Origin of the sequence: Aeromonas sp. R10-2 (assembly GCF_040908445.1) — a bacterium.
GTDB classification, from domain to species: domain Bacteria; phylum Pseudomonadota; class Gammaproteobacteria; order Enterobacterales; family Aeromonadaceae; genus Aeromonas; species Aeromonas veronii.
On sequence record NZ_JBFODS010000086.1, the window covers coordinates 55,860 to 111,930 of the forward strand.

Below are 56,071 nucleotides of genomic sequence, written 5' to 3' on the forward strand. Positions count from 1 at the left end.
CTACTGCATGTTTTTCCCCTGATAACTGTGGCAAAGCGCACGATTTTCGCAAGTTTGTTAACTGTTGGTTAATGACGTAACCCGTTTTCAGTATTTCCCGTTTTTCACCATTTTTTTATAAAAAAATGCGTTGGTGATGTAGTAATCCTACATGGAGTGGGGTAATCTTTGCTCAGTGGTCTTACCAGTAAGGAGTTACATCATGTTTCATCCCTTTTCCCTGACTCAGATTATTCTTCGTCGCATTTATGTATTGCTGGTGGGCATTCTGGCTTTCCCCGTGATGCTGTTTCGCAGCGATCGTGCCCGCTTCTACAGCTATCTGCACCGGATCTGGAATAAAACCAGCACCAAACCGGTTTGGCTCAAAATGAGCGAGCGTGGTGAGCGGATCTTCTACTAAACCCCATTCGCACCATGTGCAAAAAGAGACAGCCAAAGCTGTCTCTTTTTTTATCTGCTTGCCGCAACTCCTGGCTCCCAACAGCACTCCGCTTGTTTATTTCTTGTTTCTTTAACGTTGCATCCTGCCCTGCCTGTTGGCGGGGCTTTTTTATGTCTGACGCATCTCTTTTGATGGAAGCAGTGAAGAAGATTAACGGAATGAAAGCACCATATGGCACTTTCCTCGTTCATTAATGGGTGGTCGTCGAGAAATTATCAATGATGAAATAGCTGTTTAAAATCAATTAATTGAGTGTGTTTCTTTGGATTTTTTAACTCTTTTTGTGTTTTTTTGAAAGGGAATATCCCGTTTGCCGGTTCTATTGCAGGTACCCGGTTGCGACAAATCGGGGATATCAGCAACATCCAACGACATCAAAAGGAACATGAACATGAATGTTAAAAAAAGCACTGCTATCGCCTCCGCCATGACCGGTCTGCTGGCGCTGGGCGCCCAATTTATCGCGGCGCCAGCAATGGCTGCCGATGAAAAGGAGAAGTGCTACGGCGTGGTCAAGGCCAGCAAAAATGACTGTGCGACCAAGAGCAGCTCCTGCGCCGGTACTGCCAAGGAAGATGCTCAGGGTGATGCCTTTGTGGTGATGCCCAAAGGGCTGTGCGAGAAGCTGGTCGGCGGTTCGTTGCAACCCAAGTAAGAGACATCGGGCAGGGGATGGCCAACGGGCCGCCCCCTGCATCTTCTCTGATTGGCGAAAGCGAGTCTTGCGATGAACCCTTTGATTGGTATCGGATTACGCACTCCCCATTACGATGAGATCCGGCAAACCCTGCCGGCAGTCGGTTGGCTGGAGGTGCATAGTGAAAATTACTTCGAGCGGCACAGTCACGGTTTTCAGGTGCTCGCCGAACTGGCGCAGCACTACCCCGTCAGTCTTCACGGCGTTGGCATGTCCCTCGGTTCTGCCGACCCGCTCGATCCGCACCATCTGCAGCAGTTGTCGACACTGGCCGCGGCGATCAAACCGGTACGGATCTCCGAACATCTCAGCTGGGGCAGCATTGGTGGGCGTTACTTCAACGATCTGCTGCCGGTGCCCTATACCCGAGCCTCCCTGCGCAACATGAGCGACAAGATCCAGCAGGTACAACAGACCCTGGGTTGCCGCATGCTGATTGAAAATCCCTCCTCCTATCTGCAACTGGCCGGGGAGATGAGCGAGTGGGAATTTCTGGCCGAGCTGCAGCAGCGCAGCGAGTGCGGCATCCTGCTCGACCTCAACAATCTCTATGTCAGTGCCTTCAATCACGGTTTCTCTTGCGATGAGTATCTGGCGGCGATCGATCTCGCCACCGTCGGGGAGATCCATCTGGCCGGTTATACCGAGAAGCAGCTGCCGGAAGGCTCCCTCTATATCGATACCCACAGCGCCCCTGTGGTGGAGCCGGTCTGGGAACTCTATCGCCAGATCTGCCGCAAGCAGGTCATTCCGACCCTGATTGAGTGGGACCTCGAGATCCCGCCGCTGCCGGTCTTGCTGGCAGAGGCGGCGCAGGCCGGCGCCATTCTGGATGAGGCGTGCGCCATGAGTGCACCACGGGAGGTGGCCCATGGCTGAACTGGCACAGCTGCAACAGCACTTTGCCGAGGGTCTGCTGGGGGCGCCTGACGCCATTTCCCCTCACATCAGTTCCCGGCTCTTTTCTGCCGAGTCTGTGCTGCAGGTCTATCGCAACCACTTCATCCTGAGCCTTGGCGAGGTGCTGGCGAGCAGTTATCCCGCCGTCAAGGCCATGGTCGGGGATGACTTTTTTGCAGCGGCGGCCCGTGGCTTCGTATTAGCCGAGCCGCTCAGGGAAGGGAGCGTCATGCACTATGGCGCCGGATTTGGCCAATGGTTGGCCCGCTTGCCAACTACAACCGGACTGCCCTGGCTGGAGGCGCTGGCTCAGTTCGAATGGCAGCTTGAGCGTGCCAGTCTGCTGCCGCTGGAATCACGCTGCTGGCCAGCCGAGCGTCTGGCCGCATTATCGCCGCAACAATGGGAGCGGCTGCGACTCTTGCCAGCCACTGATCTGCTGCTGGTTGCCAGCGATTATCCGGTGCTGGCCCTGTGGCAGATGGCGCTGCACTGTGGTGAAGCGGTGGAGGTGCTTGATGCCCCCGTCTGGTTGGCATTGAAGAAACAGCCGGATTGCCGGGTTGCACCCTTGCCCCTGACGGCGGGTGAGTGGGCGCTGCTACAGGGTTGTCTCGCTGGTACGGCGCTGGTCGATCTGCTTGCGGCCGACCCTGCGGCCAGTGAACATCTCACTCGCCTGATAACCCTTGGTCTGCTGGTGGATATGGAGGTAATGCCATGATGGCAAACAAATGGCTGGCGCTGGCCAGCTCAAGTGGTGATTTGCCGCGCTGGAGCAGTACCGGTGTGCTGTTGCTGGCGCGGCTGTGGGTCGCGTCGGTTTTTATCACTTCAGGCTGGCTCAAGCTGACGGCGTGGGATTCCACCCTCTATCTGTTTGAATCCGAGTATCAGGTGCCCCTGCTGCCCTGGTTGTGGGCTGCTTATCTGGGGACGGCGACCGAGTTGTTGCTGCCGCTTTTCCTGCTGGCGGGGCTTTTTACTCGCCCGGCCGCCTTGCTGCTGTTTGGCTTCAATATCATGGCGGTGATCTCCTACCCGACCCTCTGGGCGGGTGGCTTTTACGATCACCAGCTGTGGGGCTGGATGCTGCTGACCCTGATCATCTGGGGCGGCGGTGTGCTGAGCCTGGATCACTGGCTGACACGTCGCAGCCATTGATTTATCAGTGGTTTCCCCAATGACAAAGAGCGCCACAAGGCGCTCTTTGTCATAATGACGGCCGGCGAAATTTCCCATGAGAGAAAAGGAGCAGCCAATGATTATTCGTCAGGCAAGGGCCGCAGATATTCCCGCACTGGTGGCGCTGCGCATGGAGCTGTTTTGTGAGGTCGGTGAGCTGGTGACGCCGCAGGCAGACCCGGCCTTGTGGCAGGCCACCCTTGACTATTTCACCCGGGCGATAAGTGAAGAGAGTGCTTTATCCTGGCTGGCTGAGGCCGATACGCAGGAGGGCTGCAAACAGATCGTGGCAGCAGGGACGCTGGCATTGTTTGAACGGCCACCCTATCCCGGCAATCTGGCGGGGATGGAGGGGTACCTGCTCAATATGTATACGCGGCCACAATGGCGCCAGCAGGGGATCGCCACGGCGCTGCTCGATGCCATTACAGCCTTCGCCAGATCGCGTCAGCTGGGCAAGGTGTGGCTCCATGCCAGCGAGCAGGGGCGCCCTCTCTATGAGCGGATCGGCTTTGTCGCCAATCCGGCCTATCTGGAGTGGAACCTGGCACCTTAATCGATGGGCCCCCGTTATCTCTATGGTTTCTCGTCTAAAGTTCATGCAGATGTGACGTAGTTGTAACCAGGTAATAGAGGGGCAGGGCAGATGTTCAACTTCAAACTCAAAGCGGAATTACAAGCGTGTCAAATGCAGTTGGCCCAGGCCCAAGCATTTATTGATGCAGTAAAAGTCGGTGTCGCTACCATCAGTTTCACTCCAAGTGGCGAGATCCTCGAGGCGAACCCGCTGTTTCTGAATGTGGTGGGCTATAGCGAGCAGGAGGTGATTGGTAAACACCACCGGATTTTTTGTGATGCCCACTACGTCCAGTCATCCTCCTACGCCCAGTTTTGGGAACAGCTTCGTCAGGGGCATAGCCACAGTGGCACTTACCAACGCTTTGATAAACAGGGTCGGGAGTTGTGGCTGGAGGCTACCTACTTCCCGGTCAAGCTTGACGGCAAGGTGGTCAGGGTGGTCAAGATTGCCTCCGATATTACCGAGAGTTATCAGCAGTTGAGTCGTCAGAAAGCGATCATCTCGGCACTCGATCGGGCGCTCGCCATTATCGAGTTCACCCCCAAGGGGGAGATTGTGACGGCCAATCAGAATTTCCTCTCCTGCGTCGGTTACTCCCTTTCGCAGCTCAAGGGGCAGCATCACAGGCTGTTTTGCGATGAGAGCTTCTATCGCGAGCAACCCCACTTCTGGGACGATCTGGCCCACGGCCAGCTCAAATCCGGGCTGTTCAGTCGCCGTGACAGCCATGGCAACGAGATCTGGCTGGAGGCTACCTACAACCCCATCAAGGATGAGAGCGGCAAGGTGGTCAAGGTGATCAAGTTTGCCAGTGAGGTGACAGAGCGGATCAAGCGCGCCCAGGCAGTGAGCGAGGCGGCCAACATAGCCCAGACCATTTCGCAGGAGACCACCCGCTTTGCCGAAACCGGGTCTGAACTGCTGGCGGCATCGGTTGCCATCTCCAGCGCCATTTCCGAACAGGTGAGTCGCACTTCCGGCCTGATTGGCCAGCTCAATGAGCAGTCGAAAAGCATTGAAGCCATTGTCTCGACCATCAGCAGTATTGCCGAGCAGACCAATCTGCTGGCCCTTAACGCAGCCATCGAGGCTGCCCGGGCCGGCGATCAGGGGCGCGGCTTTGCGGTGGTGGCCGACGAGGTACGTCAGCTGGCTGCGCGCACCTCCCTCTCGACCGGCGAGATCGCCAGCGTGGTTCAGAAAAACCGCGAACTGACGGCCCAGATCACCGGCAACATCAATGAGGTGGCCACCAGTGCCCAGCGTGGCAAGGAGCAGATCGGCGAGGTGAGTGGCGTGATGGCACAGATCGAGCAGGGTGCCATCAATGTGACCGAGACAGTCTCCAATCTGGCAATCGGCTCCTGACGGTTATTGGTTGTTGAACGAGGCACCGATCGGATGATAATCCCATCGGTGCTTATTTATTGCGCACTTGATATGCCAATCTGAACCCCTCCTGTATCGTCCCGCCATTGTGAATTGTCCTCTTCTGGCCCCTTGATTAGGCTTGCCGCCTCATTTATTTCAGAGCAGGAACAGAACACGATGGGATTACAACAGAAGGGGCGGGCAATGGCCCTGCTGGTTATGGTCGCGAGCATGGGTCTGGGCGGCTGTATGGGGCAGATGGGGCTTTCCGGCATGGTCACCAAGGGCAACCTGAGCGTGGTGGATAACCGCTACGCTCGTGCCGGGGTCTTTATGCTGCTCTCCCCTGTCTACGGTCTGGCCGCGACCGCTGACCTGTTCGTCTTCAATACCATCGAGTTCTGGTCTGGCAAGAACCCCATCACCGGCAAATCTCCGGCTGTGGTGGACATGAAGGCCAATCCGGTGATCAAGGTGAACCAGCATCTGGATCCGGCCCTCAAGAAGGTGCCGCTGGCCATGCTGCCACAAGGGGTGCGCGAGGTAGAGATCAGCTACCCGGACGAGCATACCGCCCAGATGGAGGTGCACTATCTGGATGGTCGCCGCAGCATGATGCGTGGCGAGAAGCGTGGCGAGTTGATGGATATCTACTTCGATGGCCGCTTTGTCTCTACCCTGAGCCGCGCAGAGCTGGAAGAGCGGGCGAATCAGGGCAAGGCTGCTGCCTAAATTCAACTGAATCCAGATCGATCCAGCTTCAGATGGGGTATACCTAATCTGCTGGCAAAATCGCCATGATGTCTAAGGGAGTAGACTATGACGGTGAATGGATTGCGATTGGCGGAGTTGATTGGTTCCCTCAGTCATGCGCTCGATATGACCGAGGGGCAACCAAGAGGACACTGCATTCGCTGCTGCTGGATAGGTTCCCGTCTGGGAGAGCGGCTGGGACTGGACGCCCGGCTGCGCCATGATCTCTACTACACGCTCCTGCTTAAGGATCTTGGGTGCAGCAGCAATGCCGCCCGTATCTGCGAGCTCTATCTCACCGACGATCTTCACTTCAAACGCGATTTCAAACTGGTGGATGGCTCCCTCTCCGAGGTAGTCAACTTTGTGCTGGGCCACACCGGCTTGCAGGCGGATCTGCTGGGACGTTTTCGCAGCCTGTTTCATATCTTTCGCAACGGTGACCAGATTGCCAACGAACTGATCCAGACCCGCTGTCATCGGGGGGCGGATATTGCTCGCCAGCTGCGTTTCAGTGACGAGGTAGCCGATGGCATCCTCTCCCTTGATGAACACTGGAATGGCAAAGGTCGGCCCCTGCAACTGGCTGGCGAGGCGATCCCGCTCTTCTCGCGCATTGCCCTGCTCTGTCAGGTGGTGGATGTGTTTCACGCAGCCGCAGGCCCGGATGCGGCGCTCAAGGAGCTGCGCGAGCGCAGCGGCAGCTGGTTTGATCCGGCACTGGTTCGGGAATTTGAAGCGCTGGCCGACGAAGAGTTCTGGCAAGGACTGGCCGATCCCCGACTGACCGAGTGGGTGCTGGTCCACCCGACCGGGCAAGGGGAGGTAGCGCTGGATGAAGATTATCTGGACGAAATCGCGGCGGCCTTCGGGCAGGTGGTGGACTCCAAAAGTCCCTACACCGCGGGTCACAGCGGCAGGGTTGCGCTCTATACCGACATTCTTGCCACCCAGATGGGGTTGTCCGAGTCGCGTCGACGCTGGCTCAAGCGGGGCGCCTTGCTCCATGATGTGGGCAAGCTCGGGGTGAGCAACGCCATTCTCGATAAGCCGGGCAAACTCGATGCGCAGGAGTGGGCGGCGGTGCAGATGCATGCCGCCTATACCGAGGAGATCCTGAGCCGTATCGGCGCCTTCGAGGAGCTGGCACAAGTGGCGGGCGCCCACCATGAGCGGCTCGATGGCAAGGGCTACCCCAAGGGGCTGAAGGGGAACGAGATTACCCTTGAGACGCGCATCATCACCACAGCCGACATCTTCGATGCCATCACCGCCAAGCGCCCCTATCGCGGCGCCATCCCTGTGCCGCAGGCGTTGGAGATGATGGCGGAGAATCTGGGCACCGCAATAGACCCCGACTGTTTTGCCGCCCTGCAGGAGGGTATTCAGGATTTCTCCCTCTACCTCACCACCGAGCAGCCGCTGGCCAATGCCAGTTAAGAGTTGCTGAACAACGGCCCAAGCGGCCAGTCAGACAGCAAAACGCCCCCGCCACTGCGGGGCGTTTTACATTGGATCTAGTCGGGCTGCTTGCGATGGGGCGGGGTGAGGATCAGTCCCAGCAGGCGGCGCAGGTGGGTGAGCTGTTCGGTCAGCTGGACGTTGAGCCAGAGGTAGCCATTGATGGCGGCCTCGGTATTGGGGGGGAGCGATACCTGGGTCGCCACCTCGTGCAGGCGGGCGATGGCGGCATCGGCCCCGCGCCCGTCACCGGTTTGCATCATCAGGGCAAGCTGGTTGATCGCCTCCTCGGTGGCCAGATGGCAGGCTTGCAGCGCAGCCGTGCTCTGCATCAGGAAGTGGCTCTCCCGATCGTTCCAGTAGGTGTTGGCCAGCATCTCAAGAGTGCAGAGGGTGTTGCGCATGGTGACCTGCACCGCATCAAACAGGGCGACGCTGTGGCGTGTCTCCTTGGCCGCAGGGGCCAGCAGGGCCCGCAGTTTGCCGGTCTGTGCCAGCAGCTGGGAGAGATTGTGCTTGAGGCGCGGGCGCTCCAGCACATTGGGGGAGAGGTGAGTGTGATAGAGCCGCCCCGACTGCTGCAGGATCTGGTGCAGTTGCAGCCGCCAGTGGCTGTAGGCCCGCTGGGGATAGATGCTGCAAAAGAGCAGCGCCAGCAGGGAGCCCAGTATCACGTCGGCACTGCGCCACAGCGCCGTCTCTATGTCCCCCGGCATGGCCCCCATGGTGACTCCCAGGGTGATGCCGATCAGCAGCCCCACATAGGGGCGCTTGCCGAGGGCCAGATAGCCGCAGAGGAACATGATGCACCCGCACCAGATCAGGGTAAGCGGTAGCGAGTAGATCTCGAGATAGAGCGCTACCACCCCGCAACTGGCGCCGAAGATGGTGCCCACCACCCGCTGCAGGGCGCGTGAGAGCACATTGCCCCAGAATGAGATGGGGCCCATCACCACCACCAAGGTTATCAGCGGCCAGGTGCTCTCCGGCAGTTGCAGCTGGCGGGTGAGCAGAAAGGTGAGCATAAAGGCGAGCGCAATGCGCAGGCCATGGACGATGCGATAGTGGCCGTAGACCAGCAGATCGAGTCGGGAGAGGGGGGCATCAAGACGCACGGTCTGCCTCCTGTCAGGTGGGGGACGGGGCGCCGTGCATCCGGCCAACGCCCCGTCGGGATTTAGGCCAGTCGTCCCTGCAGGGGGTGGATCCAGACCCGCTCGCCAATGGCGATCCCGGGTTGATCCGGTACGATTTCGATCAGGCAGTTGGCATCGGCCATGGAGCTGAGAATGCCGGAGCCCTGTGGCCCTGTGGTGCGCACCCGCAGCTGGCCGTTACGGTCCTGATGGAAGATGCCACGCAGAAACTCGGTGCGCCCCGGGCGGCTCTTCATCTTCTCGTCCGCCAGTGCCGAGAGGCGCAGCGGCTGCCACCGCTTGCCTTGCAAGCGGGCGATGGCCGGCTCGACAAACTGCAGCACGCAGATCATCGCCGCTACCGGATTACCCGGCAGGCCGAAGAAGGGGGTCTGCCCCAGCTTGCCAAAGGCGAGCGGGCGGCCCGGCCGCATCTGGATGCGCCAGAAATCGATCTGGCCCAGCTCCGCCAGCACCAGCTTGATAAAGTCGGCGTTGCCTACCGAGACCCCGCCCGAGCTCAGCACCAGATCGGCACTGGCGGCGGCCTGCTCCAGCTGCTGGCGCAGAATGGTCTTGTCATCGGGAATGATGCCAAGGTCCATCACCTCGCAACCGGCGGCGCGGATAAGGGCCATCAGGGTGAAGCGGTTGCTGTCGAAGATATGGCCGGGGGCGAGCTGCTCGCCCGGCGCCTGCACCTCGTCACCGGTACTGAACAGCGCCACTTTCAGCGGGGTGCGCACAGTGAGACTGGCTTGACCGAGTGATGCCGCCAGCCCCAGCTGGGGGGCGCCAAGCCAGGTACCGGCCGGGATGGCGACCGCACCTTTGGCGAGATCTTCGCCGGCGAGGCGCACATTCTGCCCCGCCCGGACTGGGGCGGTGACGGTGACCCACTCACCTTCAATCAGCGTCTCTTCCCGCATCACCACGGTATCCACACCGGGGGGCAGCGGGGCGCCGGTCATGATCTGCACCGCCTGACCGGCCAGCACAGGCTCGTGGCGCTGCTGGCCTGCCAGCACTTCCCCCACCAGCTGCCAGCGACCGGCGGCCAGATCGTCGCTGCGAAGGCCAATGCCATCCATCGCCGAGTTGGCGTGGGGGGGCACATTGATGGGGCTTATCAGATCGGCGGCCAGCACGGCGCCGTGGCACTGGGCCAGCGGTTTGTCGCTGCAGGCCGTGCTCGGGGTGAGGGCCGCCAGAATGGCGTTGCGGGCCGCTTCGACCGACAAAAAGCCGTTGCCTGCCTCAGGCTCCTTGCTCTGGCAGCCGTCAAGCCAGCGGCAGACGAAGTCGGCAATGGCCGCCAGATCGTTGATATCGAGGCGGGGCAGGCTTGTCTGCTGTTGTTCGCCACTCTGTTGGGGCTGATCGCTGGCCAGCGCGATGATGTCGCCGTCTTCGGGGAAGAGCAGCGGCTTGCCAATCTCGGCGCGGTGCAGCTCGATTTTCGGGAAGTGTTCGTGCTTGAACCCCTCGACCAAGAGCAGATCGAGCTCTGTCTGATCGAAGCTGGCCAGCAGCTGGCGAAAATCGGCTTCGGCCAGTTCCGTTTCAATGATACGAGCATGACGACGACGGGAGGCGACCATCATCTGCTGGGCACCCGCCTTGCGCAGGCGATAGCTGTCCTTGCCCGGTTGGTCGATATCAAAGTCGTGGTGGGCGTGCTTGAGCACCCCGATGCGCAGGCCGCGATCCACCAGCAGGGGGATCAACTGCTCCAGCAAGGTGGTCTTGCCGGTGCCGCTCCAGGCGGCGAAGCCAAGCAGGGGAAGAGTGGGGGCCGGGGTCATGAGGTGACTCCTTGTTGGGGGTCAATAGCCGGGGCAAGCAGACGGGCCTCGTAGGCGGCCAGCTCGGCAGGGCTATTGAGATTGATAAAGGCATCCGGCTGATCGGCAAAGCTCACCACCGCCATATTGTGGCGGGCAAACCAGATATCGATTTTGCGCTCTCCCTCTGCCAGTGCGGCGGTGAGGGAGGGGAGCAGGGATTTGTGCAGCAGGGCCACCACGGGTTGCAGCCAGTCGCCATCGTGGGCCACTACCAGCTCGGTATCCGGGGTCAGGGCGGCGCGAAAGCGGCTCATCAGATCCAGCGGCAGGGCGGGGCCATCGCAGGGGACAAACAGCACCCAGTCGTGACGGGCGGCGGCAAGACCTGCCTGCATGCCCGCCAGCGGGCCGAGATAGTCGTTGTTGTCATCGCTGATGACCGGGGCCAGCGCCTGATAGCGGGCCTGACTGCGGTTGGCGTTGATCAGCACCTCATCCACCTGGGGGCGCAGGCGCGCCAAAACATGGTCGATTAGGGGGCGTCCCGCCAGTGCTACCCATCCCTTGTCTTCGCCCCCCATCCGGGTGGCGCGGCCTCCTGCCAGGATCACTGCTGATACGGCAACGGGATCAGAGTGGCTGTCGCTTTTTGAAGTCATGTCGCTCGATGATTTTTAAAGGGGTCGTCTCTTGCAGCTGGCCACGGGCGAGGGTCCATTGCCGCTCGCACAGGTCGGTCAGGGCGTTGCTCTGGTGGCTGATGACGACCAGGCCGCTGCCATGTTCCCGCAGATCTTGCGCCAATGCGGCCATCAGGGCAACCGAATGTGTGTCCAGATTGGCGGTGGGCTCATCCATCAGCAGAAAGGCCGGTTGCAGCGCCCAGGCGCGTGCCATCGCCAGCCGTTGCCGTTCGCCACCCGAGAGAATGCTGATGTGCTCCCGCGCCAGCCCCTCCAGCTCGACCCGGCGCAGCGCCTCGAACACCCGGATCTCGCTGCCGAGCTGTTTATCGAGCGCCCAGGCCACGTTGTCGTGCACTGTGCGATCGAACAGATAGGGGGTTTGGTGCAGATAGGTGACCCGGCCCGGTCCCAGCTCCCGCTTGAGCAGCCGGTTGAGCCGCTGTTGCCAGCGCCCCGGCAGATTGGTGTGGCCGCGGGTGGGGGCCAGCAGCCCCGCCAGGATTTTGAGCAAAGTAGTCTTGCCCACCCCGTTGGCTCCATGCAGCCAGATGGCATCCCCCGGTGCGATGGTGAGCCGGTCAATCTCGAACAGCTGGCGTTCGCCAAAGCGCATCGTTAGCTGGTGGGCGGTCAGGGCCATGGGGTACTCCTGTTGATACACAGTGGGGGCATGGTCAGTTCTTCAGATAGCTGTGGCCGCGACAGGCGGTCAGCAGCAGGTTGAGCAAGAGGGCGAGGGTGAGCAGCACTATGCCGAGCGCCACCCCTTGGGTGAAGGCCCCTTTCTGGGTCTCCAGCGCGATGGCGGTGGGGATATTGCGGGTGAAATGCAGGATATTGCCCCCCACCATCATGGAGCAGCCCACCTCGGTGACGATGCGGCTAAAGGCACCGATGATGGCGGCCAGCAAGCCAAAGCGGCACTCGTGCATCAGGCCGAGCAGTGCCTTGGGCCAGGAGACCCCCAGGGTCAGGGCGGTTTCCCAGGCACGTCGGTCGCTCTGGACAAACGCCGCGTGAGCCATGGTGGCGATCACCGGGAAGGCGATCAGCATCTGCCCCACAACCATCGCCTGCTGGGTAAAGAGCAGCTTCCAGTCGCCAAAGGGGCCGGCCCGCGACAGCAGCATATAGAGCAAGAGGCCAATCACCACGGTCGGCACCGATTGCAGGGTATTGATGCAGGAGAGCCAGAGCCAGCGGCCGGGCAGCGGCAGATAGGCCAGGGCAAAGCCCAGCAGCAAGGCGGGCAGCAGCACCAGCAGCAGGGCGATGCAGGAGACGGAGAAGGAGACCCCCACCACCTGCCACAGTTCGGTGTCACCACTGAACAGCAGGGCGAGGGCAGCCAATGTCGTGTCGATCAATGTCGGCATCAGACCTCTCTCTCATCGTGCAGGGCGAGGGCCGTCAATAAGGTCGTGTCGAGCAGGGTCGGCATCAGGCGCCTCCCTCAGTGAACCGGGGGAGGGCCATCAAGGTCATCGCAGGGGTCAGGGTTGCCATTATTTCCCGTTGGCATCCGCTACAAACAGCGCCTGACCCGCCACCTTGAAGTCGCCGATCAGCTTCTGGCCATGCTCGGAGACCAGCCAGTTCTTCAGGGTGCGGGCCCCTTCGGTGTTGAGATCCGGGTAGCGCTTGGGGTTGACCAGGATCACCTGATAGGGGTTGAACAGGCGCTTGTCACCCTCCAGCAGTACGGCGAGATCCAGCTTGCTCTGGTAGGCGAGCCAGGTGCCGCGGTCGGTCAGGGTGTAGGCACCGAGCTCGGAGGCCATGGTCAGGGTCGGCCCCATCCCCTGGCCGATGGATTTGTAACCGGCAAACTCGGGTTTGACGTCAGCGGCCTGCCACAGGGTCTTCTCCTTGATGTGGGTACCGGACTCGTCACCGCGGGAGATAAAGATCTGGCCTTGCTCCTTGATGGCCTGCAGCCCCTTGGCCGCGTCGTGCAGTTTGCCGAGACCCGCCGGATCTTTCGCCGGGCCGACGATAACGAAGTCGTTATACATCAGGTGTACCGGCTCGATGCCAAAGCCCGCATCGACGAACTTCTTCTCGGCAGAGGGAGCGTGGGTCATCACCAGATCCGCATCGCCATTCTCGCCCATCTTCAGGCTCTGGCCGGTACCGGCCGCCATCACCTGCACCGGATAACCGGTCTCCTTGGTGAACTGGGGCAGCAGCCAGCCCAGCAGACCGGACTGCTCGGTACTGGTGGTGGTGGCGAGGCGAATTGGCGCCTTGGTAGTGTCAGCGTGGGCAGCACCGGCGATCAGCAGGCTGGCGGCGAGGGAGAGGGCAAAACGTTTGAGGTTGGTTTTTATCGTCATCGTGATGCAACTTTTTTCAGGGTGGATGAGGAGAGGGCAAAAGTAAGCAAGCAGGGTGCCAAACTGTTCCTGTGCCGCTGCATTCACGGTTTGCCGTTTAAAAACAGAAGCTTATTAAAATCAATTAGGTGAGCTTGTTATCGCTTTTAATAATTGGTGTTGGTGCTTTTGATACGGTAAGGACAAAATGTCCCACTAAGGTTCCGGTTATCGGGACATTCACCGACCGTACGTGCATCCGAGGTACTTTTTTCCATGACACTCCCTCCCAGCCGCTGGTCTGCCCTCTCCCTGCTTATCGTTGACGATGAGCCCGGCATGCGCAGCTTTCTGGCCAAGGCGCTGGCCAAGCGTTTTGCCCAGATTGAGACTGCCGCCAGCGTGGAGGAGGCGGAAGCCCTGCGCTGCCGCCTTCACTTTGACCTTATCATCGCCGACATCCGGCTGCCGGGGCGCTCCGGCATCGAGTGGCACGAGGCCATAGACCCGGCCACTCGCCGCAGCGACATCATCTTCATGACCGGTTTTGGCGATATGGAGACCGCCCTCAAGGCGCTGCGCCTCGGCGCCAGCGACTTTATCCTCAAGCCCTTCAACCTCGATCAGATGGTGCAGGCGGTGGACAGAGTCATCGAGCGCCGCCAGATGGAGCGGGAGAACCTGCTGCTGCGCCGGGAGGTGAGCAAGCTGTTCCCGCCCACCCTGATTGGCGACAGTGCCAAGACCCGCGAGCTCAAGACGCTCATCGCCAGAGTGGCCCCCTCCAACGCTGCTGTGCTGGTGGAGGGGGAGTCCGGCACCGGCAAGGAGCTGGTGGCCCGCGCCCTGCATCAACTCTCCGGCAGGATGGGGGCCTTTGTGCCCCTCAACTGCGCCTCCATCGCGCCGGAGCTGCTGGAAAGCGAGCTGTTCGGCCACGTGCAGGGGGCCTTTACCGGCGCCCGCAAGGGGCGTGACGGCCTGTTCCGGGTCGCCCATCAGGGCACCCTGTTTCTCGACGAGATCGGCGAAATGCCCCTTGCCATGCAGGCTTCTCTGTTGCGGGCACTGGAGCAGAAGGCCATCCGCCCAGTGGGGGCCGAGCGCGAATTGGCGGTGGATGTGCGCATCGTCGCCGCCACCAACCGCAACCTCAAGGCCGAGGTGGAGGCGGGCCGCTTTCGCGAAGATCTCTTCTATCGCCTCAACGTGGTGGCGCTGCCGGTCGCCCCGCTGCGGGAGCGGATCGACGACATCCCCGCGCTGGTGCACCACTTCACCCGCCAGCTCACCGCTGAGATGGGAATGGGTTCCTTGAGCTGGACCCACGAGGATGTGGTGGCGATGCAGGCCTACCCTTGGCCCGGCAACGTGCGGGAGCTGCGCAACCTTATCGAGCGCTGCCTGCTGCTGGGCAAGCCCCCGGCGGATTACTGGCAGAGCAGCAAGCCTGCCGAGCAGGGGGCGAGCGAGGAGGGCTATCCGCTGGCATGGCCGCTGGCGGAGGTGGAAAAAGCCCACATCCTGCAGGTGGTGGCGAGCCATGATGGCAACAAGTCGGCCGCCTCTCGGGTGCTCGGGGTGGCGCGCAAGACGCTGGATCGCAAATTCAAGGAGTGGGCCATCGAATGAGGAAGGCTGACTGGATGGGGTGGCGATGAAACTGACCCTGCTCTCCCGCTGCATGCGCGCCCTGTTGCCCCGTTGCGTGCGCACCAAGGTGCGCTGGCGCCTGCTGCTGCTCACCTCGGTACCCATCATGCTCACCCTGGTGGGCATGATCGCGCTCACCCTCTACTGGACCCTCACCTACAGCTGGCAGAACCTGCTCACCACGGTACGCAGTGATCTCGGGGTGGCCCATCACGCCATCACGGTGCAGCAGCAGCGCCAGACCGAGCATCTCGAGCATCTGCGCGATGCCTGGGCCTTTCAGCTGCGGCTGCGGGAATCGCCGGATCAGTTGCATGACTGGGTGATGCCGCTGGCGGCCAACTATGGTCTCGATTTTCTGCGCTTGCGCCGTGGCCCCGAGCTGGATCAGCTGACGGCGCAGGAGCGTGCCGCCCTCACGGCCGGGCGCAGCGTCAGCCACTTCGTGGTCTGGTCGCAGCAGGAGATGCTCGCTCTCTCCCCGCAACTGGCCAAGCGGGCCGTGCTGTGGCAGCGGGATGGCACCAGGGTGGTGGAGGACAGGGGGCTGATCAGCTTGTCACTGACGCCGGTGATGGGCCGCGACGGCTCCCTTTGGGCCGTGCTGGAGGGGGGCGAGCTTGTCAACGGCAGCACCCGGCTGGTGGATGAGCTCAAGGGGCAGGTGTTTGCCAAAAATACCCTGCCGGATGGCAGCGTCGGCACCGTTACCCTGTTTCTCGACGATCTGCGGGTGAGCACCAACGTGCCGGTCAGCAGCAGCCGTCAGGTGGGTCGGGCGGTGGGCACCCGGGTCTCGCCGCCGGTGCGCGAGCAAGTACTGGGGCGGGGGGAGATGTGGGTTGACCGCGCCTTCGTCCACGACGCCTGGTATGTCTCTGGCTACGAGCCGCTGCTGGGAGCCAGGGGCGAGCGGCTCGGCATGCTCTATGTTGGCTTTCTCGAGTGGCCCATTATCCGTACCTACCTCACCAATCTGGTGGAGCTGGGCTCCGGCGTAGTGCTGCTGTTACTGCTCTCCGGCCTGCTGGTCTATCGCGGCGCGCGGGATCTCTTCTCCCCTATCGAGCGGATGCACAAGGTGGTGCGGCAGGTGCAGGCCGGGGAGTCGGCCCGTATCGGCCCGCTGGCGCTCGATCCCGACCACGAGCTGGCCCAGCTCGGTCGCCAGTTCGACGCCATGCTGGACAGGCAGGAGGCGCATCAGCAGCAGATGGCCCGCAGCGCCGACGAGCTGGAGCAGAAGGTGGCCGAGCGTACCCAAAGCCTTGAGCTCAAGACCGCCGAGCTGGAAGATCATATCCATATGCTGACCGAGGCGCGCCAGCAGTTGCTGATCAGCGAGAAGCTGGCGGCCCTTGGCGAGCTTTCGGCCGGGGTGGCCCACGAGATCAACAATCCGCTGGCGGTGATCCTCGGCAATGTGGAGCTGATGAAGCTGGAGCTGGGGGAGGCGGCCGAGCCGGTCAGCGAGGAGCTGGCGCTGGTGCTGGCCCAGATCGAGCGCATTCGTGCCATCACTCGCAGCCTGCTGCAATATTCGCGCCCCGGCGACTACGAGACAGCGCCTGTGTGGCAGCACCTCAATCCCATCATCGAGGAGAGCCTGACGCTGGTGCGCTCCGCCCTGCGCCAGCAGCAGGTGGAGCTGGTGGCCGATCTCAGGGCCCAGCAGCCCATCGAGGCGGATCGTCAGCAGCTGCTACAGGTGCTGATAAACCTCTTGGTCAACGCCAGCCACGCGCTGGGAGAGCAGGGGGAGATCCGGGTCGAGAGTCGCGACTGGGTCGACGAACTGGGTCAGTTGCGCGGGGCAGAAGTGCGGGTGATCGATAACGGCAGCGGCATCGAGGCGGCGATTATCGACAAGATCTTCGACCCCTTCTTCACCACCCGTGCCACCGGCACCGGGCTGGGGCTGGCCCTGAGTCACCGCATTATCAGTCGCTGGGGCGGAGAGCTGTTGGTGGACTCCACCCCGGGGCAGGGGAGCTGCTTTACCGTGCGGCTGCGCAGCCACGCCCTGCTGCCCAGCGGTAGCGAGCCTGCGAAACTGGAAGGGTGGCGCATCGCCCTCAATGCCGAGGGGCGTGAGACAAGCGATTGATGCTGTTATAAAAAGGCCCGTTACAAAAACAGCCCGTCAACATGGTTGACGGGCTGTTTTGTCGGTGGGTGAGTGGTTATTTACTGCGGGCTCCACACCAGCTTGCCGCTCTGGGTCAGGTCATAGCCGCCGAGGCGGGCCGCCAGCTCGCGCCCCTCGGGGGATTGCAGCCAGCCGATCAGCTGTTGCAGCAGGGTGCGAAAGAAGACCCCCTGCGGCATCACCAGATCGAAGCACTCCTGCGACAAGGGCATAAAGCCGAGGCCAAACTCGGTGGCTGTGCTCTGGGCGCCGGGCCCGACATCCGCATCGCCACGGCTGATGGCGGCGGCCAGCTCCCGCTCGCTGTTGACCTCGAGGGTGCGCTCCAGCCGGGTCAGAGACTCCCCTTGCGTTTGCAGCCACTCCTGCAGGGCGCGCTGGCTGCCAGCCCCCTCCTGACGCATGGCCCAGCGCCAGTCGAGCGCCTCTTTCGCCTCCTTGGGTTGCAGCCCTTGCCGCAGCACCAGCCCCTGCACCCGCCTGAATCCATGAACGATCACCCATTGCCGGTGGCCCTGATACTGCTGCACCAGCGCCGGGTGGCGCAGGTGGGCCTCCTCAGCCTGCCCCCAGTGGATGGCGCAGAGATCCACATGGCCGCGCGCCAGCATCGCCAGCCCTTGCCTTGTGCCGCACGGGGTGTAGCCCACCAGTGCCTGGGTGCCGAGCTGTTGTGCCAAACGGCTGCTGGCGTAGTGCAGCAGCACGTCGTCAGAGCCCGCCAGCAGCAGCCGGTCGTTCATCACCCCCTCGTGGCAGCTGCCGAGCAGCCAGCGATCGAGCAGGGAGCGGGGAAACAGCCACTTGCCAGTCGCCTTGGTGGCGGGGATGCGCGCCTCGTTGGCGAGCTGGTAGACCTTCTTCTCGTTGAGATCGAGGTATTCCGCCACCTGCTTGACGTTCATAAACTCGTTCATGGTTTAATCCCGCATCCCGCGACCAGCCGGACTGGGCGCCAGCACCGGCGGCTTCTCGTCCAGCACGATATGGTTATGGCCGCTAAAGACCTCGAAATGGCGCCCCTTGGCGCGGGCAATCATGGTGATGCCAAGCTGGCGGGCCAGATCCAGCCCCATCTGGGTGACGCCGGAGCGCGACAGCAGCACCGGAATGCCCATCTGCGCCACCTTGATCACCATCTCCGAGGTGAGCCGCCCGGTGGTGTAGAAGATCTTGTCATGGCCAGCCTCGCCGCGCATCCACAGCTCGCCCGCCAGGGTATCCACCGCATTGTGGCGCCCCACATCCTCGACAAAGGAGAGGATTTCGCTGCCGCGACAGATGGCGCAGCCATGCACGGCACCGGCCATCTTGTAGGTTTCGTTATGGGCCGACAGCGCCTTGAGCAGGGCGTAGAGGGTGCTCTGTTTAAGCTCGGGCGCCGTCAATACCACCCCTTCGAGCTTCTTCATCACGCTGCCATACATGGTGCCCTGACCGCAGCCGGAGGTGACCGTCTTCTTCTCCAAGGATTTGTCGAGATCGGCGGCCTGCTGGCTGCTCACCACGGCGGCGGCCTCACTCTCCCAGTCGACGATCACCGACTCGATGGCCGAAATATCCTCGATAAAGCCCTGATTTTTCAGATAACCCAGCACCAGCGCCTCGGGGCGGGCCCCCAGCGTCATCAGGGTTACGATCTCCTTCCAGTTGAGGTAGACCGTCAGTGGCCGCTCACAGGCGATTTGGCGGGTGTTCATCGTGCCCTGTTCATCCATCACCTCGACGGCCATGGTGAGCTGGGCGGCTGCATTGCTTTTGATAAAGGTCGGTGTCATGGGCCCCTCGCGACCGGTTGCCGGGATCTAAGGGGAGGGATACAGCAAGTTTTGTTCCAGATTACTTTGGGCGAGATTCTCTCCATGCGGTTGAGTAGGTTCGAATAGCGGAGCGTATTCGGACGATCGCGAGATTTGCAGCCTTGCACTCGTGCGCATATCGCCGGGTCGTGACGCTATGCTTGGTTTTTCGGCTACGAAAAGAAAAGGGGACGGCCGCTTGGCCTTATTCCACAGTTCATCATTACGCAGCAAGCGGTATCTCCCCGCCGAATTGGTGCGGCATGATTGACCAGTCTCGACAGAAAATGGAGTGACCGGCTAACGGATTTATCGTTTAGCCGTCGGAATGACCGAATCAACCAATCGTCAGATACTCGATCGTCCGAATACGCTCCGCTATTCGAACCTACAGCCCTGTACACTCCCTCCGCTGGCTTGGTGCCAATCCTCATTTTTATAAGAAATGTTTCCAATGGGTCTTGAAGTTCTACCCACACTACCCAATATCTCTTGATGCCGTTCCTACCCTCGGCAAACGCAGAGTTAGGCGTCCCTCATATCAAGGAAAATTGATATGTCGCGACGCAGAAAAGAAAACACAAAAAACAAACAACCCACGACCCGTAAAGGCAAGCATGAAACAGTTCCGACGAGTGATGGACTCACCAGAACCTTTTTAAAAGGTGCGGTTTATCAATTTGGTCGGGAACTCATACGTCTAGCATGGAATTATTTTGTTGGTGTCTGAAGGTCATAGATGTTGCTGTGAGTCCTTGGCAGAACTCATGGTCGAGGAGGTTTTAGCGCCTAGAGCAAGCTGATTATTTGATTTACTACTGACTCCAAGAAAGCTGCATAGTTTTCTTAATAAGGAGGTTCATATGAACCGTTCACATGCATTTGAGTTCGCTTACAACTAACTCACGTTTTACTAGGGGGAACCGCCGATTCCTCCGGTACGAGCTTCATACTGAAGCAGCAGTATGTTGTTTCTAAGGGTAGAGATTTTGCTGACAGGAACGAAGGTGACATTTAAGTGAAACTGGTAGTTATCAAACGTGATGACTGTAGAGCTCCCTTTGACGCTTCTCTCATTGCAGAGGCCGTTGCTAGGGCTGCAGAGTTCATTCGGAACGATAGTGTTCCGATGGGCTTTTTTGTGCCATCACTTGAGGCTATATGTTCATTTAACAATGATCGAACTATCGAGGATCTGGAGCTAGTCCCAAGCATGAAGGGGTGCCCACCTTACCTGTTCAGTTTGGCGAAGCTGCTTAAAGTTTCGTGCAGGCAAGTGAGGCCGCCTTAGTGAATCCCGTAGTTATCAGTTCACGCCCTGTGTGACCGGATACAAATAGTTCAAAATATCTTCTCCGTGGCGAACTAGCCACAGTTCCCTCCCAGCCCTATACCATTTCAAAATTTCAGTTTCCATAACCCAGCCAGTTACACCTAACAAACTGAAAAATTTAATTTATCTTGTACATTGGTCTTACTCCGTATGTTGGGCTTCGCTGCGCTCTGCACCAACCTACGCTAACGCCAACCTACCTCCCGCATGATGCCTAACCCGCAGCAAAGCCCCCATCGGCTACCAAGCCTGCCTTGGCCCCACTCTTGCTAAGTCTTATCCCATTGATGGCCGTGGCCGCCATGAATCTCCTGCTCTGATCTGCCTCGAACTGGGTGGATCACGGGGGAGGGCGGCCCGGCAGAGACCTTCTGATGGGAGCCGTGACAGTGCAAGACACCACCAATACCTTGCCCCCGCAGCGCTGGCTGCAACTGGAGTTAAAGGCCATCGACAGCCAGGTTGGCCGCTGGCAGAGCCGCCGTTTCGAGATAGCGGCGCTCCACCCCGCCGAGCCCGAGGCTGCCGGTGCGCTGCCCCTTACCCTGTTTCGCGATGAGCGGGGGGATTATCGCTTCAATCTGAGCTCCGGCTCGCCCCGCCTCTTTGTCACCGGAAGCCGCGTGGACAGTGGCTTTGTGGCCGATGGCCTGACCCTGAGCCAGACCGTGGCCGCCGCCTATATGGATGGCGAGCGGCAGGTGCTCTCCTGCCCGCTGCCCGACGCGCTGCAAGCCTGGGTGGAGGCCTTTATCGGTCGCCACGGCGAGCTGCTGGAGGCCCGTCGCAAGGGCAAGAAGGGCAAGGGGCGGGCGCAGGATCAGCTGGGAGTCGATAGCCAGGATCAAGCCAGCTGTGGCGCCGTTAAAGCCACCGGCCCCGATGGCCGCGAGCGCGGCAGTGACGCCGGAACCTGTGTCGTAAACAAGGCCGGAAACAGCGCCCATGAGTGAGTTCCTCAAACGCTGGTCATCTCGCAAGAGTGAGGCGCGCAAGCATCAGGTATTGCAGCCACGGGAAGAGGTTAGCCCCGAGGCGGTTGCCGCCCCCATAGAAGGCAGTGGTGAAAGTGAAATCTCAGATACCGCGCTGGATAGCCCCGTAGTCAGCACTGACAAGGGGAGCGGTGAACCCCTTGCCGTTGAGGGGACCGAGAGTGGCGAGGCGCTGCTGAAAACAGCCCATCCGGGCAAGGCCAAGCTCCCCGACAAGGAGGCGCTGCGGGCCATGTTTCGCACCCATAAGCCAGACGGGCTCGACGACTACACCCAGGATTTCAGCCAGCCCGAATTGCTGCCGGCAGCCCTGACCGCCGGGCTGCGCAACTGGCTGGTGGATCAGGTGATCGCCCCGGAGAGCGAATCGGCCAATCCGGCCAGCGGATCCGCTGAACCGGTGGTGCTTGCCAGCGCACCTGCCGCCGACGAGCTGGCTGATAACCATTCTCAAAACCACACCGATGATCGGGACATTTTGGTTTCCTCTGGTGGACAAAATGTCCCAACTAAAGGTGAGGGAATGGAACCCTCAGGATCCTGACTCCCTGTCAGTCACTTTTTTCCCGGGGGAGTTGGCTCGCCTCTTGCTTTCTCTCGGCTTACCAACAAGCGCCCATCCCATGAGGTGACGCGCACAGGAGCGTATGTGAGCACTGAACAAACATTGCCAAATCTGACCCCAAATCTAGCCTCCAATCTTGCCCATGGGGCGGGGGCGGCCGAGCATAACGCGCGCGCTCGCGCCTATGCCCTGCAGCATACGGTCAAGACCGACAACCTGATCCCGGCCACTGTCTCTTACCAGAGTCAGGGGCGCCTGCTGCTGGTCGGCCCGGAGGATCGCATTCGCCGCGCTGCCAGCCTGTTGCCCGCCGGGGTGAAGCCCACTCTGCTGGTGACCGAATCGGTGCATGACGCCGAGGCGGCCGATCTCGAAACCATTTTTGATGCCACCGCATCCCTCGCGGCCCTGACCCTGCGCGAACCGGGCCTGACAGGGTATCTGGGGCAGTTCCAGCTTACCGGCCTCAATGGGCAGGGTGAGCGGGTTAACCTGGCGGCGCTTTGCTTCCCCCAGCAAACGGCTGCTATCAGTGAACAGCCGCGCTTTGATCTGGTGGCCGATCTGGGCCGCGCCCCGCTCTTTGCGCTGGAGCGTCCTCCGGTTGGCTATCTGCATCTGGCTGATGACACCGACTTGGCTGAACGGCTCGCCGAACTCGGTGCGCTGACCGGTATCTTCGACAAGCCGCGCTATTTTCGCCTCGACCCCGAGGCCTGCGCCTTTACCGCCCGCGGCGTGCCCGGTTGCAGCCGCTGCCTCGATGTCTGTCCGACCGATGCCCTCAAGCCCATCAATGGTCGTATCCAGATCGATCCCCATCTCTGTCAGGGCTTTGGTAGCTGCGCCTCTGCCTGCCCGACCGGGGCGATTGCCTATCACCAGCCCGATGCCAACACCAGCGGCGACTACCTGCTGCGCTTGCTCAAGCATTACCGGGAGGCGGGCGGCGAAGCGCCCCAGTTGCTGATCGCCGGTGAAAACGAGCGCGAATGGGTGGAAACGGAACTCACCCGACTGCCAGCCAACTGGCTGCCGATCTGGGTGGAGGAGAGCGCGAGTTTAGGCATCGAGAGCTGGTTCGCCGCACTCTCCTATGGCGCCAGCGCGGTGCGCATGGCGCTCGGTGACGATGCCCCCGCAAGCGTCCGTGCGCTGGTTGAGCGGGAGCTGGCCAGCGCCGCCGTGCTGTTGGCGGGTGCTGGTCTCGCTGCCGATCGCATTGCTCTGTTTGACGCAGATGCTGGTGAGCCTGTTTCCGGCCAGCCCACCGTTGCCCTGCTGGAGAAGCCGCTCAAAGGGGATAAACGGGAGAACCTGTTTGCCGCCTTCGATGCCCTCTGGCAGGCCAACGAAGGGAGCCGTGAGCCGCTGGCGGTGCCCCATGGCGCCCCTTACGGCAGCGTGGAGCTGAAAGACGCAGACTGCACCCTCTGCATGGGCTGCGTGGCGGTCTGTCCGAGCCGCGCCCTGCATGCGGTGGGTCATGCCCCCGGCCTCAACTTTATCGAGCAGGATTGCATCCAGTGCGGCATGTGCGAAAAGGCGTGCCCCGAGCAGGCCATCGTACTGGTGCCTCGCCTGCAACCTGTGCCCGATGCACGCCGCGCCGTCCAGAGCCTCAAAGCCGAAGAGGCTGCCTGCTGCATTCGCTGCTCCAAGCCGTTCGCGCCCGCCTCGATGATCCGCCGCATCCAGCAAAAACTGGCCGGTCACTCCCACTTCCAGAACGAGGCCGCCCAGCGGTTGCTGATGTGTGAGGATTGCCGGGTCAAGGATGTGTTTGCAGCGCTGGCGGCGGATCCCGTCTCCCAGCTCAAGGTATGAGGGGCCAGTGATGAGTGAACAACATAACGAAAAGGCTGGCGAACTGACCATGACCGAACTGGAACAGAGCAGCGCCGATCTCTACGCCCTGCTGGCAAGCCTCTGGCGCGCCGCCCCCCGTGGCGAACAGCTCGCCTGGCTGCAAGGGTTGCAGGCTATGCCGGTCCCCTTTGCCAGAGGACTGGGGCTGGTGCAGCTGGCGGCCAGCAGCCACCACGAAAACGAGCTTGCCGAGGAGTATCAGGATCTCTTTATCGGGCTGGGGCGCGGGGAGATAGTGCCGTTTGCCTCCTGGTATCTCACCGGCTCTTTGATGGAGCTGCCGCTGGCGGTGCTGCGCGCAGATCTGCAGTCCCTCGGTTTCGAGCGCCAGAGCGGAGTGTGCGAGCCGGAAGATCATCTCGCCGCCCTCTGTGAGGTGATGGCGGTACTGATTGGCGAGCAGCACCCGGAGCGCAACCGCTTCTATGAGCGCCACCTTGCCCCCTGGGTACTCGCCTGTTGCCGCGATCAGCAGCAGGCGAAGGGGGGCAGCTTCTACCGGGCGGTCGGGGCCCTTGCCGAAGATTTCTTCAAGCTGGAAAACGAATTGCGCCTGCCGTTTGGCGCTTGCGTGGTGCCGGGCTGAACGCCCTTATCTGCGCATAACAAGAGCTGCACATAACAAAACGAGCAGACGAGATATCCCATTGGACGCGAAGCTGGCGCGCAGGCGCCAGCAAGAACAACAACAGAGGTCACAAGAATGAGCGATGAAAAGCTGAAAGACCCGTCCCGCCGCAATCTGATCAAGGGAGTTGGCGTGGTCGCCACCATAGGCGTATTGGCCGGTGCCACCGGTCGGGTGGTGGGCAAAGAGGTGCTGACCCACGACACCGAGCCTGACAAGGGCTATCGGGAGACCCCCCATGTTCACGACTTTTATCGCACCCTGCGCGGCACCGACTGAGCCGGATCAGTGAAGGAGAACTCATGAAACTGACAAAACGTGCCGAGCAGCCCCAAGTGGGCGAGCAGGGCAATGAGGCCATTCGCGGTCAGGGGCTGACCCGTCGCGCCTTTATGGTCAACTCCGGTCTGGTGGCCGGTGGCGCCGTGGCCGCCGGTTGGCTGGCGCCAGCAATGATGCAGCGGGCCGAAGCCAAAACTGTGGCGGCCGGGGTACCGGTCGAGGTGAAGCGTACCATCTGTTCCCACTGCTCGGTGGGTTGCGGCGTCTATGCCGAGGTGCAGAACGGCGTCTGGACCGGTCAGGAGCCAGCTTTCGATCACCCCTTCAACCTTGGCGGTCATTGTGCCAAGGGGGCGGCCCTGCGCGAGCATGGCCACGGTGAGCGTCGCCTCAAGTACCCGATGAAGCTGGTGGGCGGCAAGTGGCAGCGCATCAGCTGGGATCAGGCCATCGAAGAGGTGGGCAACGAAGTGCTGCGCCTTCGCAAGGAGTCCGGCCCCGACAGCGTCTACTGGCTCGGCTCCGCCAAGCACTCCAACGAGCAGGCCTACCTGTTTCGCAAGATGGCGTCCTTGTGGGGCACCAACAACGTGGATCATCAGGCGCGCATCTGCCACTCCACCACGGTCGCTGGCGTCGCCAACACCTGGGGCTACGGTGCCATGACCAACAGCCTGAACGACATGCACAACAGTAAGTCGATCATGTTTATCGGCTCCAACCCGGCGGAGGCCCACCCGGTCGCCATGCAGCACATCCTGCTGGCGAAAGAGCGCAACGGCTGCAAGATCCTGGTGGTCGACCCGCGCCGCACCCGCACCGCCGCCAAGGCGGACATGTACCTCTCCCTGCGCCCAGGCACCGACGTCGCCTTTATCTGGGGCATGCTCTGGCACATCTTCAAGAACGGCTGGGAAGACAAGGAGTTCATCCGCACCCGCGTCTACGGCATGGACGAGGTGCAAAAAGAGGTGGCGCGCTGGACTCCGGCGGAAGTGGAGCGGGTGACCGGCCTCAATGAACAGCAGGTCTATGGCGCCGCCAAGCTGCTGGCTGACAACCGCCCCGGCTGTGTGGTCTGGTGCATGGGCGGCACCCAGCACACCACAGGCAACAACAACACCCGCGCCTACTGCATCCTCGAACTGGCCCTCGGCAACGTGGGCAAGAGCGGGGCGGGCACCAACATCTTCCGCGGTCACGACAACGTGCAGGGTGCCACCGACTTTGGCGTCACCTCCGACTCCCTGCCCGGCTACTACGGGCTGGAAGAGGGTTCCTGGAAGCACTGGGCCCGGGTGTGGGATGTGGATTACGAGTGGATCAAGGCCCGCTTCGACAACAAGGCCTACAACGGCAAGTTGCCGATGAACAACAACGGCATTCCGGTCTCCCGCTGGGTTGATGGTGTGCTGGAGAATGCCGATCTCATCGAGCAGGGCTCCAACATCCGCGCCATGTTCTACTGGGGCCATGCGGTCAACTCCCAGACCCGCGGCCCGGAAATGAAGAAGGCGATGCAAAAGCTCGACATGATGGTGATTGTCGACCCGTACCCCACCGTCGCCTCGGTGATGAACGATCGCACCGACGGCGTCTACCTGCTGCCGGCCACCACCCAGTTCGAGACCTATGGTTCCGTGACCGCCACCAACCGCTCCATGCAGTGGCGCGATAAGGTGATCGAGCCCCTGTTCGAATCCAAGGTCGACCACGAGATCATGTATCTGCTGAGCAAGAAGCTCGGCTTTGCCGACCAGCTGTTCAAGCACATCAAGGTGGAGAACAACCAGCCACTGCTGGAAGACATCACTCGCGAATACAACCGCGGCATGTGGAGCGTGGGCTACACCGGCCAGAGCCCGGAGCGGCTCAAGGCGCACCAGCAGAACTGGCACACCTTCCACAAGACCAACCTCAAGGCCGAGGGCGGTCCGGTCAGCGGCGAAGTGTATGGTCTGCCGTGGCCCTGCTGGGGCACCCCTGAGATGAAGCACCCCGGCAGCCATATCCTCTACGACACCAGTATTCCGGTGTCGGAAGGGGGTGGCGGTTTCCGCGCACGTTTCGGTATCGAGTATCAGGGCGTCTCGTTGCTCGCCGAAGACTCCTGGCCGAAAGGGAGCGAGGTGGAAGACGGTTATCCCGAGATCACTGCCGACCTGATGAAACAGCTCGGCTGGTGGGATGAGCTGACCGAAGCCGAGAAGAAGGAGGCCGAGGGCAAGAACTGGAAGACCGACCTCTCCGGCGGCATCCAGCGGGTCGCCATCAAGCACGGCTTTGTGCCGTATGGCAACGCCAAGGCGCGCTGCGTGGTGTGGACCTTCCCGGATCAGGTGCCCAAGCACCGCGAGCCGCTCTACACCCCGCGCCGCGACTTGCTGGCTGACTACGCCACCTGGCCTGATTCGAAGAGCCTGTGGCGCCTGCCGACCCAGTACGCCTCGGTGCAGGAGAAGGATGTCAGCAAGGAGTTCCCCATCATCCTCACCTCGGGCCGTCTGGTCGAATACGAGGGGGGTGGCGATGAGACCCGCTCCAACCCCTGGCTGGCTGAATTGCAGCAGGAGATGTTTGTCGAGATGAACCCGGCGGATGCCAACGATGTCGGCGTGCGCGATGGTCAGGATGTGTGGGTCGAGGGGCCGGAAGGGGGCCGGGTCAAGGTGAAGGCGCTGGTGACCCCGCGGGTCAAGCCGGGGCTCGCCTTTATGCCGTTCCACTTCGGCGGCCACTTCGAGGGCAAGGATCTGCGATCCAAATATCCGGAAGGGTCTGACCCCTATGTGCTGGGGGAGTCGGTCAACATAGTCACCACCTATGGTTATGATCCGGTCACCCAGATGCAGGAGACCAAGGTCACCCTGTGCCGTTTTCGCAAAGTAGGAGCCTGATCCCATGGCCAGAATGAAATTCATGTGTGACACCAAGCGCTGCATCGAGTGCAACGGCTGTGTGACGGCGTGCAAGAACGAGAACGACGATGCCCTCGAGTGGGGCATCCAGCGCCGCCGGGTGGTGACCCTCAACGACGGCCTGCCGGGTGAGACCTCCATCTCCGTCGCCTGCATGCACTGCACCGACGCCCCCTGCATGGCGGTCTGCCCGGCCGACTGCTTCTATCACACCGACGACGGCATCGTGCTGCACAACAAGGATCTCTGCATCGGTTGTGGCTACTGTCTGTTTGCCTGCCCGTTCGGGGCCCCCCAGTTCCCGAAGACCGCCGCCTTTGGCGATCGGGGCAAGATGGACAAGTGCACCTTCTGCGCCGGTGGCCCGGAAGAGGATCACAGCGAGGCGGAGCGCCAGAAGTACGGTGCCAACCGCATCGCCGAGGGCAAGCTGCCGATGTGTGCCGAGCTCTGCTCTACCAAGGCGCTGCTGGCAGGGGATGCGCAGGTGATCTCCGACATCTTCCGCGAGCGGGTTGCCTATCGCGGTGCTCCTCATGCTGCTTGGGGGGCTGATGAACAGGCGCTCTATCGCGACGCCAGCAAACCTCACGATGGCAGAGGCAAGGGGCTCAAGCTTGGCAAGCAGGAGGATGGCCAATGAGACACTGGCTGACAGCGCTGCTGACGGCCTTGCTGCTGTTCAGCGCGCCCGGCTTCGCTGATGCGCAGAAAGAGGCGGTCGGCTTTGCCGGCGCCGACTACTGGCGGGCGGTGAAGGATGGGCAGGAGGGGGTGACCACCTCCCGCTCGCCGGAGCACGGAGTGCTTATCTCGGTGCCGGGCCAGCTCTGGTTCGAGGTGAAGACCAAGTGGGTGTCGCCGCTCGGTGCCATCGCCATTTTCGGGTCGCTCGCCATGTGTGGCCTGATGTACCTGGTGGTGGGGCAGACCAAGCTCTCCAAACCGCGCACCGGGCGCAAGCTCAAGCGCTGGAGCAGGCTCGATCGGGCGCTGCACTGGACCACGGCGGCCATGTTCCTGACCCTCTCCGGGTCGGGGCTGGCCATCATCTACGGCAAGTATTTCATCAAGCCGGTGGTGAGCCTCGGGGTGTGGGAGAACTGGATCTGGTTTGCCAAGGTGTTCCACAACTACGTGGGGCCGCTCTTCTTCCTCTGCCTGATGGGGGTGCTCATCAAGTGGTTCCGCCACAACATCGTCAACATGGTGGATGTGCAGTGGTTCATGAAGTTTGGCGGCATGCTCGGCAAGCACAAGGGAAGTCACCCCTCGGCGGGCTTCTCCAACGGCGGCGAGAAGGCGATCTTCTGGCTGCTGATCTGGTTTGGCGGCATTGTGGTGGCGACCGGGTTGTTCCTCGACTTCCCCATCTTCGGCCAGCTGCGCCGCCAGATGGAGTGGGCCAGCTTTATCCATATCGTAGGCGCCTTGATCCTTATCTGCGGCTTCATCTTCCATATCTACATGGGCCTGTTCCAGTTGGAAGGGGCGCTGGAGGGGATGGTGACCGGCGAGGTGGACGAGACCTGGGCCAAGGAGCACCACGACCTCTGGTATGAGGAGGTGAAACACACCCTCGATGAGCCCAAGGCGGGCAAATCAAGCTGATGGTCGACAAAGAGTAAAGAGAAGGGGCGCTGCGGCGCCCCTTTTGATGGCGGGTCTATCGTGATGGCAAATTGATTGAGCGATGCTGCAAACGGTGATGGTTTTTTGGGCCACCTTGAGCAACAGTAACAGGGGTTCCATTCACACAAGGATGACAAATGATGAGAAAAACATGGCTGGCAGCGGTATGTGCATCTGCGCTCTTCGGTGGTATTGCGGGCGTGGCGCAGGCGGCTGACGGGATCAAGACCCAGCAAGTGCAGTTCAAGAAGGGGGAGTCAGGGGCGACTATCAACGGCACCATTCAGGGTAGCCAGACCCTCGATTACAAGCTGACGGCCAACAAGGGCCAGAGCATGGTGGTGATCCTGACCGGCAAGCCCTACTTCAATATTCTGCCGCCGGGCAGCAAGGGGGAGGCGATGTTTATCGGTTCTACCGAAGGGAACAACTTTGAGGCGACCCTGCCCGCCAAGGGCACTTATACCATTCGGGTCTACCAGATGGGGGCGGCCGAGAGCAGCAAGGCCAAGACGCCGTTCAAGCTGGAGGTGGGCATCAGCGGCTAATGCCAGCAGCTGACAAGCATCACAGAGGTGGCGGCCACAAAGGGCCGCCACCGTTGTTTTATCCCCTCTGTTTTTGCCTCGCCAAGGTTAATAGTCCCCCCGGGCCAGCCGCTCGAAGTAGCCCTGATAGCGCCCGCTGGCGATGGCCTGCTGCAACTGCTGATTGAACTGATCCCGCAGTTTGGCTGAATCGGGCATTTTGCGCGGGAACATCACGAAGCTGTCGTTGCGCAGAAAAGGGGTCTGACTGTGGGTGATGAGTGCCGCGCTGGCGGGGTCGAGCTGGCTCTGCAACTCGGCCAAACCGACTCGCAGCTCTTGCGGATAGAGGTCGATCCGCCCGCGCAGCAGCTTGCCGAAATTCTGCTTCACGTCGGTGACTTTCTGTTGGGTTACCTTGCCATCGGCCACCATCTTGTCCAGCTCGGGCCCGTAGCTATAGGCGATATCGCCCCCCAACCGCATACCGATGATCTGCTCAAGGCGCTCGGCTTGCAGCTGCCGTGATTTGAGGGAGAAGAAGACAAACTGCTCCTGCAGCACCGCTTCGCTGAACAGAAAATCCAGCTCCCGCTCCGGTTTGTGCATCCAGACGGCGGTGGCATCGTAGAGCTGGCTGTTGGCCGCCAGCGAATAGACCCGACCCCAGGGTGCGAAGTGGAACTTCACCTGATAGCCCGCCTCCTTGAACAGATCGCTGATGAGGTGGGCCACTGGACCGTGCTGTTTTGACTGCTCGGAGACGAAAGGGGGCCATTCACCCACGATGATGTTGAGCACCCGGCCCGGTGCGGCGAGAGCCGACTGGCAGGCCAGAAACAACCACAGAGCAAGCAGCGGGATCAGGCGCATGGCAAGAAGAAGGGGGCGCAGGCTGGCAGAGGCGAGGGCATCAGGTCACTCCCGGCTGTGATGCGGTGAAAGGGGCTGGGTTGCCCGCAATGCTAACATGAGTCTCATTCCTTGCCGTGGATATTTGTCTCGCCGGGGTCGCCGGGCGCCTATTTTGGCCGCAGGGTATGCCCAAGCTCACAAAACCGATCGAGTAAACGTCATATGATTGATTTCATTATGAGTCTTGCTCTCCTGCCGAACGGCAATTTCACGTAAATCAAAGAGAATGACTATGGCTACCGGACAATATCTGCTGTGGAAAGATGCACAGGGACAGGATTTTCGCCCCGTTGCACTGACCGGCACTGATCTGCTTAACAATCGATACCTCAACAAGGGCACGGCCTTCACCGAACAGGAGCGGGCCGATTTTGATCTCGATGGTTTGCTGCCGCCTCAGGTGCAAACTTTTGAAGCCCAGCTCGAGCGAGTGTATGAGGGGTTCAAGAGCGCTTGCAGCGATATCGAGAAGTACCAGAACCTGCGTGCCCTGCAGGATCGCAACGAAACCCTGTTTTATGCCCTGTTGTCACGCCATGTGGAGGAGATGACTCCCTACATCTATACCCCGACCGTGGGCAAGGCGTGCCAGGAGTTCAGCCACCGCTTCCAGAAGCCGCGCGGCCTCTACATTACCCCGGACAACGTGGATGACATGGGCAGTCAGGCCCGCCACTTCGATGCCAAATCGATCCGCATCATAGTCGTCACCGACAGCCAGGGCATTCTGGGGATCGGCGACCAGGGTGTTGGCGGCATGGGCATCCCCATCGGCAAGCTGGCGCTCTATACCCTGGGGGCCGGTATTCACCCCGCCTGCTGCATGCCCATCGCGCTGGATGTGGGCACCGACAACCAGAAACTGCTCGATGACCCCATGTATCTGGGCCGCCCCCACAAGCGCATTCGCGGCAAGGAGTACGAAGAGTTCATCGACAAGTTTGTGCAGGGGGTCAAGCGCCACTTCCCCAACGCCGTGCTGCAGTGGGAAGACTTCAGCAAATCCAACGCCTTCAACAATCTGGCCCGCTACCAGCAGTCACTGCCGTCATTCAACGATGACATTCAGGGCACCGGTGCTGTGGTGCTGGCCGGTATCATCGGCGCGGTCAAGGTCAAGGGGGAGACCCTGGGCCAGCAGAACTATCTGGTCTATGGCGCAGGCGCCGGCGGGGTTGGTGTCGCGGATCAGATCTGCGCGGGGATGATCCGTGAGGGGATGGATCCGCAGGCGGCCCGCGATCGCATCTACATTCTGGATACCCAGGGGCTGGTGTGCGACAACCGGGACGGGCTCGATGAGTACAAGCGTCGCTACGCCAAGCCGGGGCTGCTGCTGGCCGGTTGGGACACCGAGGTGCCCGGCAAGGCCAATCTGGCCGATGTACTGCGTCATGTGCCCATTACCGTGTTGCTGGGTACCAGCGGCTCGGGCGGGGCCTTCCAGGAAGAGCACATCCAGCTGATGCTGCAGCATTGCGAGCGCCCCATGGTATTCCCGCTCTCCAACCCCACCGCCAACTGTGAAGCGCTGCCGGAAGATATCTACCGCTGGAGCAAGGGCAAAGCCATCGTTGCAACCGGTAGTCCGTTCAAGGATGTGAGCTACGAAGGGCAGGATTTTCGGGTCGGGCAGGGCAACAACGTCTTTATCTTCCCCGGTGTAGGTCTGGCGGCCATCGTCAGCCAGCTCCGCGAGATCACACCCGATGTCTTCACTACTGCCGCCTTTGCGCTGGCCGAGTGCGTGAGTGAGGTGGATCTGGCGAAAGGGGCCGTGTATCCCCGCATTCGCGAGCTGCGCAGCATCTCGGTGCATGTGGCGACCGCAGTGCTCAAGGATATCGTGCGCCGGGATCCCTCCCACCCGCTGATCGGTCAGGATCTGCAGCAGCATATCCTCAACCACATGTGGGAGCCGGTTTACCTGCCCTATCGTCGGGTATAACCGCGTATTCACCACCCGGATAACGGGTCGGTAAAGATGACAAGGGGGTAGCGCTGCTACCCCCTTTCGTTTACCCCGTGGCATTCACTAAGTTCGCAATGGTCGCCAGCGCCCTTGCTGATTGCGACAGGCGGTATCCTGCCACTGCTGGCTCGCCTTGCCGATATAGAGTTGCTCGCGATAGTCGCGACACCACTCCCCGCTGGTATGGCGGAAGGTGCGTAGCGGGGTGACGCTACCCGAGTGACGGTTAGCCGGATTGAACCAGGTGAGGCTCTGCCCTTTGGTGCGGGTTTCCAGCGCCTTGGCAAGGGCCTGATTGGCCAGTTGAACATCTGCCTTATCCATTTGATGGTAAAGCGGCGGAGTGTCGACCGTGGCGCAGCCAGCGAGGCCGAGCAGGAGGAGTGTTAGTAGATAACGCATCATGGTTGCCCCTGTTGGCGAAAACCGTTGTCAAGCAGAGCACGCTCCTGCTCATCGGTAAGCACTTGCTGGCGATCATCGACCGTGCCATCACCTCTTAGTTTGTTGCCGTTGGCATCTACAGCATCCACGCCGTTGTCATCGATGGTTCCATCACCCCTGAGCTTGTTGCCGTTGGCATCGACGGCATCCACGCCGTTGTCATCGACTGTACCATCACCCTTGAGCTTATTGTCGTTGGCATCGACGGCATCCACGCCGTTGTCATCGATGGTGCCATCACCCCTGAGCTTGTTGCCATTGGCATCGACGGCATCCACACCGTTGTCATCGACCGTGCCGTCACCTCTGAGCTTGTTGCCATTGGCATCGACGGCATCCACGCCGTTGTCATCGATGGTTCCATCACCTCTGAGCTTGTTGCCGTTGGCATCGACCGCATCCACACCGTTGTCATCAACGCCATTGCCAAACCCGCGGCCACCCCCATGGCGTTCTCCCCCTGCATGTTTTTCTCCACCAGCATGCCGTTCACCTCCACCATGCTGCTCTCCGCCGGCATGCTCGCCCTGGCCGCCACTGTCATCGCTGCCCCCATCGCTGTCGCTGCCACCGCCGCTGTCGCTGCCACCGCCGCTGTCGCTGCCACCGCCGCTGTCGCTGCCACCGCCGCTGTCGCTGCCACCGCCGCTGTTGCTGCCTCCGCCGCTGTTGCTGCCTCCACCACTGCTGCTGCCCCCACTGCCACCATCGCCATCTTTGTTGTGAACGATCAGCTCATTGGCGATGTAGCTGTGGCTGCCATCGAGCAGCAGATTGAAGAGTGCGGTAGTGGGAGGCGCCTCGATCCAGCAGAGTGACTCAACCAGCAGTAATTCCGGCTGGGGTTGCAGGGCCAGATTGCCCGTCACCATGGCAGGTGCCGGGCGACACATTATCTGCATGCCGGTAAATAGCGGCAGCACCGCCAGTTGCGGGTTTTCGGTTCGGGTCATGGCTGGTGAGATGGCCGCCCAGCCCCGCGTGGTCAGCAGAGGGTGCTCAGCGGTAAAGAATGGGAGCAAATGGTTGATCCCGTAGAGTCTGCGCTTGCCCAGTATGACCCGTTCGACCGCCAGGATCCGGTTACTGCCGCCGTGCTGATCCAGCACTCGTTCACCGACCCGGAGCGTCTCTATGGGGCGGGTGGAACCATCGGCCATCGTGATGCGAGTGCCGGCGATAAAGCAGGACTTGGCATAGGCCTGATTCATTTGCCACTCATTGTGGGCGAAATCATAACTGAACGGGTTTGCAAACAGGGCGAGTGCGATGGCCGAGCCGATCAGCAATCTGCGCTGGCTGGCCTTGAATGGGGGCTGTGACATGGGGACTCCTTGTCCATCTTGATTCACAGGATCCATTATAGAGCGCCCCCTGGTGGCGGCATTTTTGACCATGAACACAATAAACATGATGGAAAAACGATTGGCGTTCGTCACAATAATGCGTAAAATCGCATACTCGATGCTTGTAGCAACGAATCCTGCCTAAAAAGCCAGTTTCATGCCCTTCCCAAGCAGTAAAAGGTAACAAATGACGCATTTGTGTTCATTTCGCGCCTTGAAAAAGTCTTGTGATAACTGAAAAGTGATAAATATCCCCATCAGTTATCAAAAAATTAAGGACATCCATGTTTTCCTTAGTCAAGCAAAGTGTCGCCGGGCTGCAAATCCTGTTTGTCGCCTTCGGCGCCATGGTTCTGGTGCCCCTGCTCACCGGACTGAACCCCTCCATGGCCCTGCTTGGCGCCGGTGTGGGCACCCTGTTGTTCCAGCTCTGCACCCGCCGTCAGGTCCCGATTTTCCTCGGTTCCAGCTTTGCCTTCATCGCCCCCATCATCTACGCCACCCAGACCTGGGGATTGCCATCCACCATGTTTGGCCTGTTTGCCGCCGGTTTCATGTATTTCATTCTGGCTGCGCTGATCCGGGCAAAAGGGATGGGGTTTGTGCACAAATTGCTGCCCCCGGTGGTGATTGGCCCGGTGATCATGGTCATCGGTCTTTCTGTGGCGCAGGTTGCCTGCAACATGGCGATGGGCCGTGCCGGTAGTGAGCAGGTAGTACCTGCGGGGACTGCGTTGACGCTGGCCGGTATCTCGCTGGCGGTCACCCTGATTGCAGCTGTGTTCTGCAAGGGGTGGATCAAGCTGATCCCCATCCTGTGCGGCGTGATTGCCGGTTATGTCTCGGCGGTGTTCATGGGCCAGGTGAGTTTCGATGGCATGGTGAACGCCCCCTGGCTGGCGCTGCCCCACTTCGAAACCCCGGAGATCAACTGGGCTGCTGCGTTGTTCATGTTGCCGGTAGCCATCGCCCCCTGTATCGAGCATATCGGTGGCGTGTTGGCGATTGGTGGCGTGACTGGCAAGGATTACACCAAGGATCCGGGTTTGCACCGTACGCTGGCTGGTGACGGTATCGGCGTCTGCTTTGCCGGTTTCATCGGTGGCCCACCCGTGACCACCTATGCCGAAGTGACCGGTGCCGTGATGATCACTCGCAACTTCAATCCGGTCACCATGACCTGGGCTGCGGTGTTTGCCATCATTCTGGCCTTCTTCGGCAAGTTCAATGCGCTGCTCACCTCCATCCCGATGCCGGTGATGGGCGGTATCATGCTGCTGCTGTTCGGATCCATCGCTGCCATCGGTCTCAAGACGCTGGTGGAATCCAAGGTGGATCTGGGACTGTCACGCAATATCGCCATCGTCGCCGTGACTCTGACTGTCGGTGTCGGTGCGCTGGAGATGAAGATTGGCGACTTCGCGCTGGCCGGCGTTGGTCTGGCCTCTGTTGCCGCCATCCTGCTCAACCTGATCCTGCCTGCGCACTCCGAAGAAGGTGTGATGGACGCGGCCAAGGACTGAGTTTCACCAGACGTTCATTGTTGATTTGGAGAAGGCCACCTTGCGGTGGCCTTCTGTTTTTCGGGTATCTAGCGCAACTTTTCGGCTCGGCGGAGCTCATCTGGAATCTAATCTGGAAGCAGATGAGGGGGTTAGCATTCTCATTTGACGTATCTCTTTTCGTGACCTTAGCTAAAGGACAGGTTTGGCTCTGAGGTCTTCTCGAGCAGTATGGGAAAATGGATGTTGGCGTTTTATATCATTTCTCTCCCAGACCCCTGTCATAAAACGATGCGCTTCTTCTTTGGCACGGCGCTGTTGTATGGCAGAGGCTTATCCGCCCCACTCCGCACACCCCTTATGCTGCCCTGGCATGTTTCCACCTCGATTTGTTGTGAGCCTCCCTCGCCGGTTGCGTTTCGTTGCGCACAGGCAAAATCCGGATCTGTTTGCTGCTGCACATGGGTGGGCGGCGAGCCGTGAAAGCCGGCATGACCCCAGTGGGTCAGACGTGCACCGCCATCGATAACGGCGGATGTTCAGGGATGAATGGCAAGCAAAGCGAGGTTGCAATGAACTATCAACTGCTGTGGAAAAGTGCAATTTTTTCAGTCTCTTCCATGATGGCTATAAGCGCTGTTCAGGCTGCGCCACTGAATGTGATGACCGAGGATTACCCGCCATTCAACATGCAGGGAGAGGGGGGCAAGATTGTCGGGCTGTCGACCGAGGTGGTCGAAGAGCTGTTCAAGCGTGCTGGGGTCGAATACAAGCTGACCCTGATGCCTTGGAAACGGGCGTACGAAGATACCCTCGGCACCCCCAATACCGCCCTCTACTCCACGACCCGCACTCCGGAGCGTGAAGCACTGTTCAAGTGGGTAGGGCCGCTGGTCAATAACAACTGGGTGTTCTTCTCCAGCTCGACCGCCAATATTTCGGTCAAGTCGCTGGAAGATGCCAAGCAGTATTCGGTGGGTGGCTATAACGGCGATGCAGCCGCCGAATATCTCAAGGCCCAGGGATTTGCCAAGTTGCAGCTAGCTGCCAACGATACCGCCAACGTGAAGAAACTGGAGGCGGGCCGCATCGATCTCTGGGCTACCGGCCAGTATCTGGCGCCCTATCTGGCCAGCAAGGAGAAGGTGGCCTCACCCAAGCCGGTCTTCGTGTTCAAGGAAACCCAGATGAGCTTGGCGTTTAACAAGGATACGCCCGATGAGCTCATCACCAAGCTCAACGAGATCCTCGCTGCCATGAAGGCGGATGGCACCATCGACAAGATCAATGCCAAGTACCAGTAACAGTACCAATAGCAAGTGCCGCTCAATGGCATTGCGCCGGCTGCCGTAAAACCGGGAGGAAACCATGGATTGGAAAAGTCTGACGTTCAGGATTGCCGTGTTGACCTCCCTGTCGGTGAGTCTGCTACTGGTGTTGTTTGGCGGTTACAACTACAACGCCGTCAGGGCGGAGAGCTACAGCAAACAGAGTGCGCTGGTCGAGCAGGCCATCGGCCGACTGCAGCTCTCCCTGCCCGGCCCGCTGTGGAATTATGAATCGGCCTTCATCGAGGCATCGCTCAAGTCCGAGCTGGCGGCCGATATCCTGAGTGCTTTGCTGGTGGTCAACAAGGACAAGCTGGTAGCCGGGTTTGCCCGTGACTCGGCGGGGGACATTGCCCCCGTGACAGCCATGCCTGCCGATGTGTCTGCCTACGGGGGATATGATCTGGTCTATGACGACAGCGGCCAGAAAAACACCGTGGCCCGATTGCTGGTGCAAACCAGTGATGCCGCCATTCAGGCCCAACTGCGCCAGCAGTTGATCACCACCGTCTGGCAGATCCTGGTGCTCGATCTCTGCATCATCGCCCTGTTGATGGTGCTGATTCATCGCAATGTGCTGAGACCACTTCACCAGATGAATCAGGCGGTGTTCGATCTGGCCAAAGGAGAGGGGGATCTGACCCGGCGTCTGAAGATCAGCCGCCAGGATGAGATGGGCGCGCTGGCCACCAACATCAACCACTTTATTGCCAAGTTGCAGGAGATGGTGGCAGAGATCAACGAGCTCTCTGCCGGTGTGTTACAAACCGCCGAACTCTGTGACTCCCTCTCGGCAGATACCCGGGTAGGCAGTGACGCCCAGCAATCCGAGCTGGATCAGGTCGCCACCGCCATTACCGAAATGAGTCAGGCAGTGCAGGAAGTGGCTGGCAATGCGGTGAAAACCTCTGGCGCTACCGATGAGGCCAACCTCTATGTGGAGCAGGGTTACAATCTGGCGGGCCATGCCAATGAGGCCATCCATCAACTGGTGGGGGAGGTGGAGCGAGTCGCCACCCTGATGCGCACCCTTTCGACCGAAAGCAGCAGCATTGGCACCATCATCGAGGTGATCAACGGCATTGCCGAGCAGACCAATTTGCTTGCCCTCAACGCGGCCATCGAGGCGGCGCGGGCGGGTGATCAGGGGCGCGGTTTTGCGGTGGTGGCGGATGAGGTGCGCACCTTGTCGGGCCGTACCCGCCAGTCGACGGAGGAGATCAGTGCCAGTATCAAGCGGTTGCAGCAAGCGACCCAGAATGTCGGTGCCGGCATGCAACAGAGTCAGGAGAAGGCATCCCGCGCCGGCATCGAGGCGGCAGATGTGCAGATATCGGTGGAGAAGATTAAAAATCAGGTCAGCCTGATCCGCGAGATGAACATGTATATCGCCCAAGCATCGGAAGAACAACACTCGGTGGCGGAGGCGGTCAGCCACAGCGTCAACCGGATTGCGACGCTCAACAGCGAGAGTGCGGCCAGAGTGGTACAGGTTGCCGAAGCCAGCAGCGATCTGCGGCAGCTGTCGGCCCAGCTCGACACCCTGCTCAAGCAGTTTCGGGTCTAGTCAGTTCACTTCGCCCCGTTGGATCATCCTGCGGGGCAGGTAAGGTTCCCTTTATTGTGAGGCGCTGCGAGATGTTGTGAGGGGCAAGGGGCCTTGTCCGACAGCGCTGGACGCATATTTTCATTTTCCCCGCTCATGCCTGTCTGCATCTATTGTGTCGCTGATCCCGACCCTTTAGAATTTCGTTTAATTACAGCAAGTCCTGAGCCGCCATCTGGCTTTATCAGGTGTGGAATCCCATCTTCTTCATGATGAATGCAAATAACAGGTGGTTGGTATGACGGGGGTTGCGCCAGGCAATAACATATCAGCCTATCACTTCGGTGATTATGTCTTTGATGTCAAAAGGCGAGAGCTGATCTTCTGTGCCGACAAGGACAACTTGCAAAGCGCCCGGGTGGTGCGCTTGTCATCCGCAGAGAGCCTCATTTTCAGCTATCTGCTCGATCACCATGACGAGGTGTGCGACAAGGATCTGTTGCTTGATATCGGCTGGTTGGGTCGCCCCATCAGCCCCAACTCCCTGAACGTGGCCATCGCCAATATTCGCCGCCACTTCGCCTCATCCCCCCAGACGCTGGATATCAGAAGTACCCCGAAAAAAGGGTACTCCCTGCATCTTAACTGCAAGATGAAGAGCTATTACGGCAAGGCACTGCCAACAGAGAGTGAGCCCTTGCCCGAGCCGATGAGCGAGACCACGCCTGCAGCGGCTGCGCAGCCACAGTCGACACCACCAAGTTCTGACCCCGAGGTCATCAAAGAGCCTGCTGCTCCCCGTTCTTTTGGTGAGCGCGCCAAACTTGCCTTTCTGAGCGGTATCGGGCGACCAATGCTGGCAAGGGGCCTGATATACGTCAATCTGCTACTGGTTGTGCTGGTGGCGTTTGTCGCCAGCTATCTCCATTTCGAGTGGCTCCATGTTCACTGCACCGATTCGCCGACCGGCGTTGTTTGCCAGATGGAGGCACGGAGCGACGTGCGACCAGTCAAGCCGGCATCGCTGGTGCTGGTCTCCGGCCACCAGGTTCGCGTGCTCTCCTATAAAGAGCTCGAAAAAACGCTGTAAGGGATCTCTGATGAAACGAACGCTGAAAAATACCTTGCTGCTGTTGCCACTGCTTGTCGTGCTGCTGTTTGTGGTCGGGATGTTTATCAACAGTCTGGGCTGTCATTACGACCTGAAAATGTCGGCCAATGGAGTCAACTATCACGGGGTGTGCCGCTGGGGCAAAATCACCGTGATCGAAGAGGAGGAGGCGACCAGGGAGAAGTGGCGAGTGACCGGTTTTCAACTGACCTTCTTCAACCAGCTTGTTTACCTCATCGACAGTCGTACCCAATTGCACGAATCGGGTAACGATGACTCCTATCTCAATGAGTACAACCTGATCCAGTCGCAATATGCGCTGGTCAACTATGCCTGGGTGCCGCTGACTGAAAACAAGGTGGCGATCTTCCAGCGCGATCCGGTGCACGAGGTCGTGATTGCTCAGCGAGATGGCTGGTTCGATCTCTACCGCTGGTTCTTCCCCCCGGCACCGCTGGTGCCTGTTCAACCACAAAGCGCAGGTGCCGGGCGCCCCGCTAGTTTCTAAGCAATTTGCACCAGGGGCCGGTGACCTCGCAGTGGCCTGTCTCATCACTGTTTTGCCAGCCCAGCCGATGGTAGAAGGCTACTGCCGCCGTGTTGCGGGTCGCAACCTTGAGCGAGCCGTGCGGCGAATCAGCGAGGCCCCGCTCCAGCAGGGCGCGCCCTATCCCCTGACCGTGCCAGTCGCTTGACACATAGAGGTGATGGACGAAGTGATCGGGCTGCCAGATGGCGATAAAGCCGCAGATATTGCCCCCCTGTTCGGCTACCCACACCTGTTCACCTTTGGTCTGTTCCTCGAAATCCTCGAGTTGGAAACGGGCGGGATCGACCCAGTGAAAGGTGTGGCGGCGGCTCTTTAAAAACAGCCGGGCCAGTTGGGGAATGTCGTGTTCTTCCATGAGCCGGATCATGATGCCCTCCCGGATCAAGCTAATGTTCATTGAGGCAGTTGCACAGAGGCAGGTTAATTGATGCAAATGACAAGGGTGTGATTAAGCACTGTCCATTGTATTTGCCATGGGGCTATACTGCCGGAGTCCCTTGTATGGATGGCTTGAGGATCGCTGATTTATGGACAATAAACTGATTGAAGGCAACATTTTTGTTCCGGCGCACATAGACGATGTCTGGCACGCCTGGACTACCGAAAGCGGTCTGCGCAGTTTTCTGGCTCCCGAATGTTTGATGGTGGCCGAACCGAATGGTCCTTTCGAGATCTACTTCAGGCCTGATGCCCCGCTGGGTGAACGTGGCAGCGAAGGGTGCCGGGTCATGGCCGTCATGCCCTATGACTTGCTCAGTTTCAGCTGGAATTTCCCACCCAGCCTGCCCCATATCCGCCAGCAAAAGACCCAGGTTTGCCTGCGCTTTGTGCCGGAAGGGCAGGGCACTCGCCTCTACTTCCTGCAGAGCGGTTGGGCCAATGATCCGGATTGGGATCAGGGTTATGCCTATTTTCGGGAAGAGTGGCTGGAGACCAGCCTGCCACGGTTGCAGTATCGTTTTACCCACGGACCCATCGACTGGAACAATCCCCCCGACAAGGCGCAGCTGAAGGCGTTGGCCCAGTAATCCCGGATATCAGACATAAAAAAAACCGGCCAAAAGGCCGGTTGAAACAGTTCAGGCTTGTCAGGTGACAAACGTATCCAGCGGATGAGAGTCGCTTTCCACTCCTTGTGAAGCACAACACTCTTGGTTACGTGCGGCTACTTTATGCCATTCACACTGAATCGAGGCTGAACCATGGATGATCCCGCCTCGTTCCCCTCTTCAATCAGATAGTGATCCCCATCGACTGGCGCAAGTAAGCGCCCGCACCGAGCAGCCCCGGCCCTTCATGGGTGATCAGAAACACCGGGATCTCCTTGAGGTAGGACTTGAAGCGCCCCTTGTCTTCAAAGGCGACCCGGAAACCGGAACCGGTAAAGAACTCCTGGAAGCGCGGCACTATGCCGCCTGCGATATAGACGCCGCCAAAGGTGCCCATATTGAGGGCCAGATTGCCGGCAAAGCGGCCCATCAGCACGCAAAACAGGCTCAGGGTGCGACGGCAATCGAGGCACTCCCCGGCCAGTGCGCGCTCGGTAATGTCTTTGGGGGCAAACGGCTCTGGCTCGCGGCCATCGGATTTCACCAGCCCGCGATAGAGATTGACCAGGCCCGGGCCGGAGAGGAAACGCTCTGCCGAGACATGGCCCAATTCGCCTCGCATCACCTGCAGCACCGCATCTTCCTCTTCGGTGTTGGCAGCAAAATCCACATGACCACCTTCACCCGGCAGGCTCAACCACTGCTCACCCGCCTTGACCAGATGGGCGACCCCAAGGCCGGTGCCCGCACCATAGATGGCGATGGGCTTGCCCGCTACCGGCGCGGCGCCGCCAAGCTGGATGCGATCCGATTCAGTCAATACCGGCACCGCCATCGAGACCGCAGTAAAGTCGTTGATCACTTGCAGGCGTGCCAGCCCGAGATTGCTCTGCATCTCGCTGATGGAGAACTCCCAGCTGTGGTTGGTCATGGCAACCCAGTCACCGTTGATGGGGCAGGCGATGGCGATGCAGGCTTCAGCCACCTGAACCTTGTGTTCCTCCAGATAGAGGCGTACCACGGCTTCAAGGCTGGGATGGGCCAGACCTGAGTAGGTCTTTGCCTGAGAGATAGTACCGGTGGCCAGCTCACACAGGGCCAGACGCGCATTGGTGCCGCCGACATCGCCGACCAGCGCATGGGTATGCTGCATAACAACTCCTTCGTTACAGGATGGGGACGACTCTGGTGTCCCGAGATTATTGTTGGATTATGACGGCCCATTCTATCCGAGCTCAGGCTTGCTCACCCGCCGGATCGATACAAACGTGCGCCTGCTCACAGTGTTGTTGCTTTGCAACATTTGTAAGCGCTTTCATGGCAAGGTGACGTTTTGTAACGAAAAGTACGAAATAATTAGAGATGAGTCATACTTTGTATGGCAGGCGTTAGTTGCGATAACCGCTTGTCTTGTATAGTCCTTAGCTTGAATGGAAACTTGCTTAGCCGTAGATTGAGTGCAAAGACACTGAAGCTAAATTACAAAAACGCCTGGTGGTGATGATGAATACCCTTGATAAAATTACGAACAACTTGGAAAGTTTCAGTAAATCAGAACGCAAGGTTGCCGAGGTGATCCTGGCGTCTCCCCAGACCGCCATCCACTCCAGCATCGCTGCTCTGGCCAAGATGGCCGACGTCAGTGAACCGACCGTCAACCGCTTTTGCCGCCGTCTCGATACCAAGGGCTTTCCTGATTTCAAACTCCATCTGGCCCAGAGCCTGGCCAATGGCACCCCTTACGTCAATCGTCATGTGGAAGCGGAAGATGGGCCGGGTACCTATACCGCCAAGATTTTCGAATCCACCATGGCCTGTCTGGATGCCGCCAAAAACAGCCTGGATATCTCTGCCATCAACCGCTGCGTCGATATCCTGACCCAGTCCAAGAAGATCAGCTTCTTCGGCCTTGGCGCCTCCTCCGCCGTTGCCCGCGATGCCCAGAACAAATTCTTTCGCTTCAACATTCCGGTAGTGAGCTTTGACGATATCGTCATGATGCGCATGAGCTGCATCAACAGCAGCGAAGGGGATGTGGTGGTGCTGATTTCCCACACCGGCCGCACCAAGGCGTTGGTCGAGATCGCCGCGCTGGCTCGCGAGAACGACGCCACCGTGATCGGCATGACCGCCAAGGACTCCCCGCTGGCCCGCGAGTGCAATCTGGTGCTCTCCATGGATGTGCCGGAAGATACCGATGTCTATATGCCGATGGCATCCCGCATCGCCCAGCTGGCGCTGGTGGATGTGCTGGCGACCGGTTTTACCCTGCGCCGGGGGATGAAATTTCGCGAAAATCTGAAGAAAGTAAAAGAGGGATTGCGCGAATCCCGCTTCGAAACCCCGCACTCTTCCTGAACCGTCGGGGGCTCAGGCCCCCGACTGTCTATGCCACCCGCCTTGGTGTAGTATTGTAATTTAATAACAAAAACCACCCAGATGGTTTGCAAACGGGTGCATCGAGCCATGGGCTTGATGGGGCAGAATCTCAAGTCATATCAACTTCATATTGGAGTCTTTCATGCCTAGACGTACAAAGATTGTAACCACACTCGGTCCGGCTACCGACCGCGAAGGGATCCTCGAAGGGATCATCCGCGCCGGGGCCGACATGGTGCGGATGAACTTCTCTCACGGCACTGCTGAAGACCATATCCTGCGCGCCAATCAGGTGCGTGACATTGCTGCCAAGCTCGGTCGTCACGTCGCCATCATGGGTGATCTGCAAGGCCCAAAAATCCGTGTTTCCACTTTCAAGGATGGCAAAATCTATCTGGCCATCGGTGACAAGTTCATTCTCGACGCGGCACTCGGCAAGGGTGAAGGTTGCCAGGAGCAGGTTGGCATCGATTACAAGAGCCTGCCAGACGATGTGGTACAGGGCGACATCCTGCTGCTGGACGATGGCCGTGTGCAGCTGAAGGTCGAGCAGGTTGAAGGCACCCGCATTCACACCACGGTGACCGTGGCCGGGCCGCTCTCCAACAACAAGGGCATCAACAAGAAAGGGGGTGGTCTCTCCGCTCCGGCCCTGACCGAGAAAGACAAGGAAGACATCAAGACCGCTGCCCGCATGAATGTGGACTATCTGGCTGTCTCCTTCCCGCGCTGTGGCGATGACCTGCGTTACGCCCGCGAGCTGGCCCGCGAAGCCGGTTCCAATGCCAAGATCGTGGCCAAGGTTGAGCGTGCCGAAACCGTCGCCACCGATGAGGCGATGGAAGACATCATCCTCGGTTCCGATGCTGTGATGGTCGCCCGTGGCGATCTGGGTGTCGAGATCGGTGACCCCGAGCTGGTTGGTGTACAGAAGAAGTTGATCCGCCACTCCCGTCGTTTGAACCGTGTGGTGATCACCGCTACCCAGATGATGGAGTCGATGATCAACGCGCCGCTGCCGACCCGTGCCGAAGTGATGGACGTGGCCAACGCCGTGCTGGATGGTACCGATGCGGTGATGCTCTCTGCCGAAACCGCCGCCGGTCAGTTCCCCATCGAGACCGTGACCTCCATGGCGAGCGTCTGTGTCGGTGCCGAGAAGCACCCGAGCCTGAACGTCTCCAACCACCGCATGAGCTACACCTTTACCTCGGTAGAAGAGGCGGTGGCCATGTCCACCATGTATGCGGCCAACCACCTGGAAGGGGTCAAGGCGATCGTGGCACTGACCGAATCCGGCACCACGCCGCTGCTGATGTCCCGTATCAGCTCCGGTCTGCCGATCTTCGCTATGTCTCCCCACAACAAGACCCTGTCCTGGACCAACCTTTACCGTGGAGTTACCCCGGTGATGTTTGACGGTGACGAGACCAAACCGGTCTACGAAGTATGCCGCGACGCGCTGGCCGTGCTCAAGGAGAAGGGGCTGTTGCAGAGCGGTGACATGGTACTGCTGACTCACGGTGACAAGATGGAAACCGTGGGTAGTACCAACACCTGCAAGGTGATGATGGTCGAATAAGCCCGTCCGGTTTTACTGTGCTTAACAAGGCTGCTCCTCTTTGATGAGCAGCCTTTTTGTTAACCGCAGTCGGGCTGTGGCGGTATAAACAGGACTCAATGATTGCTTAACCGGATTCCCCTTCCGATAATGCGGGAGTGATTTTCAGCGGGTAGCCTGTTGTAGGTGATCGCACCAGGTAACCCAGACACTCGACAATACGGGAGTGAAAAAATGAACAAGCGTAATTGGTTGCTGGCCTTGTCACTGAGTCTGGCCTTCTCACCCTGTTATGCCGACTGGGCCAAGCTCAAGGCCGCAGCGTCGGATCTGGGGGCGGCAGTGAGCGAGACCAGCAAGGAGGTGTGGCAGGATGTCAGTGACTTCTCCAAGAAGAGCTGGGCTTCCATCTCGGCCTGGGGAGAGGATGCCTTCAATACCGCTGGGGTCTGGACCGACAAGAGTATCGCCACTGGCAAGGAGTGGCTGAAGGCGGCCGACAAGGAGCTCAACGAGATGCTCAACCCCAAGACGGCGAAAGAGGCGAGGATCGCACTCAATACCATGGCCGACACCGCATTGATCCGGTTGTTCAACGAGCAGCCATCAGCCAAGTTGTTGTTTGACAAGGCTTATGGCTATGCGGTGTTCGATTCGCGCAAGTTCTCCCTGATGCTGCATACCAATCAGGGGGCCGGGGTGGCGGTCAATCGAAAAACCGGCAAGCACACCTATATGAAGATGTTTGGGGCAGGTCTGGCGGCCGGGATTGGCGGCAAGTTCTATCAGCAGGTGATCCTGTTTGAAGACAAGGCCAGATTCGATGCTTTTGTGACCCAAGGGTGGGAAGCCACCTCCGAAGTGGGCGTGGTGGCCGGCAAGGAGAGCGCCGAGCTGACCGCCAAATACAATGGCGGCATGGCCATCTACCAGATTGGCGAGAAGGGCTTGCTGCTCGATGCCAATATCTCCGGCTCCAAGTACTGGATTGACAAGGATCTGACCCAGTAATTGATCATGCTTTGAGCGATCGTCAGTTTTTCTTGATTCACAGTGAGTTGTTGTCTGTTTAAACGCAGCAACTTGCAGTAAAAAGAGGGCCCGTAGCCCTCTTTTTCGTGGGCACAAACAAGCTTTAGCAACAGGACAAGGAGAGTGGCATGGTACAAGCAACAGAACCGGGTGGGATGGAGATGAGCCCTGGTCGAGAGTGGGACAAACAGAGTATCTATCTGCGTCAGCAGGATGGCATTCCCATGGTCTTTTGGGTCAAGGGGGAGCAGGTCTTTCCCCTCGACCCCAGCCCGTCAGGGGCTGAATACCAGGGGCATTTTGGCTGGGGGCAGGCCGATGAGGCGACGATGGCTCTGGCGGAGGCCATCGTCGCCAAACTGGTGGCAGAGGGATTGATCTCACCCGATCTGGCTGCGAGCCGAGCGGGTTACCTTTACAACGAAGTGTTGGTCAAATTACCCGCCGGAGAACATTACGATCTGCATCTTAGCTATCTGAGGTTGTTATTTGGTGAGGGTAGCGTACCGCGGCCTTGAGTGATGCAAGCTCCTCATCCATCCCCCCGGCCCTTGGATTGAAAGCATTTTACCTGATTGGCACTTTTATTGCTTTAAGCCAATCAGCGTCAATGATTTGTCTGGGGATAGAAAATGGAAATTAGTGCAAGCAGCCTGATGCAAGAGATGCAGGCGCTCAAGATCGAAGCAGGCGCAACGCCGCTGGCACAACCCGGTCGTCAGGTAACCTCCGACTTTGGTCTGCTGCTGCAACAGGCGCTTGGCAATGTCAACGAGCTGCAAGGCGCCGCCAATGATCTGCGTACCCGTTTCGACATGGGCGACAAGTCGGTGGATCTGGCCGAGGTGATGATCGCGGGCCAAAAATCCTCCATCGCCTTTGAAGCCACGGTACAGGTGCGCAACAAGATGGTCGATGCCTACAAAACCATCATGAACATGCCGGTATAAGCGACGCCAATAAACCATGACGACTGAACATCATGAACATGTCAGCAATAAGGACATAAATCGTGGCTACTGACCAAAACGGCGATCTGCTGATAAACGATGAGGGCACCGCCGCCCTCGATGAAAATGAGCAGAAGAGTTCGGCGCTGGGCTTCCTGTCCAACACCGATGTGCTGCGGCAAATCACCCTGATCCTGGGGCTTGCCATCTGTCTGGCCATTGCGGTGTTTATCCTGCTGTGGGGCAAGGAGCCGGATATGCGTCCCCTCGGCACCTACACCACCCAGGAGCTGGTGAAGACTCTCGACTTCCTCGACCAGCAGAAGATCCCCTATGAGGTGGATGGCAAGAGCGTGCTGGTCAATGCCGAAAGCTACCCCACTATCCAGCTGGCCCTGACCCGTGCCGGTCTTGCCAATGCCACCGATAGCAACATCGGTGGTGAAGATATCCTGCTGAAAGATTCCAGTTTCGGCGTCAGCCAGCGGATGGAGAGCGAACGTCTGAAGCTGAGCCGCGAGCGCCAGCTGGCGAGCGCCATAGAGCAGTTCCAGAATGTGGCCAAGGCCCAGGTGCTGCTGGCTATCCCGAAAGACAACGTGTTTGCCCGCAACGAACGCAAACCCAGTGCCACCGTGGTGCTCAACCTGAAAGGGGCGGCGCTGGGGCAGGGGGAGGTGGACTCCATCGTCGATATGGTGGCCTCTGCGGTACACGGCCTTGAGCCGACCCGTGTCACCGTCACCGACCAGAATGGCCGCCTGCTCAACTCCGGCTCGCAAGACCCGATCTCGGCCCAGACTCGCAAAGAGTTTGCCATGCAGCAGAAGCAGGAGCTGGAGTACAAACAAAAAATTGACGCCATCCTGATCCCGGTGCTGGGGGCCGACAACTATACGGCGGAAGTGGATCTCTCCCTCGACTTCTCCCAGCAGGAGCAGACCCGGAAGACTTACAACCCGGACCTGCCTGCTGTGCGCTCCGAAATGACCATGGAAGAGAACAGCGCCAGCGGTAGCAATGGTGGTGTGCCCGGCGCCCTCTCCAACCAGCCCCCTGCCGCCTCCAATATTCCCGAGGAGGCGACCGGTGGTGATGGTGCCAGCGCTGCCGCTTCTGGCCGTTCCCGCAAAGAGGCAACCCGCAACTTCGAGCTGGATACCACCGTCAGCCATACCCGTCGCCAGATGGGAGGCATTCGCCGCATGACCGTCTCGGTTGCCGTGGATTACAAAGCGGTACCCGGTGCCGACGGGGCCGTGACTCGTGAGGCGCGCACCCAGGCAGAACTCGATACATTGCGTCGTTTGCTGAGTGGTGGCCTTGGCTTTGATGTGACCCGTGGTGATACCCTTGAGGTGGTCGCGATTCCGTTCAATCGTCCAGAGCTGGATACCGTGGCCGAGGTGCCGCTTTACGATCAGCCCTGGTTCTGGCGTGCGGTGCGGATTGCCGCCTCGGTACTGGTGATCATCGTCTTGATCGTCACCGTGGTTCGCCCCATGCTCAAGCGACTGCTCTATCCGGATGCCAAACCGGAAGGGGAAGTGGATTTCGACAACCACACCGTACTGGGTGGCGACGACGAGTTGAGTCTGCTGTCAGCACAAGTCGAGAACGATCAGGTATTTGGTGTACGCGATGGCCAGCTGAAACTGCCGGATCTGCACCGTGACGAAGACTTGCTCAAGGCGGTACGTGCGCTGGTGGCGAACGAGCCGGATCTGGCCGCTCAGGTCATTAAAGAATGGGTAACGAACAAAGATGCCTGAAGAAAAGAAGAGTCAAGTCACCGGCAATGACATCACCGACAGTCAGCGCCAGATCCTCGACCAGATGTCGGGGATGGAGATGGCTGCGGTGCTGATGCTGAGCCTCAATGAAGAGGATGCCGCCCAGATCTTCCGTCATCTCGAGCCCAAGCAGGTGCAGCGGCTCGGTATGTCGATGGCCTCCATGTCGGATTTCAGTCACGACCGGGTAGCGGCGGTACACCGTCAATTCATCGACGATATCCAGAAGTACACCAACATTGGTATCGGCAGCGAAGATTTCGTGCGCAAGGCTCTGGTGGCCGCCCTTGGCGAAGACAAGGCGAGCAACCTGGTGGACCAGATCATTCTCGGTTCCGGCGCCCGTGGCCTCGATTCGCTCAAGTGGATGGATGCCCGTCAGGTGGCCAGCATCATCCAGAACGAACACCCGCAGATCCAGACTATCGTGCTCTCCTATCTGGAGCCGGAGCAGTCCGCCGAGATCCTGAGCCAGTTCCCGGAGCAGGTGCGCCTCGATCTGGTGATGCGTATCGCCAACCTCGAAGAGGTACAACCGGCGGCACTGCAAGAGTTGAACGACATCATGGAGAAACAGTTTGCCGGTGCGGCCGGTGCCCAGGCAGCCAAGATGGGCGGCCTGAAGGCAGCCGCCAACATCATGAACTACCTGGATACCAATATCGAAGGCCAGCTGATGGACTCCATCCGCGAGTCGGACGAAGAGATGAGCCAGCAGATCCAGGATTTGATGTTCGTGTTCGAAAACCTGATCGATGTGGACGATCGCGGTATCCAGACCATGCTGCGGGAAGTGCCGGGGGATCTGCTGCAACGCGCCCTCAAGGGCTCCGACGATCAGATGCGCGAGAAGATCTTCAAGAACATGTCCAAACGGGCGGCCGAAATGCTGGCGGACGATCTGGAGGCCATGGGGCCGATCCGGGTCTCCGAAGTGGAGGCTGCCCAGAAAGAGATCCTCTCCATCGCCCGTCGTCTGGCGGATGCTGGCGAGATCATGCTGGGCGCCGGTGGCGGCGAGGAGTTCCTCTAAGCCATGGCCCATAAACAGAACCGCGATGCCAAGCCCGCATCAGGCAGTGGTGAGGAGCCGCGCAAAGCATGAACAACAAACTGCGTGGTTATGTACGCCCCGAGGGTGATGATGCCCGGGTTGAGACCTGGGGTTGGCCCGAGATGGAGGTCGAGGTAGAGGCGGGAGCGCCTACCAATGCTCTTGGCCTGGCCCCTGACTGGTATCAGCAGGAAGAGGAGGTGGTGGAGCCGGAGCCCGAACAGGAGCCGACCCCCAGCATCACCGCCGAAGAGCTTGAAGCGATCCGTCAGGCCGCCTGGGAAGAGGGGATGGCAGAGGGGCGCGAGTCCGGTTATGCCAAGGGAATGGAAGAGGGCAAGCTGGAAGGATTGCAACAGGGCCACTCTGCCGGTCTCGAACAGGGGCGCGAGGAGGGACTGGCCATGGGCCGCGAGCTGGTGGAGCAGGAGATCGCCCACTGGCAGGGGCTCGCCGCCCGCCTTGCCAATCCGCTTAACGAGCTGGATCAGTCGGTGGAGCAGCAGCTGGTCTCGCTGGTGATGCAACTGGCCCGCGCGCTCATTCGTCACGAAGCGGAGACCTCCCCCCGCATTTTGCTGGAGGCGCTGAAAGAGGGGCTGGCCTTGCTGCCTGCCGCCGAACAGGGGGTGACTCTGATGTTGCATCCCGACGATATAGCGCGAATCGAACAGGCATTTGGCGCCGAAGAGTGCGCCAAGCGCCACTGGCGATTGCAGAGCGATCCCACCCTCTCCCCCGGCGATCTGCAACTGGCGACCGAGCTCTCCAGCATCGATCTGACCCTCTCCGGGCGCATCGATCAGCTGCTGCGCAACTTCTTGCGGGACAATGCGTCCCAGAAACCGGCTTCGCCGGACTCACGCCCATAACCGATGCCGGACGTTGCTGTCCGGCTGCACTTTTTAGCTCTCAGGAGGCCAGATGAGCGGCTCGCTACTGAACCGGTTGCAAGGGTACAAGGTACGCGACAGCGCCCCCAAACCGCCGGTCGCCGGTAAATTGACCCGGGTGGTGGGGCTGACCCTCGAAGCCATCGGCTGCCGTGCCGCCATCGGTGCCCTCTGCCGTATCGATACCCTTGATGGGACGCTGGAGGCTGAGGTGGTCGGTTTTTCTGGCGATCGCCTCTATCTGATGCCGAGCGAGCAGCTCAAGGGGGTGATCCCCGGTGCCCGGGTGGTGCCCATTACCGAAGAGCACGGCATTCCGGTCGGCATGAACCTGCTAGGTCGAGTCATCGACGGCATCGGCCAGCCACTCGATGGGCTCGGCCCCATTCTCTCCTCCCAGACCGTGCAGTTTGCCCAGCACCGCATCAACCCGCTCTCTCGCCGCCCGATCCATCAGCCGATGGACGTGGGGGTGCGCGCCATCAACGCCGTGCTGACGGTTGGTCAGGGCCAGCGGATGGGGTTGTTTGCCGGTTCCGGTGTCGGTAAATCGGTGCTGCTGGGCATGATGACCCGCGGCTCGGTGGCGGATGTGGTAGTGGTCGGCCTCATCGGTGAACGGGGCCGGGAAGTTAAAGAGTTTATCGAAGACATTTTGGGAGAGGAGGGCCGTGCCCGCTCCGTGGTGGTAGCGGCTCCCGCCGACGCCTCGCCGCTGATGCGGCTAAAGGGGTGTGAAACGGCGCTGGCCATTGCAGAATATTTCCGCGATCAGGGGCTTAATGTGCTGCTCTTGATGGACTCCCTCACCCGTTATGCCCAGGCCCAGCGTGAAATCGCGCTGGCGGTGGGCGAGCCGCCTGCAACCAAGGGCTATCCACCGTCGGTATTTGCCAAATTACCGGCGCTGGTGGAGCGGGCGGGTAACGGGAGTGACGGCCAGGGCTCCATCACGGCATTCTTCACCGTACTGACCGAGGGGGATGACCTGCAAGATCCCATTGCCGATGCGGCGCGGGCGATCCTCGATGGCCACATAGTGCTGTCGCGCGAGCTGGCCGATGCGGGCCACTATCCGGCCATCGATATCGAGAAGTCCATCAGCCGGGTTATGCCCATGGTCACCTCGCCGGAACATATGGATCTGGCGCGCACCCTCAAGCAGTTCTACTCCCTCTATCAGCAGAACCGGGATCTCATCACCATCGGCGCCTACAGTCAGGGGTCCGATCCGCGCATTGACCGCGCCATCATTCAAAAACCTTATCTGGATCAGTTCTTGCAGCAGGGGATGCGCGAGGTCATTCACTACGATGATGGCCTGCAAGCCTTGCAGATGGTGGCGATGCCATTGATGCGCTGATGATGGTCGGTAACAGAGAGGTCGACGATGAGTAAAGGGTTGGTATTGTTGGCCGATCGGCTGGTGGAGGCGGAGCAGCAGTGTGCGCTGGCACTGGTGAAGGCGCAGCAGGATCTCAAGCTGTTCATGGATCAGCAAAATGCCCTCAACCAGTACCGCCAGATCTATCACCAGCAGTGGACCGATCGCGGCCTGCAGGGGATTTCACCCCAGCAAAACACCCAGTATCACGCCTTTATCAACAAGCTCGAACAGGCAGCGACCCAGCAGTACGAAGGGGTGTTGCAGGTGCGTCAGGCGCTGGAACAGCGCCGTGAAGAGTGGCTGGCGGCCCAGCAGCGGCGCAAGGCGGTTGAGCTGTTGCTGGAGAAGCAGGCGAGTCGCGAGCAGCAGAAAGCCCAGCGTCAGGAGCAGAAGATGCTGGATGAGTACGCCATGTTGCGGCGCTTTCATCAATCTGGCCTGTAACTTGCTTTGATCTGGACATTGTCGGCGGCCATCTCTTTGGGGGCCACCAGAATTCAGGGATCCCATCATGATGCAGACACTGTTGACACAAACGTCTTCGGCTCCGGCCAATGGATTGGACAAAGCGCCTCTGAGCGGTTCCGTCGAGAGCAAAAGTATCGATGGGGGAACCGGCAGCGACAGCAAGGGTGATTTCGCCACCCTGATTGCCAAGGCCCGGAACAGCGAACAGGGCGCCGCCGAGGCCACTCAGGGCGGTAACCATGTCCGATCAGCCAAATCTTTGGCGACCGAAAGCGCCTCTCCCAAAGAGGAGACCGGCAAGGAGCAGGATCCTGACGCCGACAACAAGGTGGAGGAGGTCCCTGCCACCGACTTTCTACTGCGCCTGCAAGACTCCCTCAAGCTCGATACCTCGCTAGTGACACCCCAGCTGGCGGTGGCGGCCCAACAGAGCGCCACTGCGGTAGACGGCAATCCGTTGCCGCAAGAGGGTGAGCTGGAGGGGATTGCGCTTGATGACGGCGAGCAGACCCCTGCCGCTGCCAGAATTGCCAGCCAGCTTGCCGGTCAGAACGGGGCGCAGTCGCCGCTGGCGACGACCGCCAATTCGACTCTTGATACCACCGTATCGTCTTCAGCGGCGCGAGTGGTGGCGCAGGGCGATGCCTCTGCTGCCGTTCTCTCCTCTGAAGGTGAAGATGCAGCCACTACTACGGATAGGCAGTCCGGGGAGAAAGCCTCTGCCAAGGGAGAAACCCTCGGAGCAGATGGCAAGCACTCCAAGCCCCTCACGGGGGCCGAGCGGATGGCTCAGCTGGCCAAGGTGCTGCCGGTCGATGAGTCGGCAAACACCGCCAAATCCGCGGAGTCTCTCGCTGCAAAAGAGGCTGGCGACAGCAAATCCGATCCCGCCGCCAGCAATGCTTTGACTAACAAGGGGCAGGCGACGCAAGCCGCGACTCAGGGGGCTGCGCTCAAGGCCTTCAGCGAGGGGCTCAAGCAGTCTGAGGCGGGCGCTGCAACTACTTCAGCAACTGCGGATGGAAGTGGGGTAGCTGGCAAGGGGGCAGAAAAGAGTGCTGCCGAGGGAAGCCTGCAGCCAGCCACCGCCGCCAATCAAGGTTCGGCGCCCGTGACGACGGCGCAGAGTGCCGCAGAAAGTGCCGCAGCCCAGAGCAGCGTAACGGCAACTGCGACGGCTCAGACCGATAGTGCTGCCGCCCCCGTGATGGTGGCGCCGCAGCAGGTGTTGGCACAGGCTGAATCTCAAGGGCCGCAAGCGCCGCTGTCGACCATTTCAGCCGGCATCAAGCAGATGGAAGTGACCGGCACCGACGAGGTGCGCAAAGCGGTTTCGCTTGAGGTAAAACCGAAGGCCGGTGAGGCGGAGAAGAGCCTGGTTGCGGCGACATCGAGCGGTGAGAGCAGCCAGAACCAGACTGTTCAGCATGGCCAAAACAGCCAAACTCAGCCACAGGTAGCCGATAGCCGGGCGCCCGCCGCTGAGACGACGCTACGCCGTGAGCCGCAGAATTTACCCCATTTGAAACTGGCCAGTCAGGAAGCGCCTGCCGAATTGCACCAGAAGGTCAATGTGATGCTGGCCGAAAAACTGCAACAGGCCGAAATTCAGCTCGACCCACTCGGCCTTGGCAAGATGAAGATCCAGATCCAGATGGGAGCCGACAGCCAGGCCAACGTCCATTTTGTGGTACAACATGGACAGACCCGCGAGATGCTGGAGCAGGCGATGCCCCGGCTGCGTGACATGCTGGCAGGGCAGGGGATCCAGCTTGGTCAGACGCAGGTGCAGCAGCAGTCGCAACAACAGCAGCAACAGGGCCAGCCCACCTTTAACGGGCAGGGGCAGCAAGGTCAGAGTAGTGGTCAGCCGCGGTCCGGTAACGGGCTGGTTGAAGGGGAACTCACCACATCCAACCCCAGTTTGCTGGTGGAATCGACAAACGGTTCCGGAATTGATTTCTATGCTTGATGCAATCCCGAGTAAGTTTATGATATCGAACAAGTTTGAGACTAGGGTGGACAAGGGATGGCTGACGATAACGAGTTGACGCTAAAAGACCCGGCTGCGGGCAAGAAAAAGAAGCTGATCATTATCATTGCCCTGGCGGTTATTTTGCTGGGCGGAGGTGGTGTTGGCGCCTTCCTGATGCTCTCCGGCTCCGATAAACCGCCCGCTGAAGCGGCGGAAGGTGCCGAGGCCACACCCAAGGAGGAAGCGCCTAAGCCTTCCCTCTATGTCGGCATGCCGCGCCCCTTTGTCTTCAACGTCGCAGGTGCCCAGCGAGATCGACTGGTGCAGATCAAGATCCAGCTGATGGTGCGCGGTACCGCCGACGAGACGCTGGCCAAACAGAATATCCCCCTGATTGAAGGCACCTTGCTGCGGGTATTCAGCGCAGCCAGTGCCGAACAGCTGATGACCTTCGAAGGCAAGGAGAAGCTGCGCAAGGATTCACTGGAAGAGTGCCGTCGGGTGCTCAAGGACCTGGTCTCTTCCCCCGTTATCGAACAAGTGCTGTTTACCGGCTTTGTAATGCAGTAGGTGAAGCGTGAGCGATCTGTTAAGTCAGGACGAAATTGATGCCCTCTTGCACGGTGTCGATGATGTCGAAGAGGAAGAGATAGGTGGCGCTGGAGACCCCGGCGTAGCCCAGTTTGACTTCTCCTCCCAGGACCGCATCGTCCGTGGTCGCATGCCGACGCTGGAGCTGGTGAATGAACGTTTCGCCCGCCATATGCGGATCAGCCTGTTCAACATGATGCGTCGTACCGCCGAGGTCTCCATCAACGGGGTGCAGATGCTCAAGTTTGGCGAGTATGTTCATACCCTGTTTGTGCCGACCAGTCTCAACATGGTGCGCTTCCGCCCGCTCAAGGGGACGGCACTCATCACCATGGAGGCTCGATTGGTCTTCATCCTGGTGGAGAACTTCTTCGGTGGCGATGGCCGTTATCACGCCAAGATTGAAGGGCGCGAATTTACCCCGACCGAACGGCGCATTATCCAGATGCTGCTCAAACTGGTGTTTGAGGATTACAAGGATGCCTGGGCGCCGGTGATGGATGTGGGGTTCGAGTATCTCGACTCCGAAGTGAACCCGGCGATGGCCAACATCGTCAGC

The 56,071-nt window shown here is 59.9% G+C and carries 52 protein-coding genes and 1 pseudogene (1 of these 53 running past the window's edge); 40 read left to right on the forward strand and 13 right to left on the reverse strand.

Annotated features, from left to right (window positions below; genetic code table 11):
- Nucleotides 1-202 precede the first annotated feature (202 nt).
- From AB5Y97_RS16655 to AB5Y97_RS16695, 9 genes are all read left to right on the forward strand, one after another.
- On the forward strand, nt 203-403 hold the full coding sequence (locus AB5Y97_RS16655; protein ID WP_005334863.1) for a YbfA family protein: 201 nt from the start codon (nt 203-205) through the stop codon (nt 401-403).
- A gap of 433 nt (nt 404-836) precedes the next feature.
- Entirely contained in the window at nt 837-1,100 is a 264-nt protein-coding gene (locus AB5Y97_RS16660; protein ID WP_005334862.1) for a DUF2282 domain-containing protein, read from the forward strand.
- Between the two features lie 72 nt (nt 1,101-1,172).
- On the forward strand, nt 1,173-2,021 hold the full coding sequence (locus AB5Y97_RS16665; RefSeq protein ID WP_100653227.1) for a DUF692 domain-containing protein: 849 nt from the start codon (nt 1,173-1,175) through the stop codon (nt 2,019-2,021).
- Nucleotides 2,014-2,766 carry a DNA-binding domain-containing protein gene (locus AB5Y97_RS16670; protein WP_100653228.1) on the forward strand — a complete coding sequence of 251 codons (753 nt, stop codon included), beginning with the start codon at nt 2,014-2,016 and terminating at the stop codon, nt 2,764-2,766. The genes AB5Y97_RS16665 and AB5Y97_RS16670 overlap by 8 nt, the downstream gene beginning before the upstream one ends.
- Nucleotides 2,763-3,206, forward strand: coding sequence for a DoxX family protein (locus AB5Y97_RS16675; protein WP_139741053.1), 444 nt, complete (start codon nt 2,763-2,765; stop codon nt 3,204-3,206). Before AB5Y97_RS16670 ends, AB5Y97_RS16675 begins: the two co-directional genes overlap by 4 nt.
- A gap of 97 nt (nt 3,207-3,303) precedes the next feature.
- The gene (locus tag AB5Y97_RS16680) at nt 3,304-3,783 is read left to right on the forward strand and encodes a GNAT family N-acetyltransferase (RefSeq protein WP_139741054.1); all 480 of its coding nucleotides are present in this window, start codon (nt 3,304-3,306) and stop codon (nt 3,781-3,783) included.
- A gap of 90 nt (nt 3,784-3,873) precedes the next feature.
- Nucleotides 3,874-5,175 carry a methyl-accepting chemotaxis protein gene (locus AB5Y97_RS16685; RefSeq protein WP_139460456.1) on the forward strand — a complete coding sequence of 434 codons (1,302 nt, stop codon included), beginning with the start codon at nt 3,874-3,876 and terminating at the stop codon, nt 5,173-5,175.
- A 180-nt stretch (nt 5,176-5,355) separates the two neighbouring features.
- On the forward strand, nt 5,356-5,910 hold the full coding sequence (locus tag AB5Y97_RS16690; RefSeq protein WP_368158509.1) for a DUF3332 domain-containing protein: 555 nt from the start codon (nt 5,356-5,358) through the stop codon (nt 5,908-5,910).
- 87 nt (nt 5,911-5,997) lie between these two features.
- On the forward strand, nt 5,998-7,371 hold the full coding sequence (locus tag AB5Y97_RS16695) for an HD-GYP domain-containing protein (RefSeq protein WP_368158511.1): 1,374 nt from the start codon (nt 5,998-6,000) through the stop codon (nt 7,369-7,371).
- A gap of 77 nt (nt 7,372-7,448) precedes the next feature.
- Here AB5Y97_RS16695 and AB5Y97_RS16700 read toward each other — a convergent pair whose 3' ends face one another.
- The 6 genes from AB5Y97_RS16700 to AB5Y97_RS16725 form a co-directional block, all read right to left on the reverse strand.
- Nucleotides 7,449-8,507 carry an FUSC family protein gene (locus tag AB5Y97_RS16700; protein ID WP_201946201.1) on the reverse strand — a complete coding sequence of 353 codons (1,059 nt, stop codon included), beginning with the start codon at nt 8,505-8,507 and terminating at the stop codon, nt 7,449-7,451.
- 62 nt (nt 8,508-8,569) lie between these two features.
- Entirely contained in the window at nt 8,570-10,333 is a 1,764-nt protein-coding gene (locus tag AB5Y97_RS16705) for a bifunctional molybdopterin-guanine dinucleotide biosynthesis adaptor protein MobB/molybdopterin molybdotransferase MoeA (RefSeq protein ID WP_201946199.1), read from the reverse strand.
- On the reverse strand, nt 10,330-10,974 hold the full coding sequence (mobA, locus tag AB5Y97_RS16710) for a molybdenum cofactor guanylyltransferase MobA (protein WP_111900511.1): 645 nt from the start codon (nt 10,972-10,974) through the stop codon (nt 10,330-10,332). Before mobA ends, AB5Y97_RS16705 begins: the two co-directional genes overlap by 4 nt.
- On the reverse strand, nt 10,946-11,641 hold the full coding sequence (locus tag AB5Y97_RS16715) for an energy-coupling factor ABC transporter ATP-binding protein (protein WP_201946198.1): 696 nt from the start codon (nt 11,639-11,641) through the stop codon (nt 10,946-10,948). The genes mobA and AB5Y97_RS16715 overlap by 29 nt, the downstream gene beginning before the upstream one ends.
- Nucleotides 11,642-11,675: 34 nt before the next feature.
- A complete protein-coding gene (locus tag AB5Y97_RS16720; protein ID WP_158112132.1) occupies nt 11,676-12,377 on the reverse strand; it encodes an ABC transporter permease in 702 nt (233 codons plus the stop codon).
- A 129-nt stretch (nt 12,378-12,506) separates the two neighbouring features.
- Nucleotides 12,507-13,337, reverse strand: coding sequence for a substrate-binding domain-containing protein (locus AB5Y97_RS16725; RefSeq protein WP_201946196.1), 831 nt, complete (start codon nt 13,335-13,337; stop codon nt 12,507-12,509).
- A 255-nt stretch (nt 13,338-13,592) separates the two neighbouring features.
- Here AB5Y97_RS16725 and AB5Y97_RS16730 point away from each other — a divergent pair, with 255 nt between their 5' ends.
- On the forward strand, nt 13,593-14,948 hold the full coding sequence (locus tag AB5Y97_RS16730; protein ID WP_058055711.1) for a sigma-54 dependent transcriptional regulator: 1,356 nt from the start codon (nt 13,593-13,595) through the stop codon (nt 14,946-14,948).
- 25 nt (nt 14,949-14,973) lie between these two features.
- The gene (locus AB5Y97_RS16735; protein WP_162516085.1) at nt 14,974-17,076 is read left to right on the forward strand and encodes a HAMP domain-containing sensor histidine kinase; all 2,103 of its coding nucleotides are present in this window, start codon (nt 14,974-14,976) and stop codon (nt 17,074-17,076) included.
- 80 nt (nt 17,077-17,156) lie between these two features.
- Here AB5Y97_RS16735 and AB5Y97_RS16740 read toward each other — a convergent pair whose 3' ends face one another.
- Nucleotides 17,157-18,023: a helix-turn-helix transcriptional regulator gene (locus AB5Y97_RS16740; protein ID WP_013723539.1), complete on the reverse strand. Its 867-nt coding sequence runs from the start codon at nt 18,021-18,023 to the stop codon at nt 17,157-17,159.
- 15 nt (nt 18,024-18,038) lie between these two features.
- Nucleotides 18,039-18,896 (reverse strand): formate dehydrogenase accessory sulfurtransferase FdhD, encoded by an 858-nt coding sequence (locus AB5Y97_RS16745; RefSeq protein WP_201946195.1) that lies wholly within the window; start codon nt 18,894-18,896, stop codon nt 18,039-18,041.
- Between the two features lie 1,728 nt (nt 18,897-20,624).
- Between AB5Y97_RS16745 and AB5Y97_RS16750 the strand changes: the two genes are divergently transcribed.
- From AB5Y97_RS16750 to AB5Y97_RS16790, 9 genes are all read left to right on the forward strand, one after another.
- Nucleotides 20,625-21,203 carry a DUF3305 domain-containing protein gene (locus tag AB5Y97_RS16750; protein ID WP_201946193.1) on the forward strand — a complete coding sequence of 193 codons (579 nt, stop codon included), beginning with the start codon at nt 20,625-20,627 and terminating at the stop codon, nt 21,201-21,203.
- A complete protein-coding gene (locus AB5Y97_RS16755; protein ID WP_201946191.1) occupies nt 21,196-21,789 on the forward strand; it encodes a DUF3306 domain-containing protein in 594 nt (197 codons plus the stop codon). The genes AB5Y97_RS16750 and AB5Y97_RS16755 overlap by 8 nt, the downstream gene beginning before the upstream one ends.
- Before the next feature lie 132 nt (nt 21,790-21,921).
- Nucleotides 21,922-23,637, forward strand: a complete 1,716-nt coding sequence (locus AB5Y97_RS16760; RefSeq protein WP_234920532.1) for a 4Fe-4S binding protein — start codon at nt 21,922-21,924, stop codon at nt 23,635-23,637.
- A 10-nt stretch (nt 23,638-23,647) separates the two neighbouring features.
- A complete protein-coding gene (locus AB5Y97_RS16765; RefSeq protein ID WP_368158517.1) occupies nt 23,648-24,265 on the forward strand; it encodes a molecular chaperone in 618 nt (205 codons plus the stop codon).
- Nucleotides 24,266-24,382: 117 nt separating this feature from the next.
- Nucleotides 24,383-24,586: a transcriptional initiation protein Tat gene (locus tag AB5Y97_RS16770; protein ID WP_021229865.1), complete on the forward strand. Its 204-nt coding sequence runs from the start codon at nt 24,383-24,385 to the stop codon at nt 24,584-24,586.
- 23 nt (nt 24,587-24,609) lie between these two features.
- Nucleotides 24,610-27,486, forward strand: a complete 2,877-nt coding sequence (locus tag AB5Y97_RS16775; RefSeq protein WP_139460444.1) for a formate dehydrogenase subunit alpha — start codon at nt 24,610-24,612, stop codon at nt 27,484-27,486.
- 4 nt (nt 27,487-27,490) lie between these two features.
- Nucleotides 27,491-28,150 carry a formate dehydrogenase FDH3 subunit beta gene (fdh3B, locus tag AB5Y97_RS16780; protein ID WP_005353752.1) on the forward strand — a complete coding sequence of 220 codons (660 nt, stop codon included), beginning with the start codon at nt 27,491-27,493 and terminating at the stop codon, nt 28,148-28,150.
- The gene (locus AB5Y97_RS16785; protein WP_005353740.1) at nt 28,147-29,118 is read left to right on the forward strand and encodes a formate dehydrogenase subunit gamma; all 972 of its coding nucleotides are present in this window, start codon (nt 28,147-28,149) and stop codon (nt 29,116-29,118) included. The genes fdh3B and AB5Y97_RS16785 overlap by 4 nt, the downstream gene beginning before the upstream one ends.
- 158 nt (nt 29,119-29,276) lie before the next feature.
- A complete protein-coding gene (locus AB5Y97_RS16790) occupies nt 29,277-29,687 on the forward strand; it encodes a DNA breaking-rejoining protein (RefSeq protein WP_234920528.1) in 411 nt (136 codons plus the stop codon).
- 87 nt (nt 29,688-29,774) lie between these two features.
- Here AB5Y97_RS16790 and AB5Y97_RS16795 read toward each other — a convergent pair whose 3' ends face one another.
- Nucleotides 29,775-30,539: an ABC transporter substrate-binding protein gene (locus AB5Y97_RS16795; RefSeq protein ID WP_201946188.1), complete on the reverse strand. Its 765-nt coding sequence runs from the start codon at nt 30,537-30,539 to the stop codon at nt 29,775-29,777.
- A gap of 274 nt (nt 30,540-30,813) precedes the next feature.
- Here AB5Y97_RS16795 and AB5Y97_RS16800 point away from each other — a divergent pair, with 274 nt between their 5' ends.
- Nucleotides 30,814-32,529, forward strand: coding sequence for an NAD-dependent malic enzyme (locus AB5Y97_RS16800; RefSeq protein ID WP_201946186.1), 1,716 nt, complete (start codon nt 30,814-30,816; stop codon nt 32,527-32,529).
- 87 nt (nt 32,530-32,616) lie between these two features.
- On the opposite strand, the gene AB5Y97_RS16805 is transcribed toward AB5Y97_RS16800, so the two are convergent.
- Together AB5Y97_RS16805 and AB5Y97_RS16810 are read right to left on the reverse strand one after the other, a co-directional pair.
- Nucleotides 32,617-32,958, reverse strand: coding sequence for an RT0821/Lpp0805 family surface protein (locus AB5Y97_RS16805; protein ID WP_040065365.1), 342 nt, complete (start codon nt 32,956-32,958; stop codon nt 32,617-32,619).
- Nucleotides 32,955-34,322 carry a hypothetical protein gene (locus AB5Y97_RS16810; protein WP_368158521.1) on the reverse strand — a complete coding sequence of 456 codons (1,368 nt, stop codon included), beginning with the start codon at nt 34,320-34,322 and terminating at the stop codon, nt 32,955-32,957. The genes AB5Y97_RS16805 and AB5Y97_RS16810 overlap by 4 nt, the downstream gene beginning before the upstream one ends.
- A 305-nt stretch (nt 34,323-34,627) precedes the next feature.
- On the opposite strand from AB5Y97_RS16810, the gene AB5Y97_RS16815 reads away from it, so the two are divergent.
- The 5 genes from AB5Y97_RS16815 to AB5Y97_RS16835 all read left to right on the forward strand — a co-directional run bounded on the left by AB5Y97_RS16815 (nt 34,628) and on the right by AB5Y97_RS16835 (nt 40,338).
- Nucleotides 34,628-35,866 (forward strand): uracil-xanthine permease family protein, encoded by a 1,239-nt coding sequence (locus AB5Y97_RS16815; RefSeq protein ID WP_005334784.1) that lies wholly within the window; start codon nt 34,628-34,630, stop codon nt 35,864-35,866.
- Nucleotides 35,867-36,417: 551 nt separating this feature from the next.
- On the forward strand, nt 36,418-37,149 hold the full coding sequence (locus AB5Y97_RS16820) for an ABC transporter substrate-binding protein (protein WP_201994894.1): 732 nt from the start codon (nt 36,418-36,420) through the stop codon (nt 37,147-37,149).
- A gap of 64 nt (nt 37,150-37,213) precedes the next feature.
- Entirely contained in the window at nt 37,214-38,740 is a 1,527-nt protein-coding gene (locus tag AB5Y97_RS16825; protein ID WP_201994895.1) for a methyl-accepting chemotaxis protein, read from the forward strand.
- A gap of 277 nt (nt 38,741-39,017) precedes the next feature.
- Entirely contained in the window at nt 39,018-39,809 is a 792-nt protein-coding gene (locus AB5Y97_RS16830; protein ID WP_368158524.1) for a transcriptional regulator, read from the forward strand.
- A 10-nt stretch (nt 39,810-39,819) separates the two neighbouring features.
- Nucleotides 39,820-40,338 carry a hypothetical protein gene (locus tag AB5Y97_RS16835; RefSeq protein WP_005353702.1) on the forward strand — a complete coding sequence of 173 codons (519 nt, stop codon included), beginning with the start codon at nt 39,820-39,822 and terminating at the stop codon, nt 40,336-40,338.
- On the opposite strand, the gene AB5Y97_RS16840 is transcribed toward AB5Y97_RS16835, so the two are convergent.
- Nucleotides 40,328-40,747 (reverse strand): GNAT family N-acetyltransferase, encoded by a 420-nt coding sequence (locus AB5Y97_RS16840; protein WP_040065353.1) that lies wholly within the window; start codon nt 40,745-40,747, stop codon nt 40,328-40,330. The genes AB5Y97_RS16835 and AB5Y97_RS16840 overlap by 11 nt on opposite strands.
- A 160-nt stretch (nt 40,748-40,907) precedes the next feature.
- Here AB5Y97_RS16840 and AB5Y97_RS16845 point away from each other — a divergent pair, with 160 nt between their 5' ends.
- Nucleotides 40,908-41,408, forward strand: coding sequence for an SRPBCC domain-containing protein (locus AB5Y97_RS16845; RefSeq protein ID WP_005334766.1), 501 nt, complete (start codon nt 40,908-40,910; stop codon nt 41,406-41,408).
- A gap of 205 nt (nt 41,409-41,613) precedes the next feature.
- On the opposite strand, the pseudogene glk reads toward AB5Y97_RS16845, so the two are convergent.
- Nucleotides 41,614-42,585: pseudogene (gene glk, locus AB5Y97_RS16850) on the reverse strand (glucokinase); the annotation flags it as partial.
- 347 nt (nt 42,586-42,932) lie between these two features.
- Here glk and AB5Y97_RS16855 point away from each other — a divergent pair.
- The 13 genes from AB5Y97_RS16855 to fliM form a co-directional block, all read left to right on the forward strand.
- Entirely contained in the window at nt 42,933-43,787 is an 855-nt protein-coding gene (locus AB5Y97_RS16855) for a MurR/RpiR family transcriptional regulator (protein ID WP_368158544.1), read from the forward strand.
- Between the two features lie 163 nt (nt 43,788-43,950).
- On the forward strand, nt 43,951-45,390 hold the full coding sequence (gene pyk, locus AB5Y97_RS16860; RefSeq protein ID WP_021229874.1) for a pyruvate kinase: 1,440 nt from the start codon (nt 43,951-43,953) through the stop codon (nt 45,388-45,390).
- 213 nt (nt 45,391-45,603) lie between these two features.
- A complete protein-coding gene (locus AB5Y97_RS16865) occupies nt 45,604-46,380 on the forward strand; it encodes a hypothetical protein (RefSeq protein WP_069555618.1) in 777 nt (258 codons plus the stop codon).
- Between the two features lie 149 nt (nt 46,381-46,529).
- Nucleotides 46,530-46,919 carry a hypothetical protein gene (locus AB5Y97_RS16870; RefSeq protein WP_069555619.1) on the forward strand — a complete coding sequence of 130 codons (390 nt, stop codon included), beginning with the start codon at nt 46,530-46,532 and terminating at the stop codon, nt 46,917-46,919.
- A 114-nt stretch (nt 46,920-47,033) separates the two neighbouring features.
- Entirely contained in the window at nt 47,034-47,351 is a 318-nt protein-coding gene (fliE, locus tag AB5Y97_RS16875; RefSeq protein ID WP_005353687.1) for a flagellar hook-basal body complex protein FliE, read from the forward strand.
- Between the two features lie 62 nt (nt 47,352-47,413).
- The gene (fliF, locus tag AB5Y97_RS16880) at nt 47,414-49,123 is read left to right on the forward strand and encodes a flagellar basal-body MS-ring/collar protein FliF (protein ID WP_005334750.1); all 1,710 of its coding nucleotides are present in this window, start codon (nt 47,414-47,416) and stop codon (nt 49,121-49,123) included.
- Nucleotides 49,116-50,177 carry a flagellar motor switch protein FliG gene (gene fliG / locus AB5Y97_RS16885; RefSeq protein WP_005334749.1) on the forward strand — a complete coding sequence of 354 codons (1,062 nt, stop codon included), beginning with the start codon at nt 49,116-49,118 and terminating at the stop codon, nt 50,175-50,177. The genes fliF and fliG overlap by 8 nt, the downstream gene beginning before the upstream one ends.
- A gap of 68 nt (nt 50,178-50,245) precedes the next feature.
- On the forward strand, nt 50,246-51,070 hold the full coding sequence (gene fliH / locus AB5Y97_RS16890; protein ID WP_368158527.1) for a flagellar assembly protein FliH: 825 nt from the start codon (nt 50,246-50,248) through the stop codon (nt 51,068-51,070).
- A gap of 52 nt (nt 51,071-51,122) precedes the next feature.
- A complete protein-coding gene (gene fliI, locus AB5Y97_RS16895; RefSeq protein ID WP_005334747.1) occupies nt 51,123-52,454 on the forward strand; it encodes a flagellar protein export ATPase FliI in 1,332 nt (443 codons plus the stop codon).
- Between the two features lie 27 nt (nt 52,455-52,481).
- Nucleotides 52,482-52,922, forward strand: coding sequence for a flagellar export protein FliJ (fliJ, locus tag AB5Y97_RS16900; protein WP_005334746.1), 441 nt, complete (start codon nt 52,482-52,484; stop codon nt 52,920-52,922).
- A 67-nt stretch (nt 52,923-52,989) separates the two neighbouring features.
- Nucleotides 52,990-54,918 carry a flagellar hook-length control protein FliK gene (locus AB5Y97_RS16905; protein ID WP_368158529.1) on the forward strand — a complete coding sequence of 643 codons (1,929 nt, stop codon included), beginning with the start codon at nt 52,990-52,992 and terminating at the stop codon, nt 54,916-54,918.
- Nucleotides 54,919-54,975: 57 nt separating this feature from the next.
- Nucleotides 54,976-55,491, forward strand: coding sequence for a flagellar basal body-associated protein FliL (gene fliL, locus AB5Y97_RS16910; protein ID WP_040065335.1), 516 nt, complete (start codon nt 54,976-54,978; stop codon nt 55,489-55,491).
- A 7-nt stretch (nt 55,492-55,498) separates the two neighbouring features.
- A protein-coding gene (fliM, locus tag AB5Y97_RS16915; protein WP_005334736.1) for a flagellar motor switch protein FliM crosses the window boundary here: on the forward strand, nt 55,499-56,071 show its 5' portion. It continues 498 nt past the right edge of the window; only the first 573 of its 1,071 coding nucleotides appear in the window; its start codon is at nt 55,499-55,501; its stop codon lies off the right edge, out of view.

Coding starts and splice junctions, on each gene's coding strand:
- AB5Y97_RS16655 (WP_005334863.1), top strand. CDS start 203: ATGTTTCATCCCTTTTCCCTGACTCAGATTATTCTTCGTCGCATTTAT.
- AB5Y97_RS16660 (WP_005334862.1), top strand. CDS start 837: ATGAATGTTAAAAAAAGCACTGCTATCGCCTCCGCCATGACCGGTCTG.
- AB5Y97_RS16665 (WP_100653227.1), top strand. CDS start 1,173: ATGAACCCTTTGATTGGTATCGGATTACGCACTCCCCATTACGATGAG.
- AB5Y97_RS16670 (WP_100653228.1), top strand. CDS start 2,014: ATGGCTGAACTGGCACAGCTGCAACAGCACTTTGCCGAGGGTCTGCTG.
- AB5Y97_RS16675 (WP_139741053.1), top strand. CDS start 2,763: ATGATGGCAAACAAATGGCTGGCGCTGGCCAGCTCAAGTGGTGATTTG.
- AB5Y97_RS16680 (WP_139741054.1), top strand. CDS start 3,304: ATGATTATTCGTCAGGCAAGGGCCGCAGATATTCCCGCACTGGTGGCG.
- AB5Y97_RS16685 (WP_139460456.1), top strand. CDS start 3,874: ATGTTCAACTTCAAACTCAAAGCGGAATTACAAGCGTGTCAAATGCAG.
- AB5Y97_RS16690 (WP_368158509.1), top strand. CDS start 5,356: ATGGGATTACAACAGAAGGGGCGGGCAATGGCCCTGCTGGTTATGGTC.
- AB5Y97_RS16695 (WP_368158511.1), top strand. CDS start 5,998: ATGACGGTGAATGGATTGCGATTGGCGGAGTTGATTGGTTCCCTCAGT.
- AB5Y97_RS16705 (WP_201946199.1), bottom strand. CDS start 10,333: ATGACCCCGGCCCCCACTCTTCCCCTGCTTGGCTTCGCCGCCTGGAGC.
- mobA (WP_111900511.1), bottom strand. CDS start 10,974: ATGACTTCAAAAAGCGACAGCCACTCTGATCCCGTTGCCGTATCAGCA.
- AB5Y97_RS16715 (WP_201946198.1), bottom strand. CDS start 11,641: ATGGCCCTGACCGCCCACCAGCTAACGATGCGCTTTGGCGAACGCCAG.
- AB5Y97_RS16720 (WP_158112132.1), bottom strand. CDS start 12,377: ATGCCGACATTGATCGACACGACATTGGCTGCCCTCGCCCTGCTGTTC.
- AB5Y97_RS16725 (WP_201946196.1), bottom strand. CDS start 13,337: ATGACGATAAAAACCAACCTCAAACGTTTTGCCCTCTCCCTCGCCGCC.
- AB5Y97_RS16730 (WP_058055711.1), top strand. CDS start 13,593: ATGACACTCCCTCCCAGCCGCTGGTCTGCCCTCTCCCTGCTTATCGTT.
- AB5Y97_RS16735 (WP_162516085.1), top strand. CDS start 14,974: ATGAAACTGACCCTGCTCTCCCGCTGCATGCGCGCCCTGTTGCCCCGT.
- AB5Y97_RS16740 (WP_013723539.1), bottom strand. CDS start 18,023: ATGAACGTCAAGCAGGTGGCGGAATACCTCGATCTCAACGAGAAGAAG.
- AB5Y97_RS16745 (WP_201946195.1), bottom strand. CDS start 18,896: ATGACACCGACCTTTATCAAAAGCAATGCAGCCGCCCAGCTCACCATG.
- AB5Y97_RS16750 (WP_201946193.1), top strand. CDS start 20,625: ATGGGAGCCGTGACAGTGCAAGACACCACCAATACCTTGCCCCCGCAG.
- AB5Y97_RS16755 (WP_201946191.1), top strand. CDS start 21,196: ATGAGTGAGTTCCTCAAACGCTGGTCATCTCGCAAGAGTGAGGCGCGC.
- AB5Y97_RS16765 (WP_368158517.1), top strand. CDS start 23,648: ATGAGTGAACAACATAACGAAAAGGCTGGCGAACTGACCATGACCGAA.
- AB5Y97_RS16770 (WP_021229865.1), top strand. CDS start 24,383: ATGAGCGATGAAAAGCTGAAAGACCCGTCCCGCCGCAATCTGATCAAG.
- AB5Y97_RS16775 (WP_139460444.1), top strand. CDS start 24,610: ATGAAACTGACAAAACGTGCCGAGCAGCCCCAAGTGGGCGAGCAGGGC.
- fdh3B (WP_005353752.1), top strand. CDS start 27,491: ATGGCCAGAATGAAATTCATGTGTGACACCAAGCGCTGCATCGAGTGC.
- AB5Y97_RS16785 (WP_005353740.1), top strand. CDS start 28,147: ATGAGACACTGGCTGACAGCGCTGCTGACGGCCTTGCTGCTGTTCAGC.
- AB5Y97_RS16790 (WP_234920528.1), top strand. CDS start 29,277: ATGATGAGAAAAACATGGCTGGCAGCGGTATGTGCATCTGCGCTCTTC.
- AB5Y97_RS16795 (WP_201946188.1), bottom strand. CDS start 30,539: ATGCGCCTGATCCCGCTGCTTGCTCTGTGGTTGTTTCTGGCCTGCCAG.
- AB5Y97_RS16800 (WP_201946186.1), top strand. CDS start 30,814: ATGGCTACCGGACAATATCTGCTGTGGAAAGATGCACAGGGACAGGAT.
- AB5Y97_RS16805 (WP_040065365.1), bottom strand. CDS start 32,958: ATGATGCGTTATCTACTAACACTCCTCCTGCTCGGCCTCGCTGGCTGC.
- AB5Y97_RS16810 (WP_368158521.1), bottom strand. CDS start 34,322: ATGTCACAGCCCCCATTCAAGGCCAGCCAGCGCAGATTGCTGATCGGC.
- AB5Y97_RS16815 (WP_005334784.1), top strand. CDS start 34,628: ATGTTTTCCTTAGTCAAGCAAAGTGTCGCCGGGCTGCAAATCCTGTTT.
- AB5Y97_RS16820 (WP_201994894.1), top strand. CDS start 36,418: ATGAACTATCAACTGCTGTGGAAAAGTGCAATTTTTTCAGTCTCTTCC.
- AB5Y97_RS16825 (WP_201994895.1), top strand. CDS start 37,214: ATGGATTGGAAAAGTCTGACGTTCAGGATTGCCGTGTTGACCTCCCTG.
- AB5Y97_RS16830 (WP_368158524.1), top strand. CDS start 39,018: ATGACGGGGGTTGCGCCAGGCAATAACATATCAGCCTATCACTTCGGT.
- AB5Y97_RS16835 (WP_005353702.1), top strand. CDS start 39,820: ATGAAACGAACGCTGAAAAATACCTTGCTGCTGTTGCCACTGCTTGTC.
- AB5Y97_RS16840 (WP_040065353.1), bottom strand. CDS start 40,747: ATGATCCGGCTCATGGAAGAACACGACATTCCCCAACTGGCCCGGCTG.
- AB5Y97_RS16845 (WP_005334766.1), top strand. CDS start 40,908: ATGGACAATAAACTGATTGAAGGCAACATTTTTGTTCCGGCGCACATA.
- AB5Y97_RS16855 (WP_368158544.1), top strand. CDS start 42,933: ATGAATACCCTTGATAAAATTACGAACAACTTGGAAAGTTTCAGTAAA.
- pyk (WP_021229874.1), top strand. CDS start 43,951: ATGCCTAGACGTACAAAGATTGTAACCACACTCGGTCCGGCTACCGAC.
- AB5Y97_RS16865 (WP_069555618.1), top strand. CDS start 45,604: ATGAACAAGCGTAATTGGTTGCTGGCCTTGTCACTGAGTCTGGCCTTC.
- AB5Y97_RS16870 (WP_069555619.1), top strand. CDS start 46,530: ATGGTACAAGCAACAGAACCGGGTGGGATGGAGATGAGCCCTGGTCGA.
- fliE (WP_005353687.1), top strand. CDS start 47,034: ATGGAAATTAGTGCAAGCAGCCTGATGCAAGAGATGCAGGCGCTCAAG.
- fliG (WP_005334749.1), top strand. CDS start 49,116: ATGCCTGAAGAAAAGAAGAGTCAAGTCACCGGCAATGACATCACCGAC.
- fliH (WP_368158527.1), top strand. CDS start 50,246: ATGAACAACAAACTGCGTGGTTATGTACGCCCCGAGGGTGATGATGCC.
- fliI (WP_005334747.1), top strand. CDS start 51,123: ATGAGCGGCTCGCTACTGAACCGGTTGCAAGGGTACAAGGTACGCGAC.
- fliJ (WP_005334746.1), top strand. CDS start 52,482: ATGAGTAAAGGGTTGGTATTGTTGGCCGATCGGCTGGTGGAGGCGGAG.
- AB5Y97_RS16905 (WP_368158529.1), top strand. CDS start 52,990: ATGATGCAGACACTGTTGACACAAACGTCTTCGGCTCCGGCCAATGGA.
- fliL (WP_040065335.1), top strand. CDS start 54,976: ATGGCTGACGATAACGAGTTGACGCTAAAAGACCCGGCTGCGGGCAAG.